The sequence below is a fragment of the Streptomyces sp. NPDC048504 genome (assembly GCF_043200035.1).
Classification (GTDB): Bacteria; Actinomycetota; Actinomycetes; order Streptomycetales; family Streptomycetaceae; genus Streptomyces.
This window is the reverse complement of record NZ_JBICXA010000006.1, coordinates 155,831-210,692: the sequence shown is the minus strand read 5'-3', so window position 1 is coordinate 210,692 and position 54,862 is coordinate 155,831. Positions and strand designations below refer to the sequence as shown.

The following is a 54,862-nucleotide window of genomic DNA, read 5'->3' as shown; positions in this document are numbered from 1 at the left end:
AAGTCGACCTCTCCCCTGCCCATCTCCGCGTGCTGGTGCACGCGCACGGTCGACCCGGGCGGGTTGACGATGTAGCGCAACCCGCCCGAGGCGGTGTGGTCCAGGGTGTCGGCGAGGTGCACGTAGGTGACCTTCTCGGCGGCGGCGGTGATGATGCCGGTGGCGTCGTTGCCCTGGTGGAAGGTGTGCGGGGTGCAGTAGAGGAACGAGATCCACTCCCGGTTGAGCCCCCGCACCATGTTCACCGCGGCGTGGCCGTCCTCGATGAAATCGTCGGGATGCGGTTCGAGCACCAGCTTGACGCCCTCGCGCTCGAAAACGGGGATCAGCTCGTCCAGGGAGCGCAGGAACTGGCTCTCGGCGAACTCGGCGCCTTCGGGGCGGCCGTTGAACTCGGAGTTCATGGTGTCGACGCCGAGGTCGGCGGTGATCTGGATGGCCCGCTTCCAGGCGCGCACCGCGGCCTGCCGTTCCTCCTCCCCGGGGCCGGACCAGCGCAGCACCGGCAGCACCGAGGCGATGCCGATCCCGGCGTCGGCGGCGCGCTTGCGCAGCTTGGCCACGGTGACGTCGTCGGCGCGCGGGTGACGGAAAAAGGGGATGAAGTCGTCCTTGGGAGACAGCTCCATCCAGGAGTAGCCGGCACGCGCCACCAGGTCGGGCAGCTCCAGCACCGAGTGGGTCGAGTAGAACATCTGTGGATCAAGGGCGAGCTTCATCGCTGTCCTTCGCTGTCCTTCGAGGGGAGGGGGGTGGATCAGAGCGCGGCTGCGGCGCTGTGCAGGTTCTTGGCGGCCAGGGCGAGGCCCTCGGTCTGGGAGTAGGCGGCGTCCTCGTGCTCGATGTTGACCGCCATGTCGGGGTCGACGTCGGCGAGGGCGCGCAGGAACTCGGTCCAGAAGGGGACGTCGTTGCCGATGCCTACGGCGACGAACTTCCAGGCCGGGTCCTCGGGCCAGGCGTTGCACCAGAAGCCGTAACCGGTGGGCACCTTGCCCTCGGCGTCGGCGGGGACGCGGGTGAAGGAGGTGTCCAGGACGCCGCGGATGTCGGCGCCGGGGCAGAGCGTGGCGTCCTTGGCGGCGGCGTGGAAGACCAGCGGGCCCAGCCACTTGATGGAGGCGACGATGTCCATGCCCTGCCACATCAGGTGGGAGGGGTCCATCTCGGCGCCGACGTTCGTCAGGCCGCCCGCCTCGACCAGCCGCTTCAGGGTGACCGGGGAGAAGACGAGGTTGTGCGGGTGCATCTCGATGGCGACCCGGACGTCGTTCTCCCGGGCGAGCGCGTCGATCTCCTTCCAGAACTCGACGGCCACTCCCCACTGGTAGTCCAGGACGTCCATGTAGACGCCGTCCCAGGGATTGACCACCCAGGAGGGGTACTTGGCGTCGGGGTCGGAGCCCGGGGTTCCGGACATGGTGACCACGTGCCTGACGCCGAGCAGTCCCGCGAGGCGGATGGTGCGGCGCAGGTCGTCGGCGTGTTTCGGCCCGACGCCCGGGAGCGGGTTGAGCGGGTTGCCGTTGCAGTTGAGGCCGGTCAGCTCCATCCCGCGGTCGGCGAAGGTAGCCAGGTACTCCTCGCGCGCGGTCGCCGAGGACAGCAGGAGGTCGACCGGGCAGTGCGGGGAGGGTATGAACCCGCCGGTGTTGACCTCGACGGAGGTCAGACCGTTCTCCTTGAGGATGTCGAGCGCCTCGGTGAGGGTGCGGTCGTGCAGGCAGGCGGTGTAGGCGCCGAGCTTGAGGGCCATGTGGATGCTCCTTGGATACGGTGGTCAGGCTGCGGGCTGGACGTCGATGGCGGCGCCGCTGTAGAAGGCGGGCCGGGGCTTCATGCCGGTGTCGACGACGCGGCCCCTTGTCAGGGCCTCGACGGTGGCGTTGGAGATGACGGTCGCCGCGTAGCCGTCCCAGGCGGACGGGCCGGTGGGTTCGGTGCCCGCCTCGACCGTGGCGATCCACTCGCGGAACTCGGTGTCGAAGGCGTCCACGAACCGGCCCACCCACGCCTGGAGGATCTCCGTGCTGTGCCGGCCCGCCGTGCGTACGGCGACCGAGGCCGGGTCCGGCAGCCGTACGAGGCCCTCCTCGGCGACGATCTCGCACTGGATGTCGTAGCCGTACTGGCAGTTGACGAACATCTCCAGGTCGACGCGGATGCCCTTGGCGGTCTCGAAGAGCATGATCTGCGGGTCCTTGAGGTGCGCGAACCGCTTGCTGGTGGAGCGCGGGACGACGACCTGGGTGGAGACGATCTCGTCGTCGAGCAGCCAGCGCAGCACGTCGATCTCGTGCACCGCCGAGTCGAGTGCGGCCATCTCCGAGGTGTACGACTCCGGCACGGAGGGGTTGCGGTGGGCGCAGTGCACGACCAGTGGCTCGCCGACCCGGCCGGAGTCGATGACCTGCTTCATCTGCCGGTATCCGGCGTCGTAGCGGCGCATGAACCCGACCTGGACGAGACGGCGGCCGTGTGCCGACTCGGCCTCGATGATCCGCAGACAGTCCTCGACGGTGGTGGCGAGGGGCTTTTCGCAGAACACCGGTTTCCCGGCGGCTATCGCGGTCAGCACGTGCTCGGCGTGGGTGGGCCCCCAGGAGGTGACCAGCACCGCGTCGACGTCGTCTGCGGCGATCAACTCGGCGCCGTCGGCGCACACCCGGGCACCGGCCCGTGCCGCCGCCTCCTCGGCCCGCGCGGAGTCGATGTCGGTGACGGCGATGACCTCGGCGCCGGTCACGGTGTCGGTGAGCCGGCGGATGTGGTCCTGGCCGATCCAGCCGGCCCCGATCACCCCTACGCGCACAGTCATGGGGAAGTCCTTTCCAGGCTCCCGGCGCCAACCGCCGGGCACACAAGGGGTGTTCAGGAGTAGCGGGCCCTGAGTTCGTGTTCGAGGTGCTCAAGCGTGCGACCGCGCGTCTCGGGGACGTACAGCTTCACGAAGGTGACCGCGAGGATGCCGAGGGCGACGAACACGAAGAACGTGTTGGACACGCCGACCGCGTCGACGAGGACCGGGAAGAGCAGTCCGATGAGGAAGTTGGTGATCCACAGGGCGAAGGCCGCGATGCCCAGACCGAAGCCGCGCATCTTCAGCGGGAAGATCTCGGACAGCATCAGCCAGGTCACCGGCGAGATCGCGCCCTGCTGGAAGGCGAGGAAGGTGACCGTCATGGCGAGGACCGCGTACGCCCGGCCGTCACCGGCGGGCAGCATCAGGGAGAACACGCCGATCATCAACTGGGCGGCGATGGTGCCGATCTGACCGGCCATCAGCATCGGACGGCGGTCGACCCGGCCCAGCAGCCAGATGCCGACGAAGGTGGCCAGCACGGAGATCACGCCGTTGGCGATGTTCGCGGTCAGCGCGCTGTCGGAGGCGAGACCGGCGTCGGTGAGGATCTGGGTGCCGTAGTACATGATCGTGTTGACGCCGGTGATCTGCATGACGATCGCGATGCCGACACCGACCAGGACGAGCTTGCGCACCCAGGGCACCCGCAGGTCGTCCCAGCCGCCGAGTTTGGCCTTCTCGTCCTCGATCGCCATCGCGGTGACCTCGGCGAGTTCGGCCTCGGCGCGCTGTTCGGAGCGGACCTGCTTCAGGACGGCCAGCGCTTCCTGGTAGCGGGTCCTGGAGGCGAGCCAGCGCGGGCTCTCCGGCATGGCCAGCATGCCGAACCACAGCACCACCGCGGGCAGGGTCGCCACGACCAGCATCCAGCGCCAGACGCCACCGGACTCGCCGCCGACGTTCGCGATGACCGCGTTGAAGGTGAACGCGGCCAGCTGACCGCTCACGATCATCAGCTCGTTGCGGGTGACCAGGCGGCCACGGCGCTCGGCCGGGGAGATCTCCGCCAGGTACACCGGCACGGTCACCGAGGCACCGCCGACCGCGAGGCCGAGCACGAAGCGCGCCACGACCATGAGTTCGGTGTTGGGTGCCAGCGTGCAGCCGAGCGCCCCGGCGAAGAACACCACGGCGAGCAGCAGGATGTTACGGCGCCGCCCGCGCGCGTCCGACAACCGGCCGCCGAACAGCGAGCCCAGTGCCGCACCGAGCAGCAGCGAGCTGGTGACCATCCCCTCGGTGAAGGGGGTGAGGCCCAGGTCCTTGGTCATGTACGGCAGGGCGCCGTTGATGACGCCCGTGTCGTAGCCGAAGAGGAGTCCGCCGAAGGTGGCGATGACGGTGATGAGGCGCAGCCGCCGGGAGACGGCCGGGGGCGCGTCGTCGATGGCCGCGGTGGAGAGGAGAGGCTGTGTCTTTTCGTCCCTGTCGTCCCTGACATCCATGGGCTGCCGCCTCCTACCGGTTCTCGTTCGGGCGTCGGGTGGCGAAGTGGCCCCGGTCGGGCGGGGGTTCGCGGGTGCGGGCGACTTCGGCGAGGGGGGATGGCGTCGTTGCCATGACGTGTCCTTCGGGGAGGGGACGGTGGGTTCGGCGGAAGGCGGTGGAGACGCGCCGAGGAATTTGAAGCGCTTTAAGAGCACGCTTAGTCGAGAACGATGACGCCGTCCGAATGTCATGTCAATAGGTTGTTGCCACGAGGTTTCGTGGACTGCCCGCCGCGACCCCGGCCAGGACGGGCGAGGCCGAGTGGGGACGGGTCACCGCACGGTGACCGCGCTGCCGCCGGTGCCGGCGGAGGCGACGACCGCGTCGATGACCCGCAGGTTGTGCAGCCCCTCGGCGAGCGTGGGACACGCCGGAAGACGGTCCAGTCCCGCGATCTGCTCCAGGAAGGCGCGGGCCTGCCAGACGAAGAACTCGTGCTGGCCGTGGCCGACGCTGGGGAAGTCCATGGGAACGCCTCCGGCGATGTAGGGGTGGCCGGGACCGACGACCACTCGCCGGTAGCCGTCCACGGGGTCGGAGGTCGCCGCGTCGGCGATGGTGAACTCCGCCGGACGTGACAGTTCGAAGGTCGCCGCGCCGTCCTTCGAAAACACCTCGAAACCAAGGGAGTTGGCCAGCCCGCGGGCGATACGGGAGACGGAGAAAGTACCGACGGCACCGGAGGCGAAGGTCGCGGTGAAGGTGGCGATGTCCTCGTTCTCCACGGGTTGCCGCTCCTGGCTCACCCGCACGTTCGCCGAGTGCCCGACGGCGGTGCCCACGGGCATCGGCCGGTCGGGCACCTGCATGGACAGCACCGCGCCCTGGACGCTGCGCACCGGCCCGCAGAAGTACTCGCCGAGATCGATGAGGTGGCTGCCGATGTCGGAGAGCGCACCGGAACCGGGCCCACCGCGGTAGCGCCAGCTGATGGGCGCGTCCGGGTTGTGACCGTAGTCGCACCAGTAGTGCCCGTTGAAGTGCCGGACCGGCCCGAGCGAGCCTTCCAGGATCTGCTGCCGGATGGCGTTGACGGCTGGGGAGCGGCGGAAGGTGAAGCCCGTCGCGGCCACCAGGCCGGTGTTCTCGGCGGCCTTCACCATGGCCTCGGCGTCGGCCACGGACGGTGCGAGCGGCTTCTCGCACAGCACGTGCTTGCCGGCCGCCAGCAGTGCCTCGACGATCTCACGGTGCAGGTCGTTGGCGACGACGACGCTGACCGCGTCGATGTCGTCGGCCTCGACGACCGCCCGCCAGTCGGTCTCGGCCCGCGCGTAGCCGTAGCGGCGGGCGGCGTCCCGGGCGAAGGGCGCATGCGCGTCGGCTACGGCGACCAGGCGCACCTCGGGCAGTCCGGCACCGTAGAGGGTCGCGGCCTGCCGGTAGCCGTTGAGGTGGGCTCGGCCGGCCATTCCGGCTCCGACGACCGCCACCCTGATCGGTGGTGTGCTCATGGTGATTCCTCTCCGGCGCGGGGCGCCGAGGCTGGGAGGCATAGGCATCGGGAGCGGAGGCCGCTCCCGGAGGGGTCGAGCCGATGGAGCGGCCGACCGGGCGCTGGGCCGACCGGGCCGTGCGGCGGCCCGGCCGGTCAGGAAGCGGAACGGGCCCAATGCGCCGATTAAAGCGCTTTAAGCCCTGGTACTATCAGCGGCGTCACAGGTAGCTGTCAAGGCTGTTGCCGCAGATCCGTGGGAGGTCGTGTGGACGAGCTCGGCTCCGCCGCCCCGGCGGGCGGCAATGGCGCGTCCGTCCGTCCCCGGCTGGAGGACGTCGCCGCGCGCGTCGGCCTGTCGACGGCGTCGGTGTCGCTGGTGCTGCGCAACATCCCCGGCCCCAGCGAGCGCACCCGGCAGCGCGTCCTGAAGGCGGCGGCCGATCTGGGCTACCGTCCCGACCGCACGGCCAGCGCCCTGGCCAGCAGACGCAGCCGACTGCTCGGCGTCATGATCGACGTCCACAGCGCGTTCCAGGCCGAGCTGGTCGAGCACCTCCACACGGCCGCCGAGGGCGTCGGCTACGACCTCGTCCTGAGCACCCAGACCCGGACCCGCGACGAGAACACGGCGGTCGAGACACTCCTCGCCTTCCGCTGCGAAGCCCTGATCCTGCTGGGCCCGGTCGCCCCCGCCTCCGTGCTCGCCGACCTCGACCGCCAGGCGCCGGTCGTCTCGCTGGGCCGCCGGATCACCGGTGCCGAGCTCGACGTGGTGCGCAGCGCCGACGACGACGGCGTCGGCCAGGTGGTCGACCATCTGGTGGGCCTGGGCCACCGGGCGATCGCCTACGTCGACGGCGGCAAGGGCGTCATCGCCACCGACCGCCGCCGCGGCTACCGGGGCGCCATGCGCCGCCACGGCCTGGGCGAGCGGATCCGGATCCTCCACGGGGACCTCACCGAGGAGGCCGGCGAGAAGGCCGGGCGGCACCTCCTCGACAGCGGCGACCTGCCGACGGCGGTTGTCGCGTTCAACGACCGGAGCGCCATCGGGCTGCTCACCGCCCTGCGGGGGGCCGGGGTCGATGTCCCCGGCACCGTGTCCGTCGTCGGCTACGACGACGATCCCCTGTCCCGGCTCAGCTGCTTCAACCTCACCACCGTCAGCCAGAACGCCGAGGAGCAGGCCCGGCAGGCCGTGACCGCCGTCGTCGAACGCCTCGACGGTGGACGCACGGCGTCTCGCGAGATCGTCCTCGCCCCATCGCTGGTCATACGGGCCACCACGGGCCGACCGCACTGATCCCGGCAGGCCGCCCGCAGTGATCCCGTCGAGCCCCCGCGCGCGGCCCGGGAGGCCGTGAACCGGCGGCTCCCGTCGGCCCGACAGCGAATATGTGGCTAACGCACCTTTATGCAACAGATTCGCGTCGCAGCATTCATTCGCGAGCAGACCCTTGACACGTTCCCGAAACGCAAGCATGCTCTGGCCACCGCTTAAAGCGATTTAAACGCTTGCAGAACCCATACTCACCAGACAATCCGGCATTGCCGTGACCGGGTGCCGGGACATCCCCGCAACGAGCTGTTCCGGTGATCACTGACGCCGCCCCGCCCAAGGGGAACCAGGTGCGGCGGATGAACGGAATCGGTACCCGGGACCCCGTGCAAGTCCTTGCCGCGCGACCCCTCCCCCGAAGGCGCGACGCCGTTCCGCTCCCTTCCGCCGTGGCGCCTCCACCCCCGAGACATGAGACATGCCTGGCCCGCTCACTCCCCCCGCCCGGCATCACTTGAAGGAGAAACCCAGCCCATGAATCGCATCCAGACCCGGCGGCCCTCCGGTAACCGTCTCTCCAGAAAAGGCCTGACCGTGGTAAGCCTGCTCGCCATGACGGCGGCCGCGCTGACCGGGTGCGCCAGCGGGAAGGCCACCGGCGGTACCTCGGGGCAGGCGACCGCGTCTGCCGGAGGCGGAACGACGTCCGGCACGAAAAGCGGCGGCAAGAACAACATCTACGTCATCGGCGGCAAGTCCGACGACCCGTTCTTCTCCGCGGTCAAGCGCGGTGTCGAGGACGCGACGAAGCTGGTGAAGGCGGGCGGCGGCACTGTCACCTACCTCGGCCCGCAGAGCTACGACAACCTCGGCCCGGACGTCGCCAAGCTGACGCTGACCGCCATCTCGCAGAACCCCTCGGCGATCCTCGTGCCGGACTGGGTGCCCGGGAACCAGGACTCCGCGATCAAGCAGGCCATCGCCAAGGGCATCAAGGTCTTCATCTACAACTCCGGCGGCATCGACGCGGCCAAGCGGGTCGGCGCCGTCAAGTACATCGGGTCGGACGACTACCAGGCGGGCGAGGCCGGCGGCGCGAAGTTCGCCGAGGAGGGCGCGAAGAACATCCTCTGCGTCAACACCGTCCCCGGCTCCGCCAACCAGGAGGCCCGCTGCAAGGGCATCAAGGACGGCGCCGTCAGCAAGGGCTCCGCCTCCAAGCAACTCCCGCTGCCCTCCTCGAACTTCGGCAACCCGTCCGCCGTCACCCAGGCGATCAAGGGCGCGCTGCTGAAGGACTCCAGCATCGACGCGGTCGTGACGGTCGACACCGGGGACGCCGACAGCGCCGCCGCCGCGATCAAGCAGGCGGGCGTCGGCAGCAAGGTCCAGCTCGGCACCTTCGACCTCTCGCAGAGCCAGCTCGACCGCATCAAGTCGGGCAACCAGCTCTTCGCCATCGACCAACAGCCCTACCTCCAGGGCTTCTACGTCGTGTCGATCGCCAACCAGTTCCTGTCCTACGGCGTGCTCCCGCCGCAGAACCCGATCCTGACCGGCCCCCTGCTGGTCACCAAGGACAACGTCGACGCGGCGATCGCGGGCACCAAGGCCGGAGTCCGCTGACCGACCCGGTGCCGGGCCTCTCCCCGGGCCCGGCACCTCCCCGCACCCGAAAGGGCCCCCACGCCCACGCCCCGCACCACACCCGGATCGACGAAGGTGACACCACTCCGATGACAACCTCAACTCCCGACACGACGGCCGGGAAAGCGACCGCGGTCGCCCCGCCTAAGCAGACCGAGAGCCCTCTGGCGCAACTGCGACATCGTCCCGAGGTCGGCGCGCTCATCGGAACGATCAGCGTGTTCGTCTTCTTCGCGATCTTCGGCGGGGAGAAGTTCCTCGCCGCGGGAGGGGCGGCGAGCTGGCTGAACATCGCCTCCGAACTCGGCATCATCGCCATCCCCGTCGGGCTGCTGATGATCGCCGGTGAACTCGACGTGTCCGTGGGCTCGGTGCTGGCCGGCAGCTCGATGACGCTGGCCATCGTGTCCGGCCACTGGGGCGCGCCGATGATCGTCGGCATCGTGTGCGCGCTCGGCCTGGGCCTGCTGACCGGCCTGATCAACGGCATCCTCGTCACCCGCACCAACGTCCACTCGCTGGTCGTCACCCTGGCCACGCTGTCCGGCCTGGCCGGTCTCACCCTCGGCCTCTCCCGCGTCACCACCGGCACGACCAGCGTTGCCATCAGCCCCGACCCGCTGTCCAAGGCGTTGTTCGGGAAGCTGATCGCCGGCCAGTTCGAGGTCGCGATCTTCTGGTGGCTGGGCCTGGCGGTGCTGGTCACGGTGGTGCTGCAGATGATGAAGTACGGCAACTGGATCTTCGCCATCGGCGGTGACAAGGAGAGCGCCCGCGCCACCGGCATCCCGGTCGACAAGGTGAAGATCGCCCTGTACATGGCCAGCGGCTTCGGCGCCGCCCTGGTGGGCGTGATCCAGACCATCCTCTACAACGGCGCCCAGGTCGCCAACGGCCAGTCCTTCGTCTTCAACTCCATCATCGCGGTGGTCATCGGCGGCGTGCTGCTGACCGGTGGCTACGGCTCCGTCGTGGGCGTCGTGCTCGGCACCCTGACCTTCGCGATCGTCAACCAGGGGATCTACTACACCGGTTGGAACTCCGACTGGGCCAGCCTGATCCTCGGTGTCCTCATCCTCGTGGCGGTCCTGATGAACAACACCTTCCGCCGGCTCGCCCTGTCCTACAAGCCCCGATCCGCGAAGAAGGCCTGACCATGACCGCACCCCTTCTGCGCCTGACCGACGTGAGCAAGTCCTTCCTCGGCACCCACGCGCTGCAGGACATCTCCCTGGAGGTGGAGCCCGGCAAGGTGCTGTGCCTGCTCGGCGACAACGGCGCCGGCAAGTCCACCCTCATCAAGATCCTCTCCGGGTTCCACAAGCCCACCACCGGCATCATCGAGGTCAACGGCGAACCGGTCGTCTTCGACAGCCCCCGCGACGCGTCGGCCCGGGGCATCGCCACGGTGCACCAGTTCGGCGGCACGTTCCCGCTGATGGGCGTCGGCCGCTGTTTCTTCGTCGGCGCCGAACCCACCAAGGGCTGGGGCCCGTTCAGGCTGTTCGACAAGAAGCTGGCCGGGGAGATCGCCGTCCGCGAGATGCAGTCCCTGGGCATCACCCGCGTCACCGACGGCAGCCGCCTGGTGGGCAGCCTGTCCGGCGGCGAGCGCCAGGCCCTGGCCATCGCGCGGGCCGTGTACTTCGGCGCGAACGTCCTCATCCTCGACGAACCCACCGCTGCCCTCGGCGTCAAGGAGGCCGCCCACGTCCTGCGGATCATCATGCAGGCCCGCGCCAAGGGCGTCGCCGTCATCCTCGTCACCCACAACGTCCGGCACGCCATGATGGTCGGCGACCACTTCGCCGTCCTCATCCGCGGCCAGAAGGCGGACGACTTCCGCAAGGGCGAACGCACCCGGGAGCAGATCACCGACCTCATGGCCGGCGGCGAGGCGATGGCCCATCTCGAAGCCGAACTGGCCGAGATGGAACTGCAGGCCCAGACCGACTCCTGACCCGGAGGACTCACACCGTCGTCGGGTCGGATGACCCGCGGTACGTGGCCGCCCGGCCCCGCCCGGTGTCCCGACCGCGCGCCACCTTCCGGGTCAGTCATGCGGTACCTGCCGGTTACGAGCATCCCGGCAGGCACCGCCTGTCCTTTTTTCGGAGCGTCGCGGCGCAGGAACCACACCCGGGCGACACCAACCGGCCGAAGCACCGGGCAGTCACGCTGCCACGGCCCGCGGCCCCCTTCCCCTTCCCCGCCCGACCGGCAAGAGGGCGATCCGACCCGGATGCCGGCGCCGCCCTCGGAGGTCACCAGCCCTCGCACCCCCTCCCCCGGTACGGAGGTAGGGGCCGGCCGTGCCACCGCCCGTCCGGGGCCGGCATCACGGTTCCGCCCGCCGACAGCGGGCCTCGCACTGCGCGGACCGAGACGCCGAACGCGTGCGGCGCGTGGAACAGGACTCGCGCGTCCATGAACAGATCCCGTCAGATGTCCGACACCGGTCCACGACACCCGTGCGCGTCACGGCCATGCCCTTCCATCTCCCCGTCGTACCGGCCGTGCGGAGCGCGTGAGCCGAGTTCGTGCCCGGCAGTCGCAGTCGACCGCCGCGTTCGGCGTCGGTCGGAGCCTCACCGACAGGCCGAGCGGCGCGCGAGGAAGGAGCAGGTCACATCCCTTGCTCCTCGTCATCCACTGTTCGGCCGAGGCGGGAGCGGTCCCGGCAGGTGGATTACGGCCGTTCGACCGAGGCGGCGCCGCCTGCCCGAACGAGAGGCTGAGGCCCGGCCTTCGCGAGACACGCGGAGGGTGACGGACCGAGCGGGACGACGAGGGAGCCGGGCATGGCGAGGGCAGCGGACACCGGGAGCCGGAGTGAGAACGGCGGGACGCGTGCACCGCTTCGTGGCAGGCGGAGCGACCGCCACCTGGCACGGGTCACGGCGCTGGCCGTGGCCGCGCTGATCGCCACGCAGTGGCTCCCCGTCGTAGCGGGCCTCACCGCCGGATGACCGGACCGGGCAGGTTCGCCGTCGCGAAGGAACGGGAGAGGTCGGCATGACTATTCGGGTGGTCGTCGTCGACGACCAGGACATGGTGCGCTCGGGATTCGCCGCGCTGCTCTCGGCGCAGAGCGACATCGACGTCGTGGGGGACGCGCCCAACGGCAGGCTGGGCGTCGAGGTCAGCCGCAGCACGCACCCCGACGTGGTGCTGATGGACGTACGGATGCCGGAGATGGACGGGCTGGAGGCCACGCGGCTGCTGTTGGATCCGCCGCGTGGTGTGGTGCACCGGCCCAAGGTCCTCATGCTGACCACCTTCGACATCGACGACTACGTCTACGAGGCGCTGCACGCCGGCGCCAGCGGCTTCCTGCTCAAGGACGCGCCGGTCGCCCAACTCGTACAGGCGGTACGGGTGATCGCCGCCGGTGAAGCGCTGCTCGCACCGTCCGTCACCCGCCGCGTCATCGAGGACGTCACCCGGCGCCGTCCCGTCGCGCACCGCACCGCTCGCCTGCGGCTGAACGGCCTCACACCGCGCGAGACGGAGGTCCTGCGCCTGGTGGCGCGGGGCCTGTCGAACACCGAGATCGCCGCCCGGCTGGTGGTGGCCGAGCAGACCGTCAAGACCCACATGACCCGCCTGCTGGCCAAACTCGGCGCCCGCGGCCGGGCCCAACTCGTCGTCCTCGCCTACGAGTCGGGGCTCGTCGCACCCGGCGCACCCGACTGAACAGGCCCCTCGTCCGGATCCGCCCCGTCATACCCAGGTGTGACACCCGACTTGGCACCCCGGTGTGACGTACCGCCCCCCGCCCGCGCCCTAGCGTCACCGCGCCCAGACCACGGACCGGTTTCGCAGGAGCGTGACACATGCACCAGCCCAGCAACTTCGACCACATGCACCAGACCATCAGCCTCGACCGCATCCGGCGCCTCTACCGCACCTACGCCGACGATCTCGGCCGGGCCCGCGAACAACAGCGCGCGCTGCTCGCCCCGCCCATCTCGATGAAGGCCCAACTCGACGACATCGAGGCCGAGATCACCTACCTCCTGCTGCGCGAGGCCCGCCCCGAGACGGTCGTGGAGATCGGCACCTACCATGGCTGGTCCACCACCTGGATCCTGCGCGCCCTGCACGACAACGGCACCGGCCACCTGTACTCGTACGACATCGTCGACCACGTCGCACGGGAGGTTCCGGGCGAACTCGCCGCGGGCTGCTGGACCTTCACCCAGGGCAACGTGGTGGAGAACCTGGAGAAGGTCCCCGACACCGCGGACTTCCTCTTCATCGACGCCGCGCACTCCGCGAGCTTCGCCCGCTGGTACATCCGGCACCTCTTGCCGAGGATGCGGCCGGGCATACCGGTGTGCGTCCACGACGTCTTCCACGGCCGCAGGCCGCTGCCGTTCACCGAGGGGGCGGTGGTGCTGCGCTGGCTGGCCGAGCGGGAGAACCCGTACTTCACCGCCTCCAGGGCGCACGCCCGCGAGACCCACGACCGGCTGAAGGCCATCAAGGAGGCCCTCGCCCTGGGCGGCCCGGTCCGGGCGAGCCGCGACAACCCGATGGTCTTCTTCACGCTGCGGTGACACCGGCGTACCGCCCCCTACCAGGGGACTAGCCGCAGGTTGGCTCCCCGGTGTGACGCCCGGCGGCACACCCGCTCCCTACCTTCCGCCCACCAGGTCGACGCGAACGGCGACCGACCGTGCGACGGAAGCAGGGAGACGGACCATGGGGCGCTTCACACGCACGCTGGCCGCCTGCACGCTCATGATGACGATGGGCGCGGGAACGGCCGGCTGGGCGGCGGGTGACATCCAGACCGCCGTCACCGGCCCGCCGCCCGGGGCGGCGGCATGGACGGCCGACCACGTGCTCGGCAGCCGGCTGCCGGATCCGGCGGCGACCGCTCCGGCCGCCGTCGCCCGCTTCCTCGCCGCGCTGACGGCGCCGCAGCGCAGCCTGCTGGCCCGGCGTCACCCGCTCGTCGTGGGCAACCTCGACGGCGCCCCGCCCGAGCTCCGGTACACCGCCAACGCCCGGGCACTCACCGTCGAACGCGAGCGTGAACTGGCCCGCGCCGCCGACCCGGAGCTGTCCGGTGACGCGCGGCGGCAGGCCCGGAAGCGGGCCGCGACGTACGGCAGGCTCCTGGCGCCGGGCCACCGCGTGCTCGCCTTCGACCCGAGAGGCCGCGGACAGGTCGCCGAGGTGTACGGAGATCTGCGCACCGCACGGCGCGTCGCGGTCCTGGTCCCCGGGTCCGACACGGACCTGACCTCGTACGCCACCACCGCCCGCATGGCCCGCGACCTGCGCGCCGAGATGGCCCGGCGCACGCCCGCCGACCGCCCCGCGGTGATCGCGTGGGTCGGCTACACCACCCCGGTCGGCGTCGGTTACGACGCCGCCACCGGCCACCTCGCCGAGGCGGGTGCGCCGCGGCTCATACGGTTCCTCGACGGCCTGGCCGCGACGACCCGCCCCGCGGCCCCGCCCGCCGTGTTCTGCCACAGCTACGGCTCGGTCCTGTGCGGCATCGCCGCCCACCGGCTGACGGTCCGTCAGCTCTCCGACCTGGTGGTCGCGGCCTCGCCCGGCGTGCGTCTCGACCATGCCGACCAGGTGCCCCTCGGGGCCCGGCTGTGGGCGGCCGACCGCGATCCGACCGACTGGGTGCGGCGGATACCCGCCGTCGAGCTCTTCGGCCTCGGCCACGGCACCGACCCGACCGACCCAGCCTTCGGCGCCCGCGTCGTCTCCTCCGACCGGGCCGAGGGCCACACCGGCTACTTCACGCCCGGCACCGCCTCCCTGCGCAACTTCGCCGACATCGCCCTCGGCGACTACCCGGCCGTCACCTGCGCCCGCCCCACCCCGGACACCGCGAAGGACTGCCGCCATGGCCTTGCCTGACCTTCCCGCCCGAACCGCGAATCCCTCAGCGCGGGGCGAGCGAACCACACGAACCGGGCAGCGCGACCGGACCGAGCCGGGCCCTCGGGTGGAGCAGGCACAGGACGCCGCCGGGGCACCACAAGCCACGGTCCCACCGCAGACCACGGCCCGGGAGCGGCTGCGGCTGCGGCACGCGGCGGCCGGTGCGGTCGCCCGTGTCGAGGCCCACACCCCCGCCCACCGCGACCGCGCCGTCGACGGTTTGCGCGCCCTCGCGCTGCTCGCGGTGCCCGTCGGCCACTGGCTGCTCGGCGGTCTCACCCGCGACCCCGGCGGCGCGCTGCACAACGCCAGCCCGCTCACCACCTTCGGCTTCCTCGCCCCGGCGAGCTGGCTGCTCCAGATGCTCGGCATCTTCTTCCTGGTCGGCGGCTACTCCTCGGCCCTGTCACTGCGCCGCTCCACCGGACGCGGCGTCCCGACAAGCGTCTGGCTGCGCGGCCGACTGACCCGTCTCGGCCGTCCCGTCGTCGGCGTCGCGGCGGTGTGGGCCGTACTCCTGCCGGTGCTGTACGCGGCCGGAGTGCCCACCGTCACGCTGCGCACCGGGGTGGTCCTGGTCGTACAGCCCCTGTGGTTCGTCGGCATCTACCTGCTGGTGACCGCCCTCACCCCGTGGTGCCTGCGCGCCGCCCGCACGTCCGGCGCGTGGACGGCCCTCCCGCTGCTCGGCGCGGTCGCCGTCGTCGACCTGCTGCGCTACGGCCCGTGGGCGCACGCCATGCCGTCCTGGCTGGGGATACTCAACCTCGGTCCCGGCTGGCTGTTCGCGTACCACCTCGGCGTCTGCTGGGGCGAGGGACGGCTCGGCCGGCGCGGCGCCCGGCTGATGCTGCTGGGCGGCGGCGCGCTGTTCGCCGTACTCCTCCTCGTCTTCCACTACCCGGCCAGCATGGTCGGCGTGCCCGGCGCGGGGCGCACCAACGCCCATCCGCCGTCGCTGCTCGTACTCGCCCTGGCCAGTGCCCAGTGCGGTGCGGCGATCCTGCTGCGGGACCGGCTCGACGCACTGCTGCGGAGGCGGCGGGCGCTGTGGGCGGCGGTCGCCGCGGTCAACCTCTCGGCGATGACGATCTTCTGCTGGCACCAGACGGCCCTGCTCGCCCTGGCCGTCCCCGGCTCGCTCCTCGACGGCCCGGTTCCCGGACTCACCACCTCCCCGGACACCACCGTCTGGCTCCTCGCCCGGCTCGCCTGGCTGCCCCTGATCGCCGTCACGCTGCTCGGCATCGCCCGCCTCACCCACCGTTTCGAAACACCCTGGACCGGCGTCCGCGGCCCCTGGCGTGCGGCGGCGGCCTCGCTGGCCGCGGGCTTCGCCTGCTACGCCCTGGCGGTCGTCCTGTGACCCGCCGACGTCTCGCGGCCCGGACCGGGCATCGCGCCCGACGGGGTGAGAGAGCCGCGAGGAACTTGCAGGCGTAAGCCCTCGCCCAGCCCCATGTCGTTCAGCCCCACGCCCGATCGGGATGCCCGTGACCCCCACAGCCGAATCCGTCCGCCCCGCCCCCGACCGCTCACCCCCCGCCCAACACCCGCCGTCCGCCCGGGAATTCAGGCGACGTCACCGCGTCCCGCTGCTCGCCACCCTCACCGCGCTTCCGCTCTACGCGGTGTGGTGGGCTTTCCTCGCCACCGGCGGCGGTGATCTCGCGGCCCAGGAGACCTGGGCCCACTTCGTCGCCCACCACGGCGGATCGCCGTACATGCTGTCCTGGTACGGCGGCGCGCACGTCGCCAACTACAGCGTGCTCTCGCCGTATCTGATGGCCGCGTTCGGCGTGCGCACGGTGACCGTCGTCTCCGGGCTCACGGCCACCTGGCTGACGGCCGCGCTGATGGTGCGGGCGGGGATCCGCCGGCCCCTGGGACCGGCGCTGCTCGCCGCGCTGATGCTGTGGTGCAACGTCCACGCGGGCCGTTCCACCTTCGCCCTCGGAGTGGCGTTCGCGCTCGCCGCCTGCCTGTTCCTGACGGGCCCACGCCGACCGGCACTCGTGGCGGCGTACACGGCACTGGCCACGCTGGCGTCTCCGGTAGCCGGGCTGTTCCTGGCCGTGGTGGGGGCCGCCCTCCTCGCCGTACGGGACCGAGGCAGGGCGCTGTCCCTGTTGGTGCCGCCCGCCGCAGTCGTCGCCGCGACCACGCTGCTGTTCCCGTTCTCCGGGCAGCAGCCGATGACGTTCCCGCGACTGCTGCCACCGCTGCTCCTCGGCCTGGCCGTCACCGCCCTGGCCCCGCGCACCTGGCGCGTGGCCCGCGGCTCCGGGGCCGTCTACGCGGCGGTCTGCGTCCTCGTCTACCTCGTGCCCTCGCCCATCGGCACGAACGTCGAGCGGTTCGCCTGGCTGTTCGCGCCGCCCGTGCTCCTCGCGGCGCTCATGTCCACGCCGGGCCGGGCGCGTCGGCACCGCGTGGTCCTGATCACGGCGGTCGTGTGCTCCACCGCGTGGATCGTGCCGAAGTCCGTTCTCGACCTCCGGCAGAGCGCGCCGGTGCCCGCCTGGGCCGCCGACACACACGGGGTCGTACATGCCCTTGACCGACTCGGCGCCGACCGCACCCGCGTGGAGGCGGTCCCGACCGTCTCCCAGCGCGAGGCCGCCCTCCTCTCCCCCCACGTCGACCTGGCCCGCGGCTGGAACCAGCAGCTCGACATGAAACGCCACCGTCTCTTCTACGACGGCACCTTCTCCGCCTCCGCCTACCGGGCGTGGCTCGACCACTGGGCGGTCGGCTTCGTCGTGCTGCCGTCGGCCGAGCCCTGGCACTACGCCGAGGCCGAGGCCGCCCTGGTCCGCGACCACCGTCCCGGGTGGCTGCGCCCCGTCTGGCACGACGCGCACTGGCGGGTGTACCGGGTCCAGGACGCCGTACCCCTGGTCTCCCCACCGGCGACGGTGACCCGGACCACCCCGGCCGAGATGGACATCCGCATGCCGCGGCCCGGAGCGGTGACCGTCCGCATCGCCTACTCGCCCTGGCTGCGCAGCGACGGCGCCTGCCTCGCCAGGGACGGGGAGTTCACCCGGCTGACGGTCTCCGCGCCGGGGGCGTACCGCCTTGGTTCGCGTTACTGGCCTTCATCTACGCCGGACAGCTGCTGCTGACACCTGCCGACCGCGGTCGGCGCCCGTCGGTGTCGGCGGCCTCCGTACGCGCGAACCGCCGCCCCGAGCTGTCCGGGGCGGCGGTTCGGGGTTCGGCCGATTCACTCAGGTGCGGGGATCCGTGGAAGTCAGCACTTCCAGACGGCCCAGTACAGCTGCCCCTTGATCGAACCGTCCGACCAGGCGACGGGCGTGTCGATGTGGACCTGGTTGGACCCCTTGTACGGGTAGAACCAGTCCCAGTGGCCGTGCTGCTTCTTGTTGTAGTGGACCTCCACCCAGCCCTGGGAGTGCCGGACGTACGGGGCGAACCAGTAGGCGCCCGCGAAACCGGGACGGATGGTGTTGGTGACGACCGCGCCCGCCTCGCGCTGGTCGCCCACCGTCCAGGTCTCGGTGCTCGACGAGCTGGCCTTTATCCCCGCCTCGATCTCGTCGGAGAAGCCGAGGCTGACCTCCAGGCTCTGCGTGTTCGCGTAGGAGTACGAGGTGTTGGTCGAGTACTTCCAGTTGACCTGGTACGTCTGGGGGTCCGTGCCCGCGCAGTTGTTGGACACGTTGCTGACCTGGTGCCGCTTGCCCAGCGCGGTCCACGCGTTCACCTCGTGGTACTGGCACAAGTTGATGCTCGGGCCCTGGCCGTTGCAGGCGCCGATCGGGTCCGGGTGGGTGGCGGGATCCCAGCCGGGGCTGTAGGCGCTGGCCGAGCCCGCGGAGAAGGGGATGGCCAGCAGGGCGAGGGCGGGCGCCAGCAGAGCCGTACGTCTGAGGTTGCGCCGGAACAACTTCATGAACATTCTCCTCGTCGTGCGCCGGCGTCGTGCACCTGGCGTCGGACAGGAGCCTTGCCGCCGGGGAGTTGACCGGACAGCCGTCCCCCGGGGCCAATCAATTGCTTGACCTGCACCTACGTGTTTGTTCACCGTCCCGCAACAGAGTCGTCGCACACACGTCGGTACGGCGCGTCCGGCACGTACGTCCGCCACTGCGCGGGTGTCAGTCCGACGCCTCCCGCCCGCGCGCACACCCGCGCCAGTGCCCGCGCCGGGTCGACGACGTACCGCTGGAGGGGGACGTGGTCGCCGCTCGCGTACACCGTGGTGCCGTCGGCGCTGAAGGCGAGCGAGTCGATCTCCTCACCGGGGGTGACAAGCAGGCTGCCGAGGGGCTGCCGGGTGGCCACGTCCCAGAGCTGGAGGCTGCCCGCGTCGCCGCCGACGGCGAGAGTGCGGCTGTCGGGGCTGAACGCGAGGGCCCGCACGCTTTCGGGGGTCTCGCCGAGCGGGGCGGGGAAGACGTTGCGCAGGATGCCCTCGCGGTGCCGCAGATCTCCGTCCCACAGGGCGACCCGGCCCGTTCCGTCGCCGGCCGCCAGCAGGGAGCCGTCCGCGGTGAAGGACAAAGCGCCGATCTGCTCGCCCCGGACGAGGTCGTGTGCGGTGGCCCGGCCCGAGGGCGGGCGGGCCACTACACCGTCGCCGACGAGCAGTTCGTCGTCGGGGCGGACACCGAGGTGGAAGGCGGTGACGCCGGTCAGGACCGCGGTGCGGTGACGGCGTGCGACGTTCCACACCTCGTCGGCCACGCCTCCCACAGAAGTGGAGCGGGCGGCGTAGAGGGTACGGCCGGACCGGCCGAGGGCGATCTCCAGCACCGGGAAACCCGGCAGGTCCAGCGAGGTCACCGCCCGCCCGTGCCGCACGTCCCAGACCGTGAACGGCTGCGCCCCCACCTCCCGCCCCGGCGCCGAGACGCCGTAGCCGAACCGTGTGCCGTCGGGGCTGAACGCCAGCAGCGGCAGGGTGTCCTTCGCCACGACGGGCAGGGCGGGGTGGGTGGAGACGGGGACCTTCACCTGCGGGAGGGTGCGCAGGAGGCGGCCGTCGGCGGTGGCGCGGAGGCTGAAGGTGTAGTGGTCGGCGGTACGCCGGACCGTGGCGTAGGTGCGGCCGTCCGGGCTCAGGCGTACGCCGTCCATGGCGGCGGTGCGCCAGGCCGGGGTGACCGCCGGGCCGAGGCCGAGGGTGTGGGCGGTGCCGCCCTCCAGGTAGCGCAGGGCGCGGCCGTCGTCCTCCCAGACCAGGCCGCCGTAGAGATGCTGGTTGTTGAAGGAGTGCTGGAAGACGGGAGTTGTGGGGTCCGTGAGCCGCCAGACGCGGATCTCGCCGCGGTCGGCGGTGGCCAGGAAGGCACGGTCCGGGCTGAAGGAGGCGTCCTGCACGGCGGGGTCGTGGATGTCGGTGGTCTTCCGGCCCGTGCCGGTGTCCCAGATGCGCAGGCCGCTGCCGGTGGCGGCGGCCAAGCGGTCGCCGGCGAGGGCGAGGACAGCGGTGTCCTCGTCGCAGACGGGGTCCCGCTGCCAGGCGCCGGGGAGGGCGCGGCCGGTGGAGGTGTCCCACACCTGCGGGGCCTGCCCGGAGGGGCAGATGGCCACGTGTCGGCCGTCCGCGGCGAGGTCGCTGAACGCCAGGTCGGTTACCTGGGTCTGGAACAGCACGCGGCCGTCCGTGGAGGAGCGCAGCCGTACGCGGTCGCCCTCGGTGGCCAGGAAGGCGCGGCCGTCGCGGGTGAAGCGGAGGTCGATCACGTCCGGCAGGGCGGGGCCGATCCACCGGCCAGTGCTCGTGTTCCACAGCCTTACCCGGTTGTCGTCCCCGGTGACCGCGAGTACCCGTCCGCCGGGGCCGACGCCGGTCACCGTGCCCGAGGGCACCCGGCCCGAGCCGGTGCCGCGGTGGGTGGTGACGTCCCAGGTGTGCCAGGTGCGGCCGTAGGCGCTGAGCAGGGTTCGGCCGCCGTCGGCGAGGACGCGGAGGGGGCCGTCGCCGGGAGCGGGGTCGGTGAAGGTGTCCGTCTCCACCTGGCCGAGGGAGCCGAGCAACGCGCGGCGGCTTTCGGGGAGTTGGGCGATGCGCCAGGCGGCGGCGCCGAGGAGGAGAGCGGTGTGGGGGTCGGTGGTGCGCAGGGCATCGGCGACCTCGGACACACGACGGGCCGCGTTCTGGGTCCGCTGGAGTTCGTTGGTGTCGTACTCGCGCCAGACCACGAAACCCGTCAGCAGCGCGACCGCCAGGACGGCGGACAGGGAGACGGTCAGGACGCGGTGGCGGCGGCTGATGCGGGCGGCCGCCCGGCGCTGGGCCTCGCGGGCGTCCAGCGCGGCGATGAGGAAGAAGCGCTCAGGGGCCGTGAGGGCGGGGTCGTCGAGGTGGTCGGGGAAGAGTTCCTCGGTGCGGGCCAGCCGGGTCCCCCGGTACAGGGCGCCGGGGTCGCGGTCGTGCTCCAGCCAGGTGCGGGCCGCTTCGGCCAGCATCCGGTGGTGGCGCAGACGTTCGCGGTCCTCCTCGATCCAGCCGTGCAGCCGGGGCCAGCAGGTGATCAGCGACTCGTGGGCGAGCTGGACGCCGTCCTCGTCGGCGGTCAGCAGCCGGGCGCGGGTGAGCCGCTCCACGACGACCGGCACGTCAGGGTCCCTCCACTCCGCCAGTTCACCGCGCGTGAGGGGTCGGCGGGTGTCGGGGGTGCCCCGGCCCGGTACGACCATGCGCTGCAGGAGATGGCGGGCGGCGCGGGCCTGGGGCGGGGTCAGGCCGCCGTAGACCTCCTCGGCGGTCGCGGCGATGGCGCCGCGTACCCCGCCGGCGGCCTCGTAGCCGGCGAGGGTGAGCATCCGGCCCCGGCGGCGGCGCCAGGTCTCCAGCAGAACGTGCGAGAGCATCGGCAGTCCGCCGGGCTCGTCGAGCGCCTCGTCCACCAGGCGGGCGGTCAGCGTCCGCTCGACGAGCCACCCGGCCGCCTGCGCGGGCCCGACGACGGCTTCGCGCAGTTCCTCCGCCGTCATCGGGCCGAGCAGCAGCCCGGCACCGTGCAGGGCGTCCGCCAGAGACCGGTGCTCTGCGCAGCGGGCGTAGAAGTCGGCGCGTACGGCGATCAGGACACGCAGCCTGCTGTCCGGGTCACGGGCGGCGAGCAGCAGGTCGAGGAAACGGGAACGCTCCCGCTGGTCGGCGCAGAGGGTGAAGATCTCCTCGAACTGGTCCACGACGACCCAGTTCTCCGGCTCCCCAGGCTCCGGGGCGAGGAGGTGGCCGTAGCTGGTCGCGGGGGTCGGGCCGGGGGTGAGGATGCTCAGCCGGGCCGGGTGGCCGCGTGCGGCCATCTCCTCCTTGAGGCGGGGTATCAGTCCGGCTCGCAGCAGCGAGGACTTGCCGCTGCCCGAGGGACCGAACAGCACCGCGAAGCGGTGGTCGCAGACCAGCTCGCTCACCTCGTCGACGACGCGGTCCCGGCCGAAGAAGAGGTGCTGGTCGCCCGGCTCGAACCGGGCGAGCCCGCGGTACGGCGCCGGTACGTCCTCGACAGTCTCGGCGGGGGCCAGGTTCGTCTCCTGCTCGGCCTCCTTCCAGCGCGGCTCCCACTCGCCCTGGTCGCCTCCGCAGGCACGGACGTATCCGCGCAGGACGTCCAGCGAGGGCAGCCGCTCCCCGGCCGCGGCATACGACAGCGTTGTCGCGGAGAAACCCGCGGCCGTGGCCATCGTCCGGTACGACGGGCTGCCCGCCGTCCGGCGCAGCGCGCGCAGCTCGTGCGCGAGCCGCTGGACGGGACCGGAGGTCGGGTCCAGCGGTCTTTCGGGACGCCCCATGCGTTCGTACCTCCACAGACCTCACGAATGAGACATCGAGAGCGACGACCATACGACGCACCGGGAAACGGGAGGGTTGATTGCAGGTGACGGATGGGTGACGCCGGTCAATCCGCTGCCGTCCACGAGATTGTTTGCGCAGGTGAAAGGGGGTGTCAATCAACTCGCCCGCAGCGATTCTCGGTGGAGTCGGGCCGGAGTCCGCCCATGCGTGGATACGGCCTGGCGTTCCTCGCAGCCCCTTCATTGCCCCGTGACCGGAGAAACCCATGCAAATAAGTACCGTGCGTCGCCTCGGCCTCTCGGCGCTCCTCGCCGGCGCGGTCGCGCTGACCGGCCTCCCCTCCCTCGGCACCGTCGGCGCGGCCCCTGCGTCCAGCGGCGTGGCGATCAAGGCCCAGAATGTGGCCCAGGAAACCTTCCCGCAGGTCCACTGGAACGTCGACGGCGGTGCCGCGGCCTACCGCCAGATGCTCAGCGAATTGAACGAGCTGGCTCGCACTCGCGCCAACGCACGCGCCAGCGGCGAAATCGTCAACACGCGAGGCAATCAGGTGAGCGTCACCATCCTCGACAACACGCGGACATACCAGTACGCGGACATCGTGATCAGCTCCCCGGGGGAGGCCGCGCCCACCGTGCACGCCGTGGTGCGGCTCAGCAACCTCTACGTGGTGCGGGTCTACCGAGTCATGCAGCCCAACAACCGCGTCCTCAACCTCGTGAGCGGCGTCCCCAACGCGTCCAGCACCGACGACAACTACTTCCTGGGCAAGGAGGGCTACGACGCTCTCGCCCGGGAAGCCAATCAGGCGCTGACCAACGTCAACATGGGCCCCGCAACCCTGGGAGCGGCCCTCCACGATCTGGGCAACCGCAGCTCGTCCCGTCTCAGGCAGGCCCGCGGTCTGCTCACCCTCATATTCAGCATCTCGGAGGGTTCCCGCTTCCGCACCCTCGCCGACCGCGTCGCCTCCGCCATGGACAGCAGGAACTCGGTCAGCTACACCCCTCAGCAGATCGCCCTGATCCATAGCTGGGCCCGCGTCAGCCATGTCTTCATCGGCCACTACAACGGAACGGACAACACCGCGAGCACGAGCGTCGCCGGAGCGGAAATCAACACCGCCCGCCAGGCCGCGGCTCTGCTGGCGATCGCCCTCAACGACGGGCCCAACCCCAACCCCAAGGACGAACTCTGACCGCGGGAGCGGCCGTGCACGACGCACGACGGCCGACCGCGCCCTGATGCAGCACGAGAAGCCCCGGCGGGGCATTTCCACACCCTCCCGCCGGGGCCTCTGCAGTGAACCCGCACTGATTCAGTGCGGCGAAAAGCCACCCCGAGCCCGTCGGAAAGCCCTTCCATCGAGCGCTATGCAGAGCAGTCTCCGGACCTGCCCCGGATGTCACGTCCGGAAGAATGGACCGACGACTGGGTTTCAATGACCAGGCCAAGCCGCCCGCACGACCCGGGAAGCGGAGGAGGAGAGCCTGTCACGCGGCAGTGCCCACAGGACGCCGGCTCGTCGACGTGCCGGGGCCGGGACGTGCAACCCTTCGCGGTCGAGGTCGCCGATGGCTTTGATCAGCATGGTGACCTCGAAGCCCGCGCTGTCGTAACCACGGCGTGAGGGGATCAACCGCCGAATGCCGTCGGCCGCGCCCGGTCGTGCCGGGCGAGTCACGCGGGGCTTCCTCAAGCTCCCGCCCGATCAGGCCTTCCCCAGGGGAATCCGCGCCCGCACCTGCCAGCCCTGCCCCGCCAGCGGCCCGGCGTCGAGCGCCCCGCTCAGGGTAGTGACCCGCTCCGTCAGACCGACCAGGCCGAAGCCGCCGCCGTGGGCGGCGTCGGGGAGCTGGGTGCCGCCGCGGCCGTTGTCGGTGACCGTCACCTCCAGTGTTTCGCGCCGGTCACCGGCCAGGCGCAGGCCCACGGTGATCTCGGTGGCGTCGGCGGCGTGGCGTCGTACGTTGGTCAGCGCTTCCTGGACGACCCGGAAGGCGGCGGCCTGCACCTCGTGGGGGAGGTCGTCGGTGAGTGCCGGGTCGCGGCGGAGGGTGACCTTCTGGGCCGGGCCGCCGAAGCCCTCGGTGAGTCCGGTGATGGCGGCCAGGTCGCCGACCGGGCGGCGCTCGGCCTCCTCACCCGTGTCGCGCAGCACACCGACCGTGCGGCGCATCGAGGCCAGGGCCTCGGTGGCGGCGCGTTCGATGCCGGCCAGGACCGGGTCGAGTTCCTGCGGCCGGGTGGCGGCCATCATGCGGGCCATCTGGGTGTGCACGAGGATGCCGGTGACGTGGTGGGCGACGAAGTCGTGCAGGTCGGCGGCGATCGCCACCCGCTCCTCGCGGCGCGTCTCACCGATGGCGACGGCGCGGCGGTAGTCGAGGGAGCGCAGATAGGCCGCGAGGCCGGCGACGAGACCGGCCAGGACCAGGCCGACGGGCAGGTAGGGGAGCACGGTCGTGGCGTCCGAGCCGTCCAGCGTGTTGGCCTCCCGGACCGGTGTGGCCAGCAGCGCCGCGCCGTCCAGCACCCCGCACACCACGGCCCAACGGGGCGGGGAGTGCCGTACGGCGATGAACAGCAGCGACAGCAGCAGCGCCACCTCGCCCGGGCCGAACGGGGTCCTGGCCCCGGCCAGCAGCGTGCCCGCCGAATACGTCAGGGAGAGCAGCGCTGGTACGGCGCTGCGCACCTGCGGGGTGAACCACGCGGGCCGGCGTGCGGCCGGCCACAGGAGGGCGGCGAGGCCGGCCAGGAGCACCACGAGGATGGGCGACACGCTCCTGCCTGCGGCTCCCGTCTCCAGCACGTCGGCGACGGACGCCACGAGCAGGAAGCCGACGCCGAATCCGCGGGCGCAGCCCCGCCCCGAGATGGAGATCATGCGGTTCACGGTAGGCGAGGCGGTCGGCGGCCGGATCGGCCGAATGGTCGCGGGTGCGACGGCGGTCATGGCCGTATGGCCGAGGTGCGCGCCCGGCTCACCCGCGAGGGTGGAGCCATCCATCTCGTCCGGGGCTCGCTCCCCTCAGTCGGCAGGAGTCACCCCATGAAGCTCGACAGGTACCTCGTCGGTGTCGTCGGCGGCGCGACCGCCGCGGTCGCCCTGGGCGGTCTCGGCGCCCACCTGCTCGCCGGGACCGAGTCGACCACCCGGCTCGACGCGCAATCGACGGTGACGGTCGACGGCCACAGGGCGCTGGCCTCCAACATCGTCGCGGGCCGCACCGAGGGCAAGTACCACCCGCTGCCCTGGGTGGGCACAAAGGTGTCGGGTGTCAGCTGCCCCACCGGACTCAAGGCGGTCGCCGGGGCGTCCATCACCTGCACCGGCAAGAGCGGCGACGGCAGGTCCGTCGACATCCCCGTCTCCGTCGTCAAGGTCATGGGCTCCTCCGTGACCTGGAAGTTCGAGCGCTGAGAAGTAACGGGGGCACGCACCATGAACACCGTTCTGGCCGGCTACGGCCTCTCGAAGAAGTACGGCTCCACGACCGCCCTGGCGGGCGTGGACGTCGAGGTCGGCGCGCGCGACTCGCTGGCGGTCACGGGGCCCGCCGGGTCCGGAAAGTCCACGCTGCTGCTCGCGCTCGCCGGGATCATCCGGCCGGACAGCGGCCAGGTCCTGTTGCGCGGCGGGCGAAGCGGGACGGAGGTCCCCCCGGCCAAAGTCCCCCGGCCTTCGGCCGGGGATGCCCCGATGGGGCGCATCGACACGCTGGACGAGAGCCGGCTCAGCGCACTGCGCCGCAGGCGGTTCGGGTTCGTCTTCCCTTGCGGGTGCGGGCAGTTGCTGCCGGATCTGTCCGCCGAGGAGAACGTCGCCCGGCCGCTGATGCTGGAGGGCACCCCGCGCAGGCAGGCCATCGAGCGGGCCCGCCGCTGGTTCGCGCCGCTCGGCCTGGACGGCCTGCGGGGCCGTCGGCCCGGCGGGCTCTCCGACGGGCAGGCGCAGCGTGTCGCCATCGCCCGCGCCCTGGTCGTGGAGCCGGAGGTGGTCTTCGCCGACGAGCCCACCAGGGCGCTGGACGAGCGCACCGGCACGGAGGTGGTCCAGCTGTTGACCTTCGCGGCCCGGGACACGGGCGCGGCCCTCGTCATGGTCACCCAGGACGCCGACGTCGCCGCGCACTGCGGCCGGATCCTCCGGCTCCGCGACGGCCGGATCGACAACCACAGCCAGTACTCCGTCGTCTGAGCCCACAGAGACCTCCGTGCGTTCCCTCGTCGTTCCCTCGTCCAGCCCCGACCTCGCATCCGGCCCGGTCCTCCGGCCGCCGGGGGCCGCGGAGCGGGCTGCCCGGGGCCGAGGCTGCCATCGTCGGCACGTTCGTCGCACTGGTGACGGCCGGTGCCACCCCGAACACCCCGATCGCCCCCCGGTCTCCCGCGCCTCGGCGTCCGCGCGGTCGTCGGAACCCTCGCGATGTCCGCCGCGATCACCGGCCTCGGGCCCTCGGCGCGGAAGGCCACGGTGGATCCGACACGGACCGCGCACCGAGACAGCCAGGTGTACCGCCCCGGCCCCCGGACCCACCCCCGACCGCACCCCTGAGGCATGATCAGGCCATGAGCACGCCCGGAGCCAGCGCTGCCGCCCCCATCCGCGTCCTGATCGCCGACGACCAGGACATGGTCCGCACCGGCTTCCGTTTCTTCCTCGACGCCCAGCCGGACATCACCGTGGTCGCGGAGGCGGCCGACGGCGAGGAGGCCGTGGCGCTGGCCCGGCGGGTGCGGCCGGATGTGTGTCTCCTGGACATCCGGATGCCGAAGCTGGACGGCCTGGAGGCAACCCGGCTCCTGGCGGGACCGGAGGTCGCCGACCCGATGCGGGTCGTCGTGGTCACCACCTTCGCCCTCGACGAGTACGTGTACGGGGCGCTGCGTGGCGGTGCCTGCGGGTTCCTGCTCAAGGACTCCGGGCCCGTCCTCCTCGCCGAGGCGGTCCGCGCCGCCGCGGCCGGCGACTCACTGGTCTCGCCGTCCGTCACCGTACGGCTGCTCAAGCACCTCACCGCGCCACAGCCCGACGCCGCCCGACGGGCCCCCGCCTCCGCCTCCGCGCCGGTGCCGGAACTCACCGACCGTGAGGGCGAGGTGGTCCGCCTGGTCTCCCTCGGCCGCACCAACGCGGAGATCGCCGCCGAACTCTACGTCTCCCTCTCCACCATCAAGACCCACCTCTCCAGCGTCCAGCTCAAACTGGGCGCCCGGAACCGCGTCGAGATCGCGGCCTGGGCCTGGCGGAACGGGTACGTACAGCCGCGCCCTTGACCCGTCAGAGGGGCCGTCCCGGGCAGATCGAGCATGCGGACCGTGGCACGGGGCGAGCAGCGGTACCAGCGCGGGAGGCGAGGCCTCCAGATGACCGTCGACGAGGAACTGGAGAAGGGGCTGCGCTCGATCGCGGTCCCGGTGCGCGACCGCGCGGGCCGGGCGGCCGCCGCACTGAACGTCGCCACGCACGCCACCCGGCACACGGTGGCCTCGGAGATGGAGTGGCCGCAGCAGTTGAGCTCCACGGAATCGCTCACACAGACCTTCCTACCGGTGCGCGGCGTATTTCCGGTCCCCCATGGACGCCCGATGCGGTGTGGTCGATATTCGACCTTCGAGAAGGAAAGGAAAACGCAAAAAGAACACCGGCGAAAGCACAGGAAATCCACAGGCTCTGTGGTTTTCACTTCGGAGTGACGTGGGCTCGGTGGGTAGATGTAGTCCGGGGGCATGAGGTATCCCGACGGAGGCGACCTGACCACGGTGGAACGGGCCGGCGAGAGCGGGGGCGACTCCAGGCTGCCGAGACAGACGTTCACGGTCGGCATGCGGCCGCCGCAGCTCGCGCGGGCACTACGGGTGTCGCGTATGCCTGGCGTGCCGCCTGGCGTCAGGGCGTCATCACCCGCTACGCAACCGCCAGTTTCATCCCGCTCGGCCTGGATCTCCTGAAGCTGCTTGGCCAACTCCCGAGCGAAGGCGCCCAGTTCGCCTCAGCGGGCGGTGATCCACTGGCGGTCCCGCATCCCCTACGCCCTCCCGCGCCGGACCGTGCTCCCACACGCACGGACGCAGCCACTCGTTGATCACCCATGCCCGCTGGGCTTCTGGCACAGCTTCACGGACGTGATCACCCTCGAACCCGAGCCAGTCGCGAGAGCTGTCAGAACCGAACAGTCCCGATGACGAGGACCATCCCATCAGAGACCGGTGATCTTGACCTTCGTGCGGCAACCCTACAAGCGGCAGAAGCGCTGGAGCCAGGCGCCGGTCCACTGCGCACGAACGCCGTCGACCCTGGCCTGAGGTTGTCGACGGGTGATGTCGGAGAAGCCGACGTCGTTGCCGGTCGTGATGTGCGCGGCCATGTTGAGTTCCCTCGTCCACGGAGCCGCCTCGGCCAGGTTCTGGTGGACAGGGGCGTCGAGGTGTCGTTGGCGTAGACGACCGGCACTTCCACCCCGCACCGTCCACGGCTTCAGCGCGTCCGCAGGGCCGGTCGGCGGACGGAGCCTCCGCAGGGGTCGCTGAGGAACGGGTGGGTACCCGGGCTGCGGGACCGTGCGCCCCGCGCGAGTGTGGTGCGAGGGTTCGCGTCCCCTGACAGGCCGTATCTCGAAAGGTGTGGAAAGGCGGCTCGACATGGCTGATGAGGACCCGCTGCGGAACTATCGAGGCAAACGGGACTTCGACCGGACGAAGGAACCCCGTGGCCGGCCGGGTACCCGTGACGAGGAGCCGCGGTTCGTGGTGCAGATCCATGACGCGAGCACGATGCACTTCGACTTCCGGCTTCAGGTCGGCGACGTGCTGAAGTCCTGGTCCGTGCCGAAGGGACCCTCCACCGACCCCGGCGACAAACGGCTCGCCGTGCCCACCGAGGACCATCCGCTGGAGTACGAGGAGTTCGAGGGCGTGATTCCCGAGGGTGAGTACGGTGGAGGCACGGTCATCGTCTGGGACCACGGCACCTACCGGCCGCTGAGCCACGACCGGCACGGCCGGCCCGTCCCGTTCGACGAGGCGCTCGGACGCGGACACGTCACCTTCCGGCTGGACGGCTCGAAGCTGCGCGGCGAGTACGCGCTCACCCGGTTCCGGGGCGGCGGCAAGGACGGCAAGGGCGAGGCCTGGCTGCTGCTGAAGGCCAAGGACGAACGGGCCCGCACCGGGGGCCGGGCGACCCCGGATCCGCGCCGGGCCCGCTCGGTGCGCACCGGCCGTACGCTGCATCAGGTCGCCGCGGCGGGCCGAGGAGCCGAGCGGTGATGGCCGATCTGCTGAGCACGCTGCCCGACGAGGAGGCCGTACTGCTGAGCGAGGCGGGTCCGGGCGGAAAACTGGCCGCGGATCCCATGCTCGCCACCCTCAGCGACCGTCGGGACTTCTCCGACGGGTGGATCTTCGAACGGAAACTGGACGGGGTTCGCGTCCTGGCCGTCCGCGACGGGAACGGCGTCACCCTGCTCTCCCGCACCGGCAGACGACTCAACGCCACGTATCCCGAGATCGTCGACGCGCTCGCCGCACAGCAGTGCACGGACTTCACCGTCGACGGCGAAATCGTGGCCTTCTCGCACGGACGCACGGACTTCGCCCGGCTCCAGCAACGCATGGGGCTGACCAGACGCCGGGACATCGAGGCGAGCGGGGTCGCCGTCACGTACTACGTCTTCGATCTGCTCCGCCTGGAGGCCGCCGACACGAGGGCGCTGCCGCTGCGCACGCGGAAGTCGCTGCTGCGTCGCGCTCTGGCCTACCGCGCGCCGCTCCGTGCAACGAGCCACCGCAACCGGGGTGGCGGCGAACTGCTGGCCGATGCCTGCGACCGTGGCTGGGAGGGCCTGATCGCCAAACGCGCCAACAGCCGTTACCAGTCTGACCGTTCGACGGACTGGCTCAAGCTCAAGTGCTCGCTGGGCCAGGAGTTCGTCGTCGGTGGCTTCACCGAACCCGCCGGCAGCCGGGTCGGGCTCGGTGCCCTGCTGCTGGGCTACTACGACGGCGATCGGCTCCGTTACGCGGGCAAGGTCGGCACCGGTTTCGACCACCGCACCCTTCTCGCCCTGCGTACGCGGCTCGACGGACTGGGCACCCGCGAGCCACCCTTCGCCGACCACGTCCGCGAAGGGCGCGCCCACTGGACCGAACCCGTGCTCGTCGCGCAGATCGCCTTCACGGAGTGGACCCGTGACGGCATGCTGCGCCACCCGCGTTACCTCGGGCTGCGCGACGACAAGGCCGCGCAGGACGTCATCCGCGAACGCTCCCCCGCGCGCACGGCGGAATGAGGCATCACCGTCACCGGTCGGTCCATCGCCTGCTTTCAGTAACTGCCGCCGGTTGTCGGACTGCTGGAACGGCACGAACTTGCCACCGCCGAGCACCGAAGCCATGGGAGAGATGAGGGAGCCGCCCGATGCCGGAAGGTCGAACCTTTGACGACCGCTGCCGTTCGCCCCGGCTCCGGGCTCGACGAGGACCCGGCCACCGGGAGCGCCGCCGGCCCTCGCGCACGGCGAGTCCATGGCTCGGCCGAGCGGCATCGACGTTCACCTCGATGACCGTTCCCGGCCGGTGGTCACAGGTCGCTGCGCCGTCTCCGCCGAAGGCCGGTTGAGGAACAGCCGCCCGACCGTCGCCCAGGAGTGAACACGTGAGATTGCCGTGACCGACGAGGGGGACTCGATCCTCATGAAGAGCCCCCTGCCGTCCGGCCAGAAGGCGGTGCGGTGGGGCTCACGGGACGATGAAGGAGTTCTCATGGACAACCAACGGGACGAGGAACTCTACTCACGGGACCGTCCGGCCCACCCCACGTTGCCGGAGGACCGGCCGCGCGGCGGCGAACCCAAGGCTCCCGTGAAGCACCGCAGTCCATGGCTGGTCGCCGTGTTCGTCATCGGCGTCATCGCACTGATCGTCATCGGTGTCGCCTTGTTCCCCTGACGGAAGACCCACGGGAAGACCCGGGGCAGGCCTGCCCTCGCGGTGACGGGGGGACCGCTTCGTGGGTCACGCCCGAATACCGCGTCCGGCGTAGCCTCACGCCGGACGCGGTATCAGCCTGTGGACGAGATCCTGCTCAGGCTCCGTCCAGGCGCGAGCGGAGAAGCCGCTTGCCGATGTCGGCACCCTTGCGGCTGTCGGCCTGGGCCTTGCGGAAGAGATCCGCGACCTCGGCGTCCTTCTCGCGCTCCGCGTCCGCGATGTACGTCTCCAGCCGCAGCGCGTTGTTCAAGCACGCTTCCACGTACCAGATCAGGTTGTAGTCCTTGTCCGGCGTGCCCGTGGCGCCGCCGGTCTCCGTACTGCTCGTCATTCGGGCCTCCTTCGGGTTCCCGGGGGTCCTGCCCCTCCGGCCCGGCGCGGGTACCCGTCCCGCCCCGGCACACACTCCGGCAGGCCGTGTGTGTGGGCGGGGCCGGACTGGATACGCGGAGCGGAGGCACGTGAATCCAGGCGGAAGGTACAAGCACCATGGAGAGCCGGAACCAGGACGACGTCATGGGTGACGAGGTCTACCAGCCCGAGGGGCCCGACGGCCGTGAGGACGAGGGCGTCCTCGATCCGGAGGACGCCCTCAGCGACCGGGGCAGCGATCCCTACGAGGAGGGCTGGTCGCCGCCCGAGCGTCCGCTCGCCGTGGAACACGAGGGCACGACGGCACGGGAGCAGCGGGAGGGCGAGAGCCTGGACCGGAGGCTGGCCGAGGAGCGCACCGATCCGGCGCTTGAGGAGTCCCGTACGGGCGACGGCGTGGGGGATCTCGCGGGCGGGGAAGGTGAGCCGCTGGACGACGAGGTGGGAGCGGACCGGGCCGGACGCCTGGTGGCTCCGGACGAGGGCGCGCACGGGGACACCGAGAAGGACATGCTCGCCCAGGACGTGGGCATCGACGGCGGCGCGGCATCTGCCGAAGAAGCCGCTGTCCACCGGATCCCGGACGAGGACGACGACCTCCCGTAGTCCCGTACGGGAGGAGCGCGTCCGTAGGCTCCGACGCGTCCGCCGCAGCTCCGTCCCAGTCTGCTGTGAGACCCGCCCCGTTCAGGGGTCGGCATGTCGGGTACGCGTGAGTCGGTCCGAAAACGGCAACGGGAGGTCGGCGGGATGGTGGCCCAGCAGACGGCCGGTGGCACGGTGGCGCACCGGCTCATCGAGGAGCACCTGGTGACGGGGCGGATGATCCCCGGCGAGGAGATCGGTCTGCGGATCGATCAGACGCTCACCCAGGACGCCACCGGGACGCTGGTGATGCAGGAGCTGGAGGCCCTCGGCCTCGACCGGGTGCGCACCGAGGTCAGCGTGCAGTACGTCGACCACAACATCCTCCAGGCGGACGAGCGCAACGCGGAGGACCACGTCTTCCTCCGGTCCGCGGCCCGCCGCTTCGGCCTGTGGTACTCGAAACCCGGCAACGGCGTCTCGCACCCCACCCACATGCAGCACTTCGGCGTGCCGGGCCGGAGCCTGGCCGGGTCGGACTCCCACACGTGCGCGGCCGGCTCGCTGGGCATGCTGGCCATCGGCGTCGGCGGCCTCGAGGTGGCGCTGGCGATCGCCGGGCAGCCGCTGTACGTGCGGATGCCGCAGGTCTGGGGCATCCGGCTCACCGGCGCCCTGCCCGACTGGGTCAGCGCCAAGGACGTGATCCTCGAACTGCTGCGCCGCCACGGGGTCAAGGGCGGGGTCGGCCGCATCCTGGAGTACCACGGGCCGGGCCTGGACCGCCTGACCGCGATGGACCGGCACGTCATCGCCAATATGGGCGCCGAACTCGGCGCCACCACCTCGGTCTTCCCCGCCGACGACGCCGTACGGTCCTTCCTGCGGGCCGAGGGCCGCGAGCGGGACTTCCGCGAGCTGACCGCCGAGCCCGACGCGCGCTACGACCTGGAGGAGGAGATCGACCTCTCCGCCCTCCAGCCGCTGATCGCCAAGCCCACCTCACCGGGCAATGTCGTACCGGTACGGGAGGTGGCGGGCGAGCCGGTCGAACAGGCGGTCATCGGCTCCTCGGCCAATCCGGGGCTGCGTGACTTCATGGTGCCCGCGGCCATGGCCCGTGGCCGTCAGACCGCCGCAGGCGTGAGCTTCGACGTCAATCCCACCTCCCGCGAGATCCTCCAGGACCTCACCCGCGCCGGGGCCACCTTCCACCTGGTGGCGGCCGGTGCGCGGCTGCACCAGGCCGGCTGTCTGGGCTGCATCGGTATGGGGCAGGCCCCGACCAGCGGGCGCAACTCACTGCGTACGTTCCCGCGCAACTTCCCCGGCCGTTCCGGCACCGAGGACGACGCGGTCTGGCTCTGCTCCCCCGAGACCGCGACCGCGTCCGCCCTCACCGGGACGATCACCGACCCGCGCGACTGGGCCGCCGACCGCCATGTGCCGTACCCGGCGGTGGAGTTGCCCGAGCGGGCCACGGTCAACACGGCCATGCTGGAGGCGCCCCTCCCCCCGGACGAGGCCGCCGAGATACAGCTGGTACGCGGGCCCAACATCTCCGCCCTGCCCGACCTCGACCCGCTGCCCGACACCATCGACGCACCCGTCCTGATCAAGGCGGGCGACGACGTCTCCACCGACGAGATCTCCCCGGCCGGCGCCAAGGCCCTGCCGTACCGCTCCAACGTCCCCAAGCTCGCCGAGTTCACGCTCACCCGGCTCGACGCCGAGTACCCCCACCGCGCCGCCGAACTCCGCGACCACGGCGGCCACGTGATCGTCGCCGGCGAGAACTGGGGCCAGGGCTCCTCCCGCGAACACGCCGCGATCACGCTGCGCCACCTCGGACTGCGCGCCGTCCTCGCCCAGTCCTACGCCCGTATCCACTGGCAGAACCTCGCCAACTTCGGTGTCCTGCCCGCCGAGTTCGACGACGCCGGCGACCGCGACCGCATCGAGCGGGGCGACCGACTCCGCATCGAGGGACTGCACCGGGCTCTCGCCCCCGACGGCCCGTCCACCCTGACCGTCCACAACACCACCCGCGACGAGACCTACGGGCTTCACCACCACCTGTCGCCCCGGCAACGCGAGGCGATCCTCGCCGGCGGGATCATCCCCGCGTTGGCCAGGAGCGCGGCTTGAGTCGTAGGGGCAGCTGAGACGGCGGTTCCGCAACCACGTGTGTCACAGGGACGGACGCCTCAGCGGCGGCGGGCCAGGACGGCTCGGGTCTCCAGGTCGACCTGCTGGGCCTCTCCCGTGGGGACGACGACGACCGGGACCCGCGCCCCCGGATCGCTGATGATCTCCGGGCGTTCGGCGACGACCGCCCGCAGGCCGCCGGCGAGGCCGAGCGCGGGCAACCCCGCGCACACCTCCTCGCGCACCTCGGGCTGGTCCTCGCCGATCTCCCCGGTGAAGACCAGGGCGTCGAGCCGGTCCAGGGACGCGGTCATCGCGGCGATGCCTCGGCGGCAGTGGTGGGTGAAGACGTCCAGGGCGAGTTCGGCCCGCTCATCTCCTGCCGCCCGGCTGCGGACGAGGTCACGGGTGTCGTCCGAGGTGCCGGAGAGGGCGAGCAGTCCGGAGTCGTGGTTCAGCGCGTGCTCGATGCCGTCCGCGGACAGGCCGTGCCGGGTCTGTAGCCAGGTCAGGGCGCCGGGGTCGACGCTGCCGCTGCGGTGGCTCATCACCAGGCCCTCCAGCGGTGTGAACCCCATCGTCGTGTCGACGCCGCGCCCGTCGCGCACGGCGCAGGCGGAACAGCCGCCGCCGAGGTGGCAGATCACCAGGTGGAGCTGTTCCGCGCGGCGGCCGAGGAGTTCGGCGGCCCGGTCCAGCGCCCACGCGTAGGAGAGGCCGTGGAAGCCGTAGCGGCGTAGTCCGTAGTCCTCGCGCCAGGGGGCGGGCACCGCGTACTCGCGCGCGGCGGCGGGCAGACCGGTGTGGAAGACGGTGTCGAAGCAGGCGACGTGCGGGACGTCGGGCAGCAGCTCGCGGGCCGCGTCCAGCACGGTGAGGGCCGGCGGGACGTGCAGGGGCGCGAGGTCGGCCACCCGGTCCAGACGGGCGCGGACCTCGTCGTCGACCAGGGTGTGGCGGGACAGCTCCGGTCCGCCGTGGACGATGCGGTGACCGACGGCCGTCGGAGCGGGCGCCTTGTCCAGTAGCCGCCGTAGCGAGTCCGGGGTGTCGTCGCCGGGCGGGGAGTCGCTGTGATGTTCGGCCTGGACCATGCCGTCACGGCCGAACACCGTCAGCCTCAGGCTCGACGATCCGGCGTCGGCCACCAGGACCGGGCTGTCGCTCCGTATCGACACGTTCATCCTTTCCCGGGAGGGGGGCTGCGAGGAAGCACAAGGGTGCGGACGTGTGTGCCGCAGGGCCGCGGGTACCCGGGGCGGCCTGACGGAAAACGGAAAGGTGTCCAGATGAGCCCGGCAGACCAGGACGGTTCGGCGTACCGTCGAGCGGCCGACTACGTGGCCGCCACCCTGATCTTCCTGCGGGACAACCTGCTGTTGCGGGAGCCCCTGCGGCCGAGCACCTCAAGCCCCGGCTGCTGGGCCACTGGGGCTCCTGCCCGGGGATCACCATGGTGTACGCGGCGTTCAACACGCTCGTCCGCGAGCGGGACACCGACGTCCTGCTGGTGACCGGGCCCGGTCACGGCGCTCCCGCCAACCACGCGAACCTGTGGCTGGAGGGCACCCACGAGGAGTACGACCCGGCACTCGCCCGCGACGAGGCGGGGCTGACCGAGCTGGCCCGCCGCTACTGCGCCCCCGAGGGCTTCCCGAGCCACCTGTCCCCGGCGGTGCCGGGCACGATCCACGAGGGCGGTGAACTCGGCTACGCGCTGGCCACCGCGTTCGGTGCGGCGCTGGACGCTCCCGACCGGCTGGTGGCCTGCGTCGTCGGCGACGGCGAGGCGGAGACCGGGCCGACCGCCGCCGCCTGGCACTCCACCAAATTTCTCGACCCCGTGACCTGCGGAGCCGTCCTGCCCGTACTGCACCTGAACGGCTACAAGATCTCCTCGCCCACCCTGTTCGCCACCATGACCGACGAGGAGCTGACCCATCTCTTCCGCGGCTACGGCTGGGACCCACGGATCGTGGACGTGACCGGCGGGCCGGACGGCGCCCCGGTCGCCGACGCCGTCCGTGACGCGCACACCGCCATCAGCTCGATCCAGGCTGCGGCCAGGAACGGCGACCGTCCCGTCCGCCCGACACCCCGGTCGTCCTCGCCTTCCACGGCTACCCGTCCGCCGTCCACCAACTGCTCCACGGCCGGGCCGACCCCGACCGCTTCCACGTCCGCGGCTACATCGAGGAAGGCACCACCACCACGCCCCACGACCTGCTGATCAGCAACGGCGTCTCACGGCACGACCTCGCCCTCACCGCCCTGCGACACCTGCGGGGCCGCCCGGCCGCCACCGGTGATCTGGCGGCGCGTTACGTCCATCGCCGCGACGAGATCCAACGCGAACTGCGCCGCACCGGCACCGACCCGTCCTCGGTCACCGAATGGACCTGGCAGACATAGCGCCTGGCGTTCACTCGTGAGCGTCCACCAAGGCAGCCGTCCTGCGCAGTTCGGCGCGCTCCCGCTCGCTCGTTCCGCCCCAGACGCCGTGTGCCTGGCCGCTGTCCATCGCCCAGTCGAGGCACTGTCGGATCACTGGGCAGCGGAAGCAGACACGCTTGGCGGCGAGTTCCTGCCGTAGTGCCGGTCCTGTGGAACTGAGGGGAAAGAACAGCTCCGGGTCCTCATGAGCACAGGCAGCCCGCCGAGCCCATTCCATGAACGCCTCCTCCATGACCTGTCCGCATTCGACTCGTCCGTCCGGATCCCGGCCCGAGTGCCCATGCGGGACGGCCGGAAACGGAAGGGCACCGGCAGGAAGGTCAACGACGTGGCGGAAAGGGCCTGTCGAGGTTCAGACTTCGCCGGCTTCCGCCGTCGGAGTCCGCGGAAGGGCGGCGACCGTCGCGGCCAGTCGCTGCTGGAGGACTTCGGACAGCGGAGGGCCGGTGACAGCGCCGACGATCTCTTCGGCCACGTGGTGCAGTTTGGTGTTCGTGTTCTGGGAGACCATGACGAGGACGTCCCAGGCCTGTTCGGGGGAGAGTCCGAAGGACGCCATCAGCACTCCGCGGGCGAGATCGATCGACGGCCGTGTCTGCATGGCCCGTCGCAGCTGAACGAGTTCGATGCGCGGATCCTGGTGCGCTTCGCCGAGGGACACGGATTCCTTCCAGGGGTGGGATGTCGGGCCGGACGACGCATCCGGCGGTTGTCGGGCGCTCGTGCTGTTCTCGTCCACGGGGCGTATCCCGCCGCACGGTGCCTCGTAGATGCAGGTTCCGACATGGCAGCAACTCCACTGGCATCCGTACGTGTCCACCTCGTGCCCGTCGGGGCTCCGTTCGAACACCATCGCATGTTAAATAATACACGAAACGAGTTTCAGTCTTCTGAATGCGTGAATCAAGAGGCGTAGGCTGTGAGCATGCACGGAGCACCGGAACCACATACCGGCTGGACGTTCCTGACCAACCACGCACGAGTGCTGGCCGCGATCTCGGCAGATCCCGCCACCCGCATCCGTGACATCGCCGCGCGTTGCCGTCTCACCGAGCGGGCGGTCCAGAAGATCGTGTCCGATCTGGAGGAGAGCGGCTTTCTCACCCACACGCGTCAGGGCCGCTCCAACGCCTACCGCATCGAGGAAGGGACCATCCTGCGCCACCCCGCCGAGGCGGGACTGACGGTGGCCGACCTGCTGTCCCTTCTGGCCCGGCACGACGCCGAACACGACGACGGACGGCCGGAACTCCAGGAGGCCGTACCCCCACAGGCGCGAAGCGCGGAAGCCGACTCGTGACGTCCGCGCCCGCCTTCGGATCGGGGAGGGCACGGGCGGCATAGGCTCGCTCGACGATGCCGACCGGGTTCCGGCCGTCGATGACGGGAAACCGCCGGACCCGCTGTTCCGGCACGGTACGGAGGGCGCCCTCGGCGTCTTCGTCCGCGCCGACGCGCTCGGCACCGGGTGTCATGATTCCTCGCCCCTTCGTCATGGGCTCGCTTCCTCCTCCTGCCGAGAGTCCAGGCGGGGCTCGGTGGACACGCTTCGGATTCCCGGCCCACGGATCGTGTAACGCGCACCGAGGCATCGGCGAGGGCGGTTCGAGGAGCACCGGACCCCCGTTCGGGCGCGCAGGGATGTCGCTCGGCGCGACCGGAGGGAGAGGGTGGGAGTATCCGGTGGCTCCGTCTCCGGAGAGACCCGGTACGTGTCCCCCGGCACCCGGCACGCACTGGTTCGGCCGCCGCGCGACTGTTCCGCGCAGTCGGGGTACTCGCCCGCCGCGATCTGCCGGCACGAGCACAAGCGCGCCGCGAGTGCGTGCGGAGGGAGGCGTCCGTGAGGGACGAACGGTGCGTGGGACTCACCGGGCAAGGTCCGGGGGCGGCATGAGGGCGGCGCGACCCGACCGGGACGAGGGAGCGTCGACGACCGAGTCACCCCGCTCTCCCGGCGAGCGTTTCGCGGACGCGGTCGATGCCCGGCTGCCGACGACGGACGGCGGCGGGCGGCTGCTCCGCAAGGCCTTCCCCGACCACTGGTCGTTCCTGCTGGGCGAGTTGGCGCTGTACAGCCTGCTCGTGCTGGTCCTGACCGGGGTGTGGCTGACGCTGTTCTTCAAGCCGGAGATGCGCGAGGTCACGTACAGCGGAGGATATGTGCCGCTGCGGGGGGTGCGGATGTCGGAGGCGTTCGACTCCACCCTGCACATCAGCTTCGACATCCGCGGCGGGCTTCTTGTCCGGCAGATGCACCACTGGGCGGCTCTTGTCTTCGTCGGCGCGATCGGTGTGCACCTGTTGCGGATCTTCTTCACCGGCGCCTTCCGCAGGCCCCGCGAGGTCAACTGGCTGATCGGCGTCACCCTGTTCATGCTCGCGCTCGCCGAGGGCTTCGCCGGTTACTCGCTCCCCGACGACCTGCTCTCCGGAACGGGACTCCGTATCGCGCAGGGCATCATGCTGTCGATCCCCGTGGTCGGCACGTACGTGAGCATGTTCGTGTTCGGGGGCGAGTTCCCCGGTCACGACATGATCTCCAGGCTCTACGGGCTGCACATCCTGGTGCTGCCGGGCGCGCTGATCGCTCTGGTCACCGTCCATCTGATCCTGGTCGTCTACCTGAAGCACACCCAGTGGCGCGGACCGGGAAAGACGAACCGGAACGCCGTCGGCAAACCGTTCTTCCCCCAGTTCATCGCCTCCTCCGGCGGTCTGTCCCTCATGGTCTTCGGTGTGCTCGCCCTGCTCGGCGGGCTCGCCCAGATCAACCCGGTGTGGGTGTACGGGCCCTACCGCCCCGACCAGGTGTCGACCGGCTCCCAGCCCGACTGGTACGTCGGTTTCCTGGAGGGCGCGCTACGGCTCGTACCGCCCTGGGAGACGAACATCGCCGGGCACACCGTCATGTGGAACGTGCTGCTTCCGGCGGTCGTACTGCCCCTGCTGCTCTTCGTCGTCCTGTACCTGTACCCGTTCGTGGAACAGCGGGTGACGGGCGAGTGGCACCAGGAGCACCACCTCTGCGACCGGCCGCGTGAACGTCCCGTCCGCACCGGACTCGGCGTCGCCGGCATCACCTTCTACGGCGTGCTGCTGCTGGCCGGCGGCAACGACGTGGTGGCCCAGACGTTCCGCATCTCGGTCAACGCGCTGACCTGGATCCTGCGCATCGCCCTCGTGGTGGCCCCCGTCGTGGCGTTCGTGGTGACGCGCTGGCTGTGCCACGCCCTGCTGCGGACGGAGCAGGAGACGTTGGAGGAGGGCGAGGAGACGGGAGAGGTACGGCAGTCCGTCTCGGGCGGCTACGAGAGCGGGCACCGCCCGGTCGAGACGTTCCGTCCCGGAGCGCCCCGGGCGCCGCTCAGCCCTCCTGACGGTCACCCCGGCCCGCGTACTGGAACACCATCCCCAGAACACCGCGAGCCAGCACCCCGGCACCGATGAGGAAGAGCCACAGCCCGAAGACGACCCCGGTGCTCAGCAGGGCGAAGCCGAAGGCGGTGACGACGGGCCACGGGCTCTTGGCCGGGAAGAACTCCAACGGGCCCGCGCCGTCCGCCACTTCGGCGTCGCTCCGGTCCTGCGGGCGGCGCCCCTTGCGCCGGTAGTGCGTCCCGCAGAAGAACGCGATCATGGCGGCCATCAGGAACGCCACCACCAGCGCCGCCGTACCGGGCGGGTCCCAGTGGGACCAGTAGCCGTAGAGGACGGCGGAGCCCGCGAAGAACACCGCGACGCCGCCGAACAGGAACGCTTCGACCTTCATCGTTGGCCCTCCTCTTTCGCCACCCGGACGATGTCGGGGTGGTGCAGGTCGAAGGCGGGGGACTCCGAGCGCACCCGCGGCAGCGCCACGAAGTTGTGGCGGGGCGGGGGGCAGGAGGTAGCCCATTCCAGCCCGCGTCCGAAGCCCCAGGGATCGTCCTCGGAGACCTTCTTGCCGTACCGGGCCGTGTGCCACACGTTGTAGAGGAACGGCAGGGTCGAGACGCCGAGCAGGAAGGCGCCGGTCGACGACAGCGTGTTGAGGAGCGTGAAGCCGTCGGCGGGCAGATAGTCCGCGTACCGGCGGGGCATGCCCTCCTCGCCGAGCCAGTGCTGCACCAGGAACGTGAGCTGGAAGCTGGGGAACAGCAGCCAGAAGTGCACTTTGCCGAGGCGCTCGTCCAGCATTTTCCCGGTGAACTTGGGCCACCAGAAGTAGAAGCCGCCGAACATGGCGAAGACGACGGTGCCGAACAAAACGTAGTGCAGATGCGCCACGATGAAGTACGAGTCGGTGACGTGGAAGTCGAGCGGCGGCGAGGCGATGAGCACGCCGCTCAGACCGCCCAGCAGGAACGACGTCAGGAAGCCCATCGCCCACAGCATCGGGGTCTCGAACGACAGCGACCCTCTGCGCATCGTGCCGATCCAGGCGAAGAACTTGATGCCGGTGGGCACGGCGATCAGGAACGACATGAGGGAGAAGAACGGCAGGAGCACCGCGCCGGTGGCGAACATGTGGTGCGCCCAGACGACGGCGGACAGCATGGTGATCGCGATCGTCGCACCGATCAGCGGAACGTACCCGAAGAGCGGTTTGCGGGAGAACACCGGAATGATCTCCGAGATGATCCCGAAGAACGGCAGGGCGACGATGTAGACCTCCGGGTGGCCGAAGAACCAGAACAGGTGCTGCCACAGCAGGGCACCGCCGTTGGCCGCGTCGAAGACGTGCGCCCCGAACTTCCGGTCCGCCTCAAGGGCGAGCAGGGCCGCGGTGAGTACCGGGAAGGCGGGCAGCACCAGGATCGACGTGAAGAGGATGTTCCAGGTGAAGATCGGCATCCGGAACATCGTCATCCCCGGGGCGCGCAGGCACAGGATCGTGGTGACGAAGTTGACGGCGCCGAGCGTCGTCGACACACCGGCCACCACGAGGCCCATCACCCACAGGTCACCGCCCGAGCCGGGTGAGTTGTACGCGCTGTTCAGGGGCGCGTACGCGAACCAGCCGAAGGCGGCGGCGCCCCCGGGGATCACGAAACCCGAGACGACCATCAGTCCGCCGAAGAGATACATCCAGTACGACAGGGCGTTCAGGCGGGGGAAGGCCACATCGGGAGCACCGATCTGCAACGGCATCACCGCGTTCGCGAACCCCGCGAACATCGGCGTCGCGAAGAGCAGCATCATGATGGTGCCGTGGATCGTGAACAGCTGGTTGTAGGTGTGCTCGTTCATGAACTGCAGCCCGGGGCGGGCGAGTTCGGCCCGCATGCCCATGGCGAGCAGACCCGCGAAGAGAAAGAAACAGAAAGCCGTGACCATGTACATCTTGCCGATCACCTTGTGATCGGTCGTGGTCGTCCAGCGCAACAGCGCCCGCCCCGGAGAGGCTGTGGACGCGGTCCGCGCGGCTGCGGCGCCGCGTTCCGAAAGTTCGGTCATGGTCCTCCTCCGTGGGCTGCCCGGGGCCGGCGGCGCGGCGGGAGGCGCGCGGACCGCGGAGCAGAAAAGCGATTCGCGAGTGCCCCTGCCACTCCGGCGGAAACCGCGGGCGGGTGAACTCCGTGCGGAGGAGCTCACCCGATGCCTCGGATCCGGGCAGCGACGCCGCTGGCCACGCCGTCCGGTGATCGTTCGGAGCGAGACGTTATCCGCGCCCCTTCGTCAGTTGTGGGCGCCACGCCTTGGTGATCTGGAGTCTTCAATTCCCAAGAAGGGGTACTCGCCCACCATGAACGCGACATACACCACACACGGGGAAATCGCCCTCTCGAACGCGGCGTACGGCACGCTGGGTGCCTTCGTGGGCGGCCTCGTCATCGTCGGAGTGCTGGTGTGGGCCGTCCTGCTCGGCATCCGGGTGCGCCGCCGCGAACCTGGTCCGCCCAAGGCCCATGAGCATCCCACGCTGCCGGAATCCGGGCCCACGTATGAAAGCAGGGAGATCCGGGAGCCGAACGAGGTGCCCCGGGCGGACGACGAGAGCGAGCGCCTCAGGCCGCACCAACTCGGCCGTTCCGGCACCAAACGCAGTGACAAGCAGGAGCGCCCCCGCTGGGGCTCCGGATCCAGCGGCTCGTTCGGCGGCGGCGGGCCCGGCCCGACCTGAACCTCCCAGCGGCGGGAACCGATGGTCCGCCACCGCGGCGCGACCACGGGGCAAACCGCCTCGCACGTCGGGCAGCCGGCAGCTCACCCGACCGGTCCTGCTGCCCCAGGGGCTTCCCGATCAGTCCGCCGGGTTCACCTCTGGGGCTGCGCGTCGACGATCGCGGCCGGCGTGAGACCGCGGTTGACCAGAGCGTGGGCGGTGTCGGTGAGACGAACCCGCTGCCCGCTCGCATAGCCACTGAGCAGCCGGGCCGCCTCACCGATGGTGGCGCCCGCGTACTGCGCGACCATGCCCTTGGCGATCTCCAGCACGGCCTTCGACGCGATCACGCTCTGCACACGGGTGATGACCTCGTCGAGATGCTCCGGCTCCGCGGACCAGTGCATCAGGGCCAGCGCGGCTGAGTCCGCGAGGGCCTGCGCGAGATGTACGTCGTCCTCGGCCAGGCGGTCCGGGCTTCGGCGCAGCAGCGTGAGGGCGCCGAGCGGACGCGTGTGCAGGCGGACCGGGATCGCCTGCAGGGAGCCGTAGTCGGCTTCGATCATGGCGGTGACCAGCTTCGGCCAGCGCTCGTACTCGGCGGCGATGTCCGGGACGCTCACCGGCTCCCCGGTGCGGAAGCAGTCCATGCAGGGGCCCTGGCCGTTCTGCAGTTGCAGCAGTTCGGCGAAGGCCGCGTCCTCGTCGGTCGTCGCCATGGTCCGCAGGCTGCCGCGGGCGTCGGCGATCATCACGGCCGCCGCGTCCACGTCCAGCAGGTCCTGGCAGGCATGGACGAGACTGTGGAAAAGGTGCAGGGGGTCGAATCCCACGGCATAGGTGTCCGCCAGGACGACGAAAGCCTGCGCCAGCTGTCGCTCGCGGTTCATGCTCGCCTCCCCGGCGCTGTAGTTACGAGTCTGGTCACGTCTACCGGCCGGTCAGTCATCGCGGAGGTCCACGCGGCGGTCGATGACGGCCCGCGCGATCTCGGTGGAGGTTCGTCCCTGAGCGAAGGCGCGCGCCCGCAGACGCAGGAGCGCCTCCGAGGCACTCACTCCCAGCTGAACCATGATCATCCCGGTGGCCTGGTGGACCTCCTCCCGGTCCGACTCCGCTCCTGCCAGCCACGTTACGACCGCGTGGGGGTCCGGGGAAGCGTGATCGAGGGCGATGACGGCCAGGGTGACCGCGTCGGCGACCAGCAGGGCCGTGCGCGTGTCGTCCCGCCTCAACGCTCCGGGGGTCTCCCGGTACAGGTCCAGGGTGCCGAGCGCGCTTCCGGCACCCATCAAGGGCAGTGAGAAGACGGCCTCCACGCCGGCCCTGGCCGCCTGCACGGAGAACAGCGGCCAGCGCCTCCGTTCCGCGGCACGCGTCAGGTCCGTCCCGAACACCGGTGCCCGCAGTCGGACCGCCTCCCGGCACGGGCCTTCGCCGAGGGTGTACTGGATCTCCGCCAGCCGGGCCGCGACGTCGTCGCTGGCGAAGAGCACGACGCCCATGTCCGAACCGTCCGCCAGCACCGAGACCGACAGACCCGCCGCCGACGGAAGCAGCGCCACACAACTACGGCACAGCGCGTCGGGCACGTCGGACGGAGGCAACCCACGTACTCCGGCGATGAGTTCATGGGCGATGCGGGCACGCTCGACGTCCGCTTCCTGTTCGGCGTCCCCATCGCCCAACAGGTCGTCCCCCGCCATGACCATCACCTCCCCGGAGCGCTCCGTACAACGGTTTCACCCGATCTTGGCACAAGCAAGGAGCTGTGGCCCGAGCCGACGCCTGCGGGGAGGAGCACCCCGGGCATCCACCAACCCGTAGGGCTCCAGTCCTGTTCGGGTGCGCCGGCAGGTGCCGGTAGGCACAAGGGGTTCCGCTCCGGGGCCTCGTTCGTAGCCGTGCCCCCGCTCACAGCCCCTCGTGGCCGAGGACCGTGTCCTGACGATGGGAGCCGTAGAACTCGCTCTGTACGGCCATGATCTCGCGCATCGAGGTGCCACGGTCCACGCCGTACACCGTGCCCGGGAAGTCCAGCTCCCGCTGCACTGCCCAGATCTCCTCATGCCTCTCGGGAGAGAGCAGCCGGGCCGGGTCGCCCACCGCGATCCAGCCGATCGGTACCACGACACCCGCCTCGACGCGGGAATTGACCTGCACCACCGCGTTGATCCGTACCTCACCACCGGCCTCCACGACCGCGCCCGGAAACAGGGAGGCGCCGGTGGCGACGAAGACTTCGTCACGCAGCACCGCCCCGTTGACGTGTGCGTGGGGGCCGACCATGACGGCGTCCCCGATCAGCGCCGGGTGTGCGGAACGTCCGCGCACCAGCGCGTGTTCCATCACCACGGTGTTCTCACCGACGCTCACCTCCCCGTCCTCCGCCGTCAGCACAGCCCCGTGCAGCACCCTCGTCCCCTCGCCCAGGACGACAGCCCCGCACAGAGTGGCGGACGGCGCGACATAGGCCGAGTCCGCTACCACGGGCTTGCGACCCCGGTGCTCGATCAGCATGTGCGTCCCTTCTCTTCCGGCTACGACGGCTGCGGCCACCGCGACCGAAGTTCCCGAAGGTGACGGTCGGGTAGCCCTCGCTGCGGGCGTGAAACCACGGCCGACCATTGCGGGCTGTGCTGCCTGATTGTCGGGGTGTACGGGGGTAGGGGTGTCTCCATGTTCTTGGTGACCCGGCCTTGGTCAGCTCCGACAACCACCGTCGCGAGGGGCACATGCGATGGGTGAGTCTCTTGCCATGGCGTCCGCGCTGTGCTTCGGCATCACCCACTTCGTCAACGGTCTGCTGTCCCGGCGGGTCGACGGAATGACCGTCGCCCTCCATGCCCAACTCGGCGGGACCGTGCTGGCCTTGGTCCTGGCCGCGAGTATGCACGGCGGCTCCGCCTCGCTCGCGGACGACGGCTGGGGAGCACTGTCGGGCATCGGAACGGGGGTCGGCGTCGCGTTCCTCTACCGGGCGATGTCGCAGGGGGCGATGAGCGTCGTCGTGCCCGTGAGTGACGTCGGTGCCGTGGCGCTGCCGGTGCTGGTGGGCGTGGTGCTGCTCCGGGAACGCCCCGCCGCACTCGTGTGGGTGGGCATGGCCGCCGTACTGCCGGCGCTGTGGCTGGTCTCGCAGGACACAGCGGGCACTGCCGGGGAGAGAAAGGGGGCGATGTCCGAGGGTGTGCCGAGTGCCCTGGTGGCCGGCGTGGGGTTCGGTCTGCAGTTCCTGGCCATGGCTCAGGTGGACGGCGACAGCGGTCTGTGGCCGGTGGTGCTGAGCCGGGTGGTGTCGGTCGCTGTCATCGCCTGCGTGCTGGTGCCGTACGGCAGCCACTGGACCATGCCTACAGGCGCGTGGGCGGCAGCGGTCGCGGCGGGCATGATCGGGACGGCCGCCATCGTGCTCTACCTGGAGGCGACCGCACGGCAGCTCATGGCCGTGGCCACGGTGCTCTCGTCCCTTTATCCCGCCGTCCCCGTCGTCCTCGCGCTGCTGCTCCTGGGGGAACGGCTGAACCGCCGTCAGGGCTTCGGTCTGGTGTGCGCGGCACTGGCCATCGGTCTCATCGCCCTGCGCTGAGTCCCGCGCGGACGCCGTTCTCAACGGTTCAGGGCCTTACGCAACCGGCGCCGCGACGCCTCTCCCCACACGGTCGGCAGTTCCCGTTCGTCCCGGTCGGCCGCGGCCTGCTCCTGGCCGTACAACAGGCCCCAGGTGAAGCCGGGTTCGCCGGCCGTGTGTGCCGCCACGGCCACCTTTCGCAGCGCGTCGCGGGCCACGACGCTGTCCTGGTGGTCGCCGAGCACCTGCTGGACGGCCTTGACCCGCTTGCCCAGCCGCTTGGCGGGTTTGCCGAGTGAGCCGCGCGCCGGCTCCGTGGCGTACCGCGTCTTCTTGGCCGCCTTGCGGGCCTCGTGGAGGGCCTTGTCGCGTTCCGTTCCCGGCGGGAGTTCCAGCGCGTGGGCCATGCGGTCGGACAGGCGGCCGTACTCCTTGAGGATCGCTTTGGCCATGACCTTCTCCGGCTGCCGGGCGGCTTTGGCACGCAGCGGGGGTCGTTCCGTCAGCGTGGCCAGACGGTTCAGAAGGGCCAGGTAGCGGGGCGAGTTCAGGGCGGCGAGTGTGCGCAGGCGGGCCTCGGAGGTGTTGCCGATGTCCCATATCTGTACGCGTGCGGAGACGGACCCGAGGACGAGTTCCCCGGGCAGCGCCTCGATCCTCGCGCCCAGTCGCTCCCGGAGGACCTCCTGGTCGCGTTCCGCGCCCAGTTCGTTGCCCAGCCATTTGAGTTCCTGGCGAACGGGATCGGTGACCTTCCGGTCCAGGACCGACCGGTAGGACCGCAGGACGCTGCGCAGCCGGCGGCAGGTGGTGCGCATCTGGTGCACGGCGTCGGGCAGGTCACGGCGGACCGCGGGATCCAGGTTCACCAGGGCGCGGACCCGTTCGTCCACATAGCGCAGGACCTCTTCACCCGCGGACCCCGGCACTACTGCCTCGGTACGTGCGTCGGGCACTCGGGGCACCCCGACGTCCGTCTCCTCCAGGGCGCGGGCCAGCTTGGAGGGGCTGTGCGCGCGGCCGATGCCGCTCGCGGCCAGGGCCTTCTCCACGGTGTCCAGCAGTTCGGGGTCGGTGTCCGAGGCGAGTTCGACCTCCATCTCGGTCCATGCGGCGCGCGTGCCCGTGCCGAGCAGGGACTCGGCACGGACCGCGTCGATGCTCAGCTCGGCGAGGGCCCCGCCCCCGGAGCCGACGAGCTGCCGTAGACCACGGGTGGAGCGGATACGGACCACCGGCCGCAGATCCGCACCGCGGGTACGCGAGAGGGCCAGCTCCCGCAAGGCGTCCGGGATGGTTTCGGACAGCGGTGCCCGCACCTCTTCCCTGCTGTCACCGGACAGCGGCAGCTTGAGGTGCCAGCCCGCGTCGCTCCCGCCCGTCCTTCGCCGGAGCGTGGCCGACGTGCCGGCCAGCCGCAGGTCGTCGGTGTCGTAGTACACGGCGTCCAGTTCCGCTGTGCCCTGATCCACGACGGAGTCGATTCCGTCCACGCCGGTGAGGTCCGGCAGCCATGCGGTGTCGTCGGCCGAGGGGGCTTCGTACTTTCGCTCGGTCTCTCGTTGTGACTCGGTCATGACGTTCGCGTACACGTCTGGGCCCCGGGCAAACACGGGCCGTCCCTTGTTGTGCCATCTGTTTCGGGGCGTACGGACGGGGCACACGGGAGCGCAGTCAAGTGCTTCGGCCGGCAGGCACGCTTCCTTCGCCCTCCGAGGAGTGTCATCGTGCCCTCCCCCTCTCGTCACGAACCCGACCCGACGAGCCCGGGTACCCCGCCGGAACGGTGGAGACCTCATGTGATGGTGCCGGACCCGGCAGTGCTGCGGCAGGCCCTCGACCACTACCTGGCGCTCTCGGCCGGCGGGGACCCGGCCGTCGCGGTCACCGCGCAGAACGCCGTCTACACCCTGTGTGTCCTGACCGGCACCCGCACCGTGGAGGAAGCCATGTCGGCAGTGCGTGTGCTGTGCCCGGAATCCATGACGACCGGACCTTCGCGGCCGAGGACGTCGATCGTCCCTACGGCCGAGAGCGGCTCCGGGCAGCCGGAGACCGTGACATGACCCAGCGCCCGGACGACCCGCAGCTGACGGTCGGCACGACCGGATTCGTGGTCCTCGAAGAGGACGAAGGGGCCCTCATCCCCACGGAGTTGGTCTACCGGCCGGACGACTGCCTGGCCGCGCGGCTGGTGCTGCTGGGACCCGAGGGACTGGAAGTCGGCTGGACCTTCGCGTGGGACCTGCTCGCCCGCGGCCTGATGTCCCCGGCCGGCGACGGAGACATCGCCGTACGGCCCGCACCGGGCCCGGTCGACGGCGTCGAGGTGAGCCTCGGCGCCCACTCCACCGCACGGGTGTGGCTGCCCGGGGAGGGCGTGGCGGAGTTCGTGCGGAAGGTGCGCGGGAGGGTCGGCCTCGACGCCCGACGTATCGCCCCGGCGCTCGACAAGGAACTCGCCACGATCACGAACGGAACGTAGTCGGCGGCACTTTCCACTCCTGGGCCAGGCGCGTTCGCGTCATTCCCCTTCTCCCCTTCTCTCCTCTTCGCCCGGATGCATCCGGGTACGCGAAACACCGTACGTACACAGTCTTCGGAGGTGGAATCGGATGGCCACGACCACCCGACGCGACGTGATGCGGGCGCTGTTGGACGCCCATGGCCGCACCTACGCCGACGAGGCGGGCATCCCGCTCAAGGACACGCCTCAGACGTTGTACCGGCTGCTCGTGCTCGCCTGTCTGCTCAGTGCGCGTATCCGCGCCGACATCGCGGTCGCCGCCGCCAAGGAGCTGGCCGCCGCCGGGATGCGTGATCCACGCCGGATGGCCGGGGCCACCTGGCAGCAGCGGGTCGACGCGCTCGGCCGCGGCGGCTACCGGCGCTACGACGAGCGCACCGCCACGCAGCTCGGCGACGGCGCGACGCTGGCCATCGAACGCTACGGTGGTGACCTGCGCAAACTGCGGGATGAGGCCGACGGCGACACGGCGACGATACGGCGCCTGCTCCAGGAGTTCCCCGGACTGGGACCGGCCGGCGCCGACATCTTCCTGCGGGAGGCACAGGCCGTCTGGCCCGGGACGGAGCCGTACCTCGACGCCAAAGCCCTCCAGGGTGCCCGTGCCCTGGACCTGCCCACCACACCCGCTGCGCTGCTCCGCCTTGCGGACGGCGCGGAGCCGGCCGTCCTGGCGGCGGCCCTGGTCCGCGTCGCCCTCGACAAGAAGGCCCCTGAGGCCATCCGCGAAGCCGCCAGCACCTGAGCCCGCTCCGCGATCCCCGTCCGAGAGATCAGAGAGATCAGTGGCCGAGGGCCTGCGGAAGAGTGGGGTAGCAGTCGATGAGTGCGTCGATGCCGACGAGTTGGATGGTGCGCAGGACGGATGGGGCAGCTCCGGCCAACCGCAGCCAGCCGTCCGCCTCGGCGAGGGTGTGGTGCACGGCGATGAGAACGTTGATGCCGCTGGAGTCCATGAACGTGACGTGGCGCAGGTCGACGACGACCCGAGGTGCCACGCCGTCCGGCAGGTCCAGCGCCTCTCTCAGCGAGCCGCCTGTCTCGTGGTCGATCTCTCCGGCCACCGTCACGACGAGGATGCCGTCGATCTTTTCGGTACGGACCGACAACCACGCGGGCTGCTCCGCCTGTTGGATGTCCACCATCTGTCCTCATCCGCGTCCATGCGCGTGGGGGCGCGTCGGGGTTTCGGGATTCTCATCCGGAGGAGTGCCCCCTGTCGCACGGTTGACACGCCCCGCCTGAGGCACTCCACGACGAAGGGGAAGGGGTGGGCCGGAGCCCGCTGCTCCGGCCCACCCCTCGCACACCCCGGCTCAGATCTCACGCACGGTGGCTCTCGTAATAGCTGCCGAGTTGCTCGTGGTAGCCCGCGTCACCGGTGTGCTTGTCCTTGTCGAACTCGGGAGCGTTCTTGATCTCCTCCTTCGTCCGGTCGACGTAGATCCTCTCCTCCGCCGTGTCGACGCCGGTGACGAGGCCGGCGGGGATCAGGACGTGCTTGCCGAAGATCCAGGCCCCGGTATCGACCACGAGGTGGGAGGCTCCGACGTCGTCGGAGTGCTTGTCGACCTTGCCGATACCGCCGTCGGTCGCCTCGACCTTGTAGCCGATCAGACTGGTGCCGGCGGTGTAGCCGACCGCCGCTTGGTAGCCCCACATGTCCACGTTCACGAATACATCTCCTCGGTCGACGTCAGAGGGACGTTCCGGGGTCCTCGGGCCGGATACGTCCGCGCCAGCCGCCCGTCTCGCCGCCGCGGTCCTCGATGTAGTCCTTGAACCGCCGCAGGTCCCCCTTGACCCGCCGGTCGATCACGCCCAGTACGTCCGCGGTCTTCTCCGCGACGCCGGTCGGCTCGACCTCCATGGTGAGTTCCACCCGGGTGTGCGCGTCGTCCAAGGGCTCGAAACGCACCGAGCCCCGCTGCCGCGTGTCGCCGTCCACGGAGCGCCAGGTGATCCGCTCGTCCGGCGCCTGGTCGACGATCTCGGTGTCGAACTCCCGCCGCACACCGCCGATGCTGGTGATCCAGTGGTTGTGCCGGTCATCGAGCTGCCGCACTTCCTCCACGCCTTCCATGAAGCGGGGGAAGTGCTCGAACTGGGTCCACTGGTTGTAGGCCGTGTGGACCGGCACACCGACGTCCACGGCTTCCTTGACGGTGCCTGTGCTCATTCGCTCCTCCTTCGATTGGGGGGTCGGTGGGGGGCCGTCCACGCCGGATCGGCGGATCAGTGGACCGACGCGGGTCCGGATCGCGTCGGGTACCCAGGGAGAGGGCATGAAGTCGTCCGGGCGTTCGACCGGACAGTCAGTCCGCGCTCCGGATGATGTTCGCCTCGGTGTCGGACTGCGCCACTGCGGGCGCGCTCTCGTCCGCGATGGCGGCGACGCAGGTCCGCACGCCCTTCCCCCGGCGGTGACGGGCCTTCGACCAGCCCGTCTCGGCGACGCGGATCGGTGATTTCGGCGTGGTGCGCGGGAGTTGAGTGGTCACGGTCGTTCATCTTCCTTCTGTGCCGCGGCGCTCTGCCCCTCGGAACGGGACAGAGGCTCATGGCGCGATGTCCTGGTGGTCGAGTTGCCCGCCGCGTCGCCCGCAAACCACTCCCCTCCGCACCCGCATTGCGTCCCAGCCGATCACTGCCGAGGGTGTGGCGGACCCAGACAGCCAGGAGTGTGCCGGTGAGCGCGGAGGAAACCGGCCAGGACGGCGGCCGTCACGGTCATGGTTCTCCGTCGGGTTCCGGGGTGGCCTGGGGGCGCTGACGGCGTACTGGATGGTGCGGTCCGTCCGGCACATGGAGACTTTTGTCAGCGCCGCCGCGATGTGCGCCCGCGGCCCGCTCTGCGCCATCCTCGGGCTGAGGCCGAGGCTCGTTCCCTCTCCCGTGCCCGTGGAGCGGTACGGGACGAGGAGGTGACGGTGCGCCTCGTCCCGTCGGCTGGTGTTCACCGCCGTCGAACCCTGCCGTCCCGCTCGCGGCCTGCGGCTCGGGGAGGTGCGCGGTGAGCCGGCCGGCCAGGCGGTGGGCCTGGGTCAGCAGGGTGCCGTAGGTGGCGAACTCGCCGGGGCTGCCCGGCTCCGCCCGGGTCACGTGGTGGCGCAGGACGTCGAGCGTGCGGTGCAGTTCCCGTACGGCCTGACGCAGTTCGCGCTCGCCCTGGCGGCCGAAACGGCTCTGGTCGTAGAGGCGGAGGGTGTCGGCGGTGCGGCGCAGGAACACGGCGTAGCGGCGGGCGAGGGCGGGGTGGGGCCGTGCGGCCGCACCGGCTTCGGCCACGGCCTCCAGGACGGTACGGGTCACGTCGGCTGTGTGAAGCGCGGCGTGGTCCAGGACCACCACCGCGTCGTCGTAGTCCTCGCCGGGAGGGGGCGTCGGGCCGGTGCGGCGGCGGAGGTTGACGCGCAGGCTTTCCCGGCTGGTGTTCAGGGCGCTGCGTGCCTGGCCGACCAGGCGTTGCAGACGCAGGGCGCGCTCGTGGCAGGCGCCGGTCTCCTGGGCGTCCCACTTCCCTTCGTCGAGGCCGTCGGCCACGGCGTGAAGGATGTCGTGCGTCTCGCGGAGGGCGTCCCGCAGGGCGGTGCGGGCATCGCGCAGGTAGAGCGGGGGGCGGATCAGCGCGTTGACGGTGATACCGACCACCGCGCCGAAGACGGCCTCGCCGATACGGGCAGCGGCGGCGGGGACGGTGACGGATCCTCCGGTGAGGACGAACAGGGCGCCGGTGGCGGCGTAGATGCCCTGGCTGCCCAAGCGCCGCCACTGCCCCAGCAGCACGGTCGTGGGCAGGACCAGCGCCATCGCCGTCATCGTGTCGTGCAGCAGCAGTGCCGCGGCGGTGGCCACGGCCGTCCCGGTGGCGATCGCCGCGAGTTGCTGCAGCCCGTACGCGATGGACCGGTAGACGGTGGATTCCACCAGCACGATCGCCACCCAGGGGGCGACGAACGCCATGGGCGCGTCGAGCCACCGGCCGACCACCGCCCAGGCGATCCAGGCGGCCAGGGCCGCCTTGCCCGCCTGCACGGCCAGGTCCCGCTCCCGGCTCGGACCCGCCCACGCCCGCCCGATCGCCTGCCCGGCGGCCCGTATCTGGCGCCGCCCTCTTCGCACCACGGCTCGTATCGCATGCATGGAAGTCCAGGTGCCACCGATCGGCGGCACCTATGCCGACTGTCCCGGTCGGCCCCGGGAAGGTGTCGGGCCGGCTCCGGCCGGCCGGTCGGGCCGCCGGACCGGGACGCGGTTCACTGTCACAGCCAGCCGTTGCGGCGGAACGCCCGGTACAGCAGTCCGGCTCCTAGTGCCATCACGGCGAGCGCGCACGGGTAGCCGTAGCGCCAGTCCAGTTCGGGCATGTGGGCGAAGTTCATGCCGTAGATCCCGGCGACCGTGGTGGGGACGGCGAAGAGGGCCGCCCAGGCGCTGATGCGGCGCATGTCGTCGTTCTGCCAGGTGCCCACCTTCGCGAGATGGGCGTCGAGGACGGAGCCGAGCAGGTCGTCCAGGGCACGGACCTCGGTGTCGGTGCGGGAGAGGTGGTCGGTGACGTCACGGAAGTACAGCGCGGCCTCGCGCGGCCAGTCGTCCCGCTCCTGGGCGAAGGGCCGCATGACCGGGACCAACGGCCCGATGGCGTCCCGGAACTCCACCACCTCGCGTTTGAGCGAGTAGATCCGCTCGGTGAGATCGTCCCGGGCGGGTGAGAACACGCACCGTTCCAGGTCCGTCAGGTCGGTCCGTGCCTGGGCGGCGGCCTGTGCGTAGTCGTCGACGATCACATCGGGCACCACGTGCAGGACGCTGACCGGCCCGAGCCCTGTCATCTGCGGCTGCCCCGCGAGCCTGCGTGCGGCCTCGACGGTGGGATCGTTCGCGCCGTGCCGTACGGTCAGCGCGAAGGACGGCCCGAGGAAGATCATCACCTCGCCGGTCTCCACATCCGCGCTCTCCTCGACGAACCACACCGTCTTCACCGCGATGGCGAGCACGTCGCCGTAGCGCTCCCGCTTCGGACGCTGATGGGCGTGGACGGCGTCCTCGACGGCCAGCGGGTGCAGTTTCAGGTACTCGCCGAGCTGCCGCAGATCCTCCTGACGGGGTTCGTCCACGCGGATCCAGGCGAACTCGGCGGGCTTCAGCGCGGTCACCCGGTCCAGGGTGGCCTTGCATCCGCCGTCCTCTGCCGGCAGTCGACCTGCTCGCACTCACCGGTCCGCTCCTGGTAGATCGAGCACTCCATGCCCCTCCGAGTGCTTCCGCCGCCCCGTTCCATGCTCCGGAAGGTGCAAAAAGATGTCCGGCGCCATCGGCATCGGCAACGCCGGTGGCGTAGGCAAGGACCCGCGGGTTACCCGGGCGATATGGCGAGACCGCATCTTCCGGGACGGAAAGCACCTCACGACAACGACGGGACGCGGGAACCCGCGGCCCCGGGGCCGCAAGAAGTCGGCCCCGGCCCGGAGGTTGAGCGTGAGGCGCCGGACCGGCCTTCGAAACTGCCCCTGCGGGCGTGGAGTGCCGTGGTCAGAGGCACCATGCGGGAGTTCCGGGACGACGAGTTGGGCGACCGCGCGGCGGCGCTGACGTACTACGGAGTGCTGTCATTGTTCCCGGCGCTGCTGGTGCTGGTCTCCCTTGTGGGTATCGCCGGCAAGTCGGTCACCGGCAAGCTCCTCGACAACCTCGGGCAACTCGCTCCCG

Annotated in this window: 55 protein-coding genes and 1 pseudogene (2 of these 56 cut by a window edge); 30 read left to right on the top strand and 26 right to left on the bottom strand. The window is 70.9% G+C overall.

The features are described from left to right. The 5 genes from ACGFY9_RS16985 to ACGFY9_RS16965 form a co-directional block, all read right to left on the bottom strand. Positions 1–719, bottom strand: the 5' portion of a protein-coding gene (locus ACGFY9_RS16985) for a sugar phosphate isomerase/epimerase family protein (RefSeq protein WP_393754846.1). Its footprint begins 151 nt before the window's first position; only the first 719 of its 870 coding nucleotides appear in the window; the start codon lies at positions 717–719; its stop codon lies beyond the left edge, outside the window. Between the two features lie 38 nt (positions 720–757). Continuing rightward, positions 758–1,756 (bottom strand): sugar phosphate isomerase/epimerase family protein, encoded by a 999-nt coding sequence (locus tag ACGFY9_RS16980; RefSeq protein ID WP_393754844.1) that lies wholly within the window; start codon positions 1,754–1,756, stop codon positions 758–760. 24 nt (positions 1,757–1,780) lie between these two features. Then, on the bottom strand, positions 1,781–2,818 hold the full coding sequence (locus ACGFY9_RS16975) for a Gfo/Idh/MocA family protein (protein ID WP_393754843.1): 1,038 nt from the start codon (positions 2,816–2,818) through the stop codon (positions 1,781–1,783). Between the two features lie 53 nt (positions 2,819–2,871). After that, on the bottom strand, positions 2,872–4,308 hold the full coding sequence (locus ACGFY9_RS16970; protein WP_393754841.1) for a sugar porter family MFS transporter: 1,437 nt from the start codon (positions 4,306–4,308) through the stop codon (positions 2,872–2,874). Between the two features lie 315 nt (positions 4,309–4,623). Continuing rightward, a complete protein-coding gene (locus ACGFY9_RS16965; RefSeq protein WP_393754840.1) occupies positions 4,624–5,805 on the bottom strand; it encodes a Gfo/Idh/MocA family protein in 1,182 nt (393 codons plus the stop codon). A gap of 249 nt (positions 5,806–6,054) precedes the next feature. Here ACGFY9_RS16965 and ACGFY9_RS16960 point away from each other — a divergent pair, with 249 nt between their 5' ends. From ACGFY9_RS16960 to ACGFY9_RS16915, 10 genes are all read left to right on the top strand, one after another. After that, the gene (locus ACGFY9_RS16960) at positions 6,055–7,092 is read left to right on the top strand and encodes a LacI family DNA-binding transcriptional regulator (RefSeq protein WP_393754838.1); all 1,038 of its coding nucleotides are present in this window, start codon (positions 6,055–6,057) and stop codon (positions 7,090–7,092) included. 510 nt (positions 7,093–7,602) lie between these two features. Continuing rightward, on the top strand, positions 7,603–8,694 hold the full coding sequence (locus ACGFY9_RS16955; protein ID WP_393754836.1) for a sugar ABC transporter substrate-binding protein: 1,092 nt from the start codon (positions 7,603–7,605) through the stop codon (positions 8,692–8,694). 110 nt (positions 8,695–8,804) lie between these two features. Continuing rightward, a complete protein-coding gene (locus ACGFY9_RS16950; protein WP_393754834.1) occupies positions 8,805–9,869 on the top strand; it encodes an ABC transporter permease in 1,065 nt (354 codons plus the stop codon). A gap of 2 nt (positions 9,870–9,871) precedes the next feature. Continuing rightward, positions 9,872–10,675 carry an ATP-binding cassette domain-containing protein gene (locus ACGFY9_RS16945; protein WP_393754832.1) on the top strand — a complete coding sequence of 268 codons (804 nt, stop codon included), beginning with the start codon at positions 9,872–9,874 and terminating at the stop codon, positions 10,673–10,675. Between the two features lie 841 nt (positions 10,676–11,516). After that, positions 11,517–11,684, top strand: coding sequence for a hypothetical protein (locus tag ACGFY9_RS16940; protein WP_393754830.1), 168 nt, complete (start codon positions 11,517–11,519; stop codon positions 11,682–11,684). A gap of 46 nt (positions 11,685–11,730) precedes the next feature. Beyond that, positions 11,731–12,411: a response regulator gene (locus tag ACGFY9_RS16935; protein ID WP_393754828.1), complete on the top strand. Its 681-nt coding sequence runs from the start codon at positions 11,731–11,733 to the stop codon at positions 12,409–12,411. Positions 12,412–12,551: 140 nt separating this feature from the next. Continuing rightward, entirely contained in the window at positions 12,552–13,277 is a 726-nt protein-coding gene (locus ACGFY9_RS16930; protein ID WP_393754826.1) for a class I SAM-dependent methyltransferase, read from the top strand. A 145-nt stretch (positions 13,278–13,422) separates the two neighbouring features. Next, a complete protein-coding gene (locus ACGFY9_RS16925) occupies positions 13,423–14,607 on the top strand; it encodes an alpha/beta hydrolase (RefSeq protein ID WP_393754824.1) in 1,185 nt (394 codons plus the stop codon). A gap of 160 nt (positions 14,608–14,767) precedes the next feature. Further along, on the top strand, positions 14,768–15,997 hold the full coding sequence (locus ACGFY9_RS16920; RefSeq protein ID WP_393755266.1) for an acyltransferase: 1,230 nt from the start codon (positions 14,768–14,770) through the stop codon (positions 15,995–15,997). A 121-nt stretch (positions 15,998–16,118) separates the two neighbouring features. Then, a complete protein-coding gene (locus ACGFY9_RS16915; protein ID WP_393754822.1) occupies positions 16,119–17,759 on the top strand; it encodes a hypothetical protein in 1,641 nt (546 codons plus the stop codon). A gap of 128 nt (positions 17,760–17,887) precedes the next feature. Here ACGFY9_RS16915 and ACGFY9_RS16910 read toward each other — a convergent pair whose 3' ends face one another. Both ACGFY9_RS16910 and ACGFY9_RS16905 read right to left on the bottom strand, forming a co-directional pair. Continuing rightward, a complete protein-coding gene (locus ACGFY9_RS16910) occupies positions 17,888–18,550 on the bottom strand; it encodes a hypothetical protein (RefSeq protein ID WP_393754820.1) in 663 nt (220 codons plus the stop codon). A gap of 128 nt (positions 18,551–18,678) precedes the next feature. Beyond that, the gene (locus tag ACGFY9_RS16905; protein ID WP_393754818.1) at positions 18,679–22,404 is read right to left on the bottom strand and encodes a hypothetical protein; all 3,726 of its coding nucleotides are present in this window, start codon (positions 22,402–22,404) and stop codon (positions 18,679–18,681) included. A gap of 269 nt (positions 22,405–22,673) precedes the next feature. Between ACGFY9_RS16905 and ACGFY9_RS16900 the strand changes: the two genes are divergently transcribed. Continuing rightward, on the top strand, positions 22,674–23,606 hold the full coding sequence (locus ACGFY9_RS16900) for a ribosome-inactivating family protein (protein WP_393754816.1): 933 nt from the start codon (positions 22,674–22,676) through the stop codon (positions 23,604–23,606). 240 nt (positions 23,607–23,846) lie between these two features. On the opposite strand, the gene ACGFY9_RS16895 is transcribed toward ACGFY9_RS16900, so the two are convergent. Beyond that, complete coding sequence (locus ACGFY9_RS16895) at positions 23,847–24,092, bottom strand: hypothetical protein (protein WP_393754815.1); 246 nt, start codon at positions 24,090–24,092, stop codon at positions 23,847–23,849. Positions 24,093–24,119: 27 nt separating this feature from the next. Continuing rightward, positions 24,120–25,298: a sensor histidine kinase gene (locus tag ACGFY9_RS16890; protein WP_393754813.1), complete on the bottom strand. Its 1,179-nt coding sequence runs from the start codon at positions 25,296–25,298 to the stop codon at positions 24,120–24,122. Between the two features lie 165 nt (positions 25,299–25,463). Between ACGFY9_RS16890 and ACGFY9_RS16885 the strand changes: the two genes are divergently transcribed. The 4 genes from ACGFY9_RS16885 to ACGFY9_RS16870 all read left to right on the top strand — a co-directional run bounded on the left by ACGFY9_RS16885 (position 25,464) and on the right by ACGFY9_RS16870 (position 28,111). Then, positions 25,464–25,835 (top strand): DUF4333 domain-containing protein, encoded by a 372-nt coding sequence (locus ACGFY9_RS16885; RefSeq protein ID WP_393754812.1) that lies wholly within the window; start codon positions 25,464–25,466, stop codon positions 25,833–25,835. Between the two features lie 21 nt (positions 25,836–25,856). Then, positions 25,857–26,612, top strand: coding sequence for an ABC transporter ATP-binding protein (locus ACGFY9_RS16880; RefSeq protein WP_393754810.1), 756 nt, complete (start codon positions 25,857–25,859; stop codon positions 26,610–26,612). Between the two features lie 371 nt (positions 26,613–26,983). After that, a complete protein-coding gene (locus ACGFY9_RS16875; protein WP_393754809.1) occupies positions 26,984–27,691 on the top strand; it encodes a response regulator transcription factor in 708 nt (235 codons plus the stop codon). 90 nt (positions 27,692–27,781) lie between these two features. Then, entirely contained in the window at positions 27,782–28,111 is a 330-nt protein-coding gene (locus ACGFY9_RS16870) for an IclR family transcriptional regulator C-terminal domain-containing protein (RefSeq protein ID WP_393754808.1), read from the top strand. A gap of 539 nt (positions 28,112–28,650) precedes the next feature. Here ACGFY9_RS16870 and ACGFY9_RS16865 read toward each other — a convergent pair. Next, positions 28,651–28,782 (bottom strand): hypothetical protein, encoded by a 132-nt coding sequence (locus ACGFY9_RS16865; protein WP_393754806.1) that lies wholly within the window; start codon positions 28,780–28,782, stop codon positions 28,651–28,653. 274 nt (positions 28,783–29,056) lie between these two features. Here ACGFY9_RS16865 and ACGFY9_RS16860 point away from each other — a divergent pair, with 274 nt between their 5' ends. The 3 genes from ACGFY9_RS16860 to ACGFY9_RS16850 all read left to right on the top strand — a co-directional run bounded on the left by ACGFY9_RS16860 (position 29,057) and on the right by ACGFY9_RS16850 (position 31,363). Then, complete coding sequence (locus ACGFY9_RS16860; RefSeq protein ID WP_393754805.1) at positions 29,057–29,683, top strand: DNA polymerase ligase N-terminal domain-containing protein; 627 nt, start codon at positions 29,057–29,059, stop codon at positions 29,681–29,683. Next, positions 29,683–30,705: a non-homologous end-joining DNA ligase gene (ligD, locus tag ACGFY9_RS16855; protein WP_393754804.1), complete on the top strand. Its 1,023-nt coding sequence runs from the start codon at positions 29,683–29,685 to the stop codon at positions 30,703–30,705. Before ACGFY9_RS16860 ends, ligD begins: the two co-directional genes overlap by 1 nt. A gap of 472 nt (positions 30,706–31,177) precedes the next feature. After that, positions 31,178–31,363 carry a hypothetical protein gene (locus ACGFY9_RS16850; protein WP_393754802.1) on the top strand — a complete coding sequence of 62 codons (186 nt, stop codon included), beginning with the start codon at positions 31,178–31,180 and terminating at the stop codon, positions 31,361–31,363. A gap of 136 nt (positions 31,364–31,499) precedes the next feature. Here the strand turns inward: ACGFY9_RS16850 and ACGFY9_RS16845 are convergent, their stop codons facing one another. Beyond that, positions 31,500–31,736 carry a hypothetical protein gene (locus tag ACGFY9_RS16845; RefSeq protein ID WP_393754801.1) on the bottom strand — a complete coding sequence of 79 codons (237 nt, stop codon included), beginning with the start codon at positions 31,734–31,736 and terminating at the stop codon, positions 31,500–31,502. Between the two features lie 158 nt (positions 31,737–31,894). On the opposite strand from ACGFY9_RS16845, the gene ACGFY9_RS16840 reads away from it, so the two are divergent. Then, complete coding sequence (locus ACGFY9_RS16840) at positions 31,895–32,383, top strand: DUF5709 domain-containing protein (RefSeq protein ID WP_393754799.1); 489 nt, start codon at positions 31,895–31,897, stop codon at positions 32,381–32,383. 144 nt (positions 32,384–32,527) lie between these two features. Next, entirely contained in the window at positions 32,528–34,510 is a 1,983-nt protein-coding gene (locus ACGFY9_RS16835; RefSeq protein ID WP_393755264.1) for an aconitate hydratase, read from the top strand. Positions 34,511–34,569: 59 nt separating this feature from the next. Here ACGFY9_RS16835 and ACGFY9_RS16830 read toward each other — a convergent pair whose 3' ends face one another. After that, the gene (locus ACGFY9_RS16830) at positions 34,570–35,688 is read right to left on the bottom strand and encodes an acetate/propionate family kinase (RefSeq protein WP_393754798.1); all 1,119 of its coding nucleotides are present in this window, start codon (positions 35,686–35,688) and stop codon (positions 34,570–34,572) included. A gap of 275 nt (positions 35,689–35,963) precedes the next feature. On the opposite strand from ACGFY9_RS16830, the gene ACGFY9_RS16825 reads away from it, so the two are divergent. Further along, positions 35,964–36,740 (top strand): thiamine pyrophosphate-dependent enzyme, encoded by a 777-nt coding sequence (locus ACGFY9_RS16825; protein WP_393754796.1) that lies wholly within the window; start codon positions 35,964–35,966, stop codon positions 36,738–36,740. Then, positions 36,653–36,922 carry a hypothetical protein gene (locus ACGFY9_RS16820; RefSeq protein WP_393755262.1) on the top strand — a complete coding sequence of 90 codons (270 nt, stop codon included), beginning with the start codon at positions 36,653–36,655 and terminating at the stop codon, positions 36,920–36,922. The genes ACGFY9_RS16825 and ACGFY9_RS16820 overlap by 88 nt, the downstream gene beginning before the upstream one ends. 10 nt (positions 36,923–36,932) lie before the next feature. Here the strand turns inward: ACGFY9_RS16820 and ACGFY9_RS16815 are convergent, their stop codons facing one another. Together ACGFY9_RS16815 and ACGFY9_RS16810 are read right to left on the bottom strand one after the other, a co-directional pair. Then, the gene (locus ACGFY9_RS16815) at positions 36,933–37,181 is read right to left on the bottom strand and encodes a WhiB family transcriptional regulator (RefSeq protein ID WP_393754794.1); all 249 of its coding nucleotides are present in this window, start codon (positions 37,179–37,181) and stop codon (positions 36,933–36,935) included. 135 nt (positions 37,182–37,316) lie between these two features. Beyond that, complete coding sequence (locus ACGFY9_RS16810; RefSeq protein ID WP_393754792.1) at positions 37,317–37,625, bottom strand: ANTAR domain-containing protein; 309 nt, start codon at positions 37,623–37,625, stop codon at positions 37,317–37,319. Positions 37,626–37,889: 264 nt separating this feature from the next. Between ACGFY9_RS16810 and ACGFY9_RS16805 the strand changes: the two genes are divergently transcribed. Both ACGFY9_RS16805 and ACGFY9_RS16800 read left to right on the top strand, forming a co-directional pair. Further along, the gene (locus ACGFY9_RS16805; RefSeq protein ID WP_393754790.1) at positions 37,890–38,264 is read left to right on the top strand and encodes a helix-turn-helix transcriptional regulator; all 375 of its coding nucleotides are present in this window, start codon (positions 37,890–37,892) and stop codon (positions 38,262–38,264) included. 593 nt (positions 38,265–38,857) lie between these two features. Next, the gene (locus ACGFY9_RS16800; RefSeq protein ID WP_393754789.1) at positions 38,858–40,414 is read left to right on the top strand and encodes a cytochrome bc complex cytochrome b subunit; all 1,557 of its coding nucleotides are present in this window, start codon (positions 38,858–38,860) and stop codon (positions 40,412–40,414) included. Here ACGFY9_RS16800 and ACGFY9_RS16795 read toward each other — a convergent pair. Both ACGFY9_RS16795 and ctaD read right to left on the bottom strand, forming a co-directional pair. Next, positions 40,332–40,736, bottom strand: a complete 405-nt coding sequence (locus ACGFY9_RS16795) for a cytochrome c oxidase subunit 4 (RefSeq protein ID WP_393754787.1) — start codon at positions 40,734–40,736, stop codon at positions 40,332–40,334. The two genes, ACGFY9_RS16800 and ACGFY9_RS16795, sit on opposite strands and share 83 nt — an antisense overlap. Then, positions 40,733–42,403, bottom strand: a complete 1,671-nt coding sequence (gene ctaD, locus ACGFY9_RS16790; protein ID WP_393754785.1) for a cytochrome c oxidase subunit I — start codon at positions 42,401–42,403, stop codon at positions 40,733–40,735. The genes ACGFY9_RS16795 and ctaD overlap by 4 nt, the downstream gene beginning before the upstream one ends. A gap of 289 nt (positions 42,404–42,692) precedes the next feature. On the opposite strand from ctaD, the gene ACGFY9_RS16785 reads away from it, so the two are divergent. Next, complete coding sequence (locus tag ACGFY9_RS16785) at positions 42,693–43,070, top strand: DUF6479 family protein (RefSeq protein WP_393754783.1); 378 nt, start codon at positions 42,693–42,695, stop codon at positions 43,068–43,070. Positions 43,071–43,204: 134 nt separating this feature from the next. Here ACGFY9_RS16785 and ACGFY9_RS16780 read toward each other — a convergent pair whose 3' ends face one another. The 3 genes from ACGFY9_RS16780 to ACGFY9_RS16770 form a co-directional block, all read right to left on the bottom strand. Then, complete coding sequence (locus ACGFY9_RS16780; RefSeq protein ID WP_393754781.1) at positions 43,205–43,942, bottom strand: GAF domain-containing protein; 738 nt, start codon at positions 43,940–43,942, stop codon at positions 43,205–43,207. A gap of 51 nt (positions 43,943–43,993) precedes the next feature. Continuing rightward, positions 43,994–44,758, bottom strand: a complete 765-nt coding sequence (locus ACGFY9_RS16775) for a GAF and ANTAR domain-containing protein (protein ID WP_393754779.1) — start codon at positions 44,756–44,758, stop codon at positions 43,994–43,996. Positions 44,759–44,966: 208 nt separating this feature from the next. Then, positions 44,967–45,572, bottom strand: coding sequence for a gamma carbonic anhydrase family protein (locus tag ACGFY9_RS16770; protein WP_393754777.1), 606 nt, complete (start codon positions 45,570–45,572; stop codon positions 44,967–44,969). Between the two features lie 220 nt (positions 45,573–45,792). Here ACGFY9_RS16770 and ACGFY9_RS16765 point away from each other — a divergent pair, with 220 nt between their 5' ends. Then, on the top strand, positions 45,793–46,641 hold the full coding sequence (locus tag ACGFY9_RS16765) for an EamA family transporter (protein ID WP_393754775.1): 849 nt from the start codon (positions 45,793–45,795) through the stop codon (positions 46,639–46,641). Between the two features lie 20 nt (positions 46,642–46,661). Here ACGFY9_RS16765 and ACGFY9_RS16760 read toward each other — a convergent pair whose 3' ends face one another. Then, positions 46,662–48,200, bottom strand: coding sequence for a CHAD domain-containing protein (locus ACGFY9_RS16760; protein WP_393754773.1), 1,539 nt, complete (start codon positions 48,198–48,200; stop codon positions 46,662–46,664). Positions 48,201–48,425: 225 nt separating this feature from the next. Here ACGFY9_RS16760 and ACGFY9_RS16755 point away from each other — a divergent pair, with 225 nt between their 5' ends. From ACGFY9_RS16755 to ACGFY9_RS16745, 3 genes are all read left to right on the top strand, one after another. Continuing rightward, complete coding sequence (locus ACGFY9_RS16755) at positions 48,426–48,689, top strand: DUF5133 domain-containing protein (RefSeq protein ID WP_393754771.1); 264 nt, start codon at positions 48,426–48,428, stop codon at positions 48,687–48,689. Further along, positions 48,686–49,108 carry an SsgA family sporulation/cell division regulator gene (locus ACGFY9_RS16750; protein WP_393754769.1) on the top strand — a complete coding sequence of 141 codons (423 nt, stop codon included), beginning with the start codon at positions 48,686–48,688 and terminating at the stop codon, positions 49,106–49,108. Before ACGFY9_RS16755 ends, ACGFY9_RS16750 begins: the two co-directional genes overlap by 4 nt. A gap of 130 nt (positions 49,109–49,238) precedes the next feature. Next, positions 49,239–49,895 carry an endonuclease gene (locus ACGFY9_RS16745; protein ID WP_393754767.1) on the top strand — a complete coding sequence of 219 codons (657 nt, stop codon included), beginning with the start codon at positions 49,239–49,241 and terminating at the stop codon, positions 49,893–49,895. A gap of 37 nt (positions 49,896–49,932) precedes the next feature. On the opposite strand, the gene ACGFY9_RS16740 is transcribed toward ACGFY9_RS16745, so the two are convergent. From ACGFY9_RS16740 to ACGFY9_RS16715, 6 genes and pseudogenes are all read right to left on the bottom strand, one after another. After that, positions 49,933–50,295, bottom strand: coding sequence for an STAS domain-containing protein (locus ACGFY9_RS16740; protein ID WP_393754765.1), 363 nt, complete (start codon positions 50,293–50,295; stop codon positions 49,933–49,935). A gap of 178 nt (positions 50,296–50,473) precedes the next feature. After that, positions 50,474–50,812 carry a PRC-barrel domain-containing protein gene (locus ACGFY9_RS16735; protein WP_393755260.1) on the bottom strand — a complete coding sequence of 113 codons (339 nt, stop codon included), beginning with the start codon at positions 50,810–50,812 and terminating at the stop codon, positions 50,474–50,476. Between the two features lie 34 nt (positions 50,813–50,846). Continuing rightward, the gene (locus ACGFY9_RS16730) at positions 50,847–51,329 is read right to left on the bottom strand and encodes an SRPBCC family protein (protein ID WP_393754763.1); all 483 of its coding nucleotides are present in this window, start codon (positions 51,327–51,329) and stop codon (positions 50,847–50,849) included. 136 nt (positions 51,330–51,465) lie between these two features. Beyond that, positions 51,466–51,651 carry a hypothetical protein gene (locus ACGFY9_RS16725; RefSeq protein ID WP_393754762.1) on the bottom strand — a complete coding sequence of 62 codons (186 nt, stop codon included), beginning with the start codon at positions 51,649–51,651 and terminating at the stop codon, positions 51,466–51,468. Between the two features lie 514 nt (positions 51,652–52,165). Then, positions 52,166–53,293, bottom strand: a pseudogene (locus ACGFY9_RS16720) (aromatic acid exporter family protein); the annotation flags it as partial. Between the two features lie 119 nt (positions 53,294–53,412). Then, positions 53,413–54,366 (bottom strand): magnesium and cobalt transport protein CorA, encoded by a 954-nt coding sequence (locus ACGFY9_RS16715; RefSeq protein ID WP_393754760.1) that lies wholly within the window; start codon positions 54,364–54,366, stop codon positions 53,413–53,415. Between the two features lie 156 nt (positions 54,367–54,522). On the opposite strand from ACGFY9_RS16715, the gene ACGFY9_RS16710 reads away from it, so the two are divergent. Continuing rightward, positions 54,523–54,862 carry the 5' portion of a YihY/virulence factor BrkB family protein gene (locus tag ACGFY9_RS16710; RefSeq protein WP_393754758.1) on the top strand. 725 nt of this gene lie beyond the right edge of the window, so the window shows 340 of its 1,065 coding nt (coding positions 1–340); the start codon lies at positions 54,523–54,525; its stop codon lies off the right edge, out of view.

What these genes read in the sequence shown, in the direction of transcription:
- ACGFY9_RS16980 (WP_393754844.1), bottom strand. Translation starts at nt 1,756, where the DNA reads ATGGCCCTCAAGCTCGGCGCCTACACCGCCTGCCTGCACGACCGCACC.
- ACGFY9_RS16975 (WP_393754843.1), bottom strand. Translation starts at nt 2,818, where the DNA reads ATGACTGTGCGCGTAGGGGTGATCGGGGCCGGCTGGATCGGCCAGGAC.
- ACGFY9_RS16970 (WP_393754841.1), bottom strand. Translation starts at nt 4,308, where the DNA reads ATGGATGTCAGGGACGACAGGGACGAAAAGACACAGCCTCTCCTCTCC.
- ACGFY9_RS16965 (WP_393754840.1), bottom strand. Translation starts at nt 5,805, where the DNA reads ATGAGCACACCACCGATCAGGGTGGCGGTCGTCGGAGCCGGAATGGCC.
- ACGFY9_RS16955 (WP_393754836.1), top strand. Translation starts at nt 7,603, where the DNA reads ATGAATCGCATCCAGACCCGGCGGCCCTCCGGTAACCGTCTCTCCAGA.
- ACGFY9_RS16950 (WP_393754834.1), top strand. Translation starts at nt 8,805, where the DNA reads ATGACAACCTCAACTCCCGACACGACGGCCGGGAAAGCGACCGCGGTC.
- ACGFY9_RS16945 (WP_393754832.1), top strand. Translation starts at nt 9,872, where the DNA reads ATGACCGCACCCCTTCTGCGCCTGACCGACGTGAGCAAGTCCTTCCTC.
- ACGFY9_RS16940 (WP_393754830.1), top strand. Translation starts at nt 11,517, where the DNA reads ATGGCGAGGGCAGCGGACACCGGGAGCCGGAGTGAGAACGGCGGGACG.
- ACGFY9_RS16935 (WP_393754828.1), top strand. Translation starts at nt 11,731, where the DNA reads ATGACTATTCGGGTGGTCGTCGTCGACGACCAGGACATGGTGCGCTCG.
- ACGFY9_RS16930 (WP_393754826.1), top strand. Translation starts at nt 12,552, where the DNA reads ATGCACCAGCCCAGCAACTTCGACCACATGCACCAGACCATCAGCCTC.
- ACGFY9_RS16925 (WP_393754824.1), top strand. Translation starts at nt 13,423, where the DNA reads ATGGGGCGCTTCACACGCACGCTGGCCGCCTGCACGCTCATGATGACG.
- ACGFY9_RS16915 (WP_393754822.1), top strand. Translation starts at nt 16,119, where the DNA reads ATGCCCGTGACCCCCACAGCCGAATCCGTCCGCCCCGCCCCCGACCGC.
- ACGFY9_RS16910 (WP_393754820.1), bottom strand. Translation starts at nt 18,550, where the DNA reads ATGAAGTTGTTCCGGCGCAACCTCAGACGTACGGCTCTGCTGGCGCCC.
- ACGFY9_RS16905 (WP_393754818.1), bottom strand. Translation starts at nt 22,404, where the DNA reads ATGGGGCGTCCCGAAAGACCGCTGGACCCGACCTCCGGTCCCGTCCAG.
- ACGFY9_RS16900 (WP_393754816.1), top strand. Translation starts at nt 22,674, where the DNA reads ATGCAAATAAGTACCGTGCGTCGCCTCGGCCTCTCGGCGCTCCTCGCC.
- ACGFY9_RS16890 (WP_393754813.1), bottom strand. Translation starts at nt 25,298, where the DNA reads ATGATCTCCATCTCGGGGCGGGGCTGCGCCCGCGGATTCGGCGTCGGC.
- ACGFY9_RS16885 (WP_393754812.1), top strand. Translation starts at nt 25,464, where the DNA reads ATGAAGCTCGACAGGTACCTCGTCGGTGTCGTCGGCGGCGCGACCGCC.
- ACGFY9_RS16880 (WP_393754810.1), top strand. Translation starts at nt 25,857, where the DNA reads ATGAACACCGTTCTGGCCGGCTACGGCCTCTCGAAGAAGTACGGCTCC.
- ACGFY9_RS16875 (WP_393754809.1), top strand. Translation starts at nt 26,984, where the DNA reads ATGAGCACGCCCGGAGCCAGCGCTGCCGCCCCCATCCGCGTCCTGATC.
- ACGFY9_RS16870 (WP_393754808.1), top strand. Translation starts at nt 27,782, where the DNA reads ATGACCGTCGACGAGGAACTGGAGAAGGGGCTGCGCTCGATCGCGGTC.
- ACGFY9_RS16865 (WP_393754806.1), bottom strand. Translation starts at nt 28,782, where the DNA reads ATGGCCGCGCACATCACGACCGGCAACGACGTCGGCTTCTCCGACATC.
- ACGFY9_RS16860 (WP_393754805.1), top strand. Translation starts at nt 29,057, where the DNA reads ATGGCTGATGAGGACCCGCTGCGGAACTATCGAGGCAAACGGGACTTC.
- ligD (WP_393754804.1), top strand. Translation starts at nt 29,683, where the DNA reads ATGGCCGATCTGCTGAGCACGCTGCCCGACGAGGAGGCCGTACTGCTG.
- ACGFY9_RS16850 (WP_393754802.1), top strand. Translation starts at nt 31,178, where the DNA reads ATGGACAACCAACGGGACGAGGAACTCTACTCACGGGACCGTCCGGCC.
- ACGFY9_RS16845 (WP_393754801.1), bottom strand. Translation starts at nt 31,736, where the DNA reads ATGACGAGCAGTACGGAGACCGGCGGCGCCACGGGCACGCCGGACAAG.
- ACGFY9_RS16840 (WP_393754799.1), top strand. Translation starts at nt 31,895, where the DNA reads ATGGAGAGCCGGAACCAGGACGACGTCATGGGTGACGAGGTCTACCAG.
- ACGFY9_RS16835 (WP_393755264.1), top strand. Translation starts at nt 32,528, where the DNA reads ATGGTGGCCCAGCAGACGGCCGGTGGCACGGTGGCGCACCGGCTCATC.
- ACGFY9_RS16825 (WP_393754796.1), top strand. Translation starts at nt 35,964, where the DNA reads ATGGTGTACGCGGCGTTCAACACGCTCGTCCGCGAGCGGGACACCGAC.
- ACGFY9_RS16815 (WP_393754794.1), bottom strand. Translation starts at nt 37,181, where the DNA reads ATGGAATGGGCTCGGCGGGCTGCCTGTGCTCATGAGGACCCGGAGCTG.
- ACGFY9_RS16805 (WP_393754790.1), top strand. Translation starts at nt 37,890, where the DNA reads ATGCACGGAGCACCGGAACCACATACCGGCTGGACGTTCCTGACCAAC.
- ACGFY9_RS16800 (WP_393754789.1), top strand. Translation starts at nt 38,858, where the DNA reads ATGAGGGCGGCGCGACCCGACCGGGACGAGGGAGCGTCGACGACCGAG.
- ACGFY9_RS16795 (WP_393754787.1), bottom strand. Translation starts at nt 40,736, where the DNA reads ATGAAGGTCGAAGCGTTCCTGTTCGGCGGCGTCGCGGTGTTCTTCGCG.
- ctaD (WP_393754785.1), bottom strand. Translation starts at nt 42,403, where the DNA reads ATGACCGAACTTTCGGAACGCGGCGCCGCAGCCGCGCGGACCGCGTCC.
- ACGFY9_RS16785 (WP_393754783.1), top strand. Translation starts at nt 42,693, where the DNA reads ATGAACGCGACATACACCACACACGGGGAAATCGCCCTCTCGAACGCG.
- ACGFY9_RS16780 (WP_393754781.1), bottom strand. Translation starts at nt 43,942, where the DNA reads ATGAACCGCGAGCGACAGCTGGCGCAGGCTTTCGTCGTCCTGGCGGAC.
- ACGFY9_RS16775 (WP_393754779.1), bottom strand. Translation starts at nt 44,758, where the DNA reads ATGGCGGGGGACGACCTGTTGGGCGATGGGGACGCCGAACAGGAAGCG.
- ACGFY9_RS16770 (WP_393754777.1), bottom strand. Translation starts at nt 45,572, where the DNA reads ATGCTGATCGAGCACCGGGGTCGCAAGCCCGTGGTAGCGGACTCGGCC.
- ACGFY9_RS16765 (WP_393754775.1), top strand. Translation starts at nt 45,793, where the DNA reads ATGGGTGAGTCTCTTGCCATGGCGTCCGCGCTGTGCTTCGGCATCACC.
- ACGFY9_RS16760 (WP_393754773.1), bottom strand. Translation starts at nt 48,200, where the DNA reads ATGACCGAGTCACAACGAGAGACCGAGCGAAAGTACGAAGCCCCCTCG.
- ACGFY9_RS16755 (WP_393754771.1), top strand. Translation starts at nt 48,426, where the DNA reads ATGGTGCCGGACCCGGCAGTGCTGCGGCAGGCCCTCGACCACTACCTG.
- ACGFY9_RS16750 (WP_393754769.1), top strand. Translation starts at nt 48,686, where the DNA reads ATGACCCAGCGCCCGGACGACCCGCAGCTGACGGTCGGCACGACCGGA.
- ACGFY9_RS16745 (WP_393754767.1), top strand. Translation starts at nt 49,239, where the DNA reads ATGGCCACGACCACCCGACGCGACGTGATGCGGGCGCTGTTGGACGCC.
- ACGFY9_RS16740 (WP_393754765.1), bottom strand. Translation starts at nt 50,295, where the DNA reads ATGGTGGACATCCAACAGGCGGAGCAGCCCGCGTGGTTGTCGGTCCGT.
- ACGFY9_RS16735 (WP_393755260.1), bottom strand. Translation starts at nt 50,812, where the DNA reads ATGTGGGGCTACCAAGCGGCGGTCGGCTACACCGCCGGCACCAGTCTG.
- ACGFY9_RS16730 (WP_393754763.1), bottom strand. Translation starts at nt 51,329, where the DNA reads ATGAGCACAGGCACCGTCAAGGAAGCCGTGGACGTCGGTGTGCCGGTC.